General features: G+C 42.8%; 53 protein-coding genes and 3 tRNA genes (2 of these 56 cut by a window edge). 26 read left to right on the forward strand and 30 right to left on the reverse strand.

Annotation, left to right across the window (positions count from 1 at the left end; translation table 11 throughout):
• The 4 genes from H571_RS13705 to msrAB all read right to left on the reverse strand — a co-directional run.
• A protein-coding gene (locus H571_RS13705; protein ID WP_051168036.1) for a protein kinase domain-containing protein crosses the window boundary here: on the reverse strand, positions 1–567 show its 5' portion. It extends 1218 nt beyond the left edge of the window; only the first 567 of its 1785 coding nucleotides appear in the window; the start codon lies at positions 565–567; its stop codon lies off the left edge, out of view.
• 4 nt (positions 568–571) lie between these two features.
• The gene (locus H571_RS0100600; protein ID WP_027847607.1) at positions 572–2302 is read right to left on the reverse strand and encodes a thiamine pyrophosphate-binding protein; all 1731 of its coding nucleotides are present in this window, start codon (positions 2300–2302) and stop codon (positions 572–574) included.
• A gap of 18 nt (positions 2303–2320) precedes the next feature.
• The gene (locus tag H571_RS0100605; protein WP_027847608.1) at positions 2321–3928 is read right to left on the reverse strand and encodes an FAD-binding dehydrogenase; all 1608 of its coding nucleotides are present in this window, start codon (positions 3926–3928) and stop codon (positions 2321–2323) included.
• 74 nt (positions 3929–4002) lie between these two features.
• Positions 4003–5589: a bifunctional peptide-methionine (S)-S-oxide reductase MsrA/peptide-methionine (R)-S-oxide reductase MsrB gene (gene msrAB / locus H571_RS0100610; protein ID WP_027847609.1), complete on the reverse strand. Its 1587-nt coding sequence runs from the start codon at positions 5587–5589 to the stop codon at positions 4003–4005.
• Positions 5590–5740: 151 nt separating this feature from the next.
• Between msrAB and H571_RS0100615 the strand changes: the two genes are divergently transcribed.
• Positions 5741–7069, forward strand: a complete 1329-nt coding sequence (locus H571_RS0100615) for an MATE family efflux transporter (protein ID WP_027847610.1) — start codon at positions 5741–5743, stop codon at positions 7067–7069.
• On the opposite strand, the gene H571_RS0100620 is transcribed toward H571_RS0100615, so the two are convergent.
• From H571_RS0100620 to H571_RS0100645, 6 genes are all read right to left on the reverse strand, one after another.
• Positions 6993–7634, reverse strand: coding sequence for a hypothetical protein (locus tag H571_RS0100620; RefSeq protein ID WP_027847611.1), 642 nt, complete (start codon positions 7632–7634; stop codon positions 6993–6995). The genes H571_RS0100615 and H571_RS0100620 overlap by 77 nt on opposite strands.
• A gap of 151 nt (positions 7635–7785) precedes the next feature.
• Positions 7786–11655, reverse strand: a complete 3870-nt coding sequence (locus tag H571_RS0100625; RefSeq protein ID WP_027847612.1) for a YhdP family phospholipid transporter — start codon at positions 11653–11655, stop codon at positions 7786–7788.
• Between the two features lie 4 nt (positions 11656–11659).
• Positions 11660–13123, reverse strand: coding sequence for a ribonuclease G (gene rng / locus H571_RS0100630; protein WP_027847613.1), 1464 nt, complete (start codon positions 13121–13123; stop codon positions 11660–11662).
• A 30-nt stretch (positions 13124–13153) separates the two neighbouring features.
• Positions 13154–13642, reverse strand: a complete 489-nt coding sequence (gene mreD, locus H571_RS0100635) for a rod shape-determining protein MreD (protein WP_027847614.1) — start codon at positions 13640–13642, stop codon at positions 13154–13156.
• Positions 13635–14513 carry a rod shape-determining protein MreC gene (gene mreC / locus H571_RS13710; RefSeq protein ID WP_084482572.1) on the reverse strand — a complete coding sequence of 293 codons (879 nt, stop codon included), beginning with the start codon at positions 14511–14513 and terminating at the stop codon, positions 13635–13637. Before mreC ends, mreD begins: the two co-directional genes overlap by 8 nt.
• Before the next feature lie 98 nt (positions 14514–14611).
• Positions 14612–15649, reverse strand: a complete 1038-nt coding sequence (locus H571_RS0100645) for a rod shape-determining protein (protein ID WP_027847615.1) — start codon at positions 15647–15649, stop codon at positions 14612–14614.
• A gap of 202 nt (positions 15650–15851) precedes the next feature.
• Here H571_RS0100645 and gatC point away from each other — a divergent pair, with 202 nt between their 5' ends.
• The 3 genes from gatC to gatB all read left to right on the forward strand — a co-directional run bounded on the left by gatC (position 15852) and on the right by gatB (position 19164).
• The gene (gene gatC / locus H571_RS0100650) at positions 15852–16139 is read left to right on the forward strand and encodes an Asp-tRNA(Asn)/Glu-tRNA(Gln) amidotransferase subunit GatC (RefSeq protein ID WP_027847616.1); all 288 of its coding nucleotides are present in this window, start codon (positions 15852–15854) and stop codon (positions 16137–16139) included.
• 43 nt (positions 16140–16182) lie between these two features.
• Positions 16183–17634: an Asp-tRNA(Asn)/Glu-tRNA(Gln) amidotransferase subunit GatA gene (gatA, locus tag H571_RS0100655; RefSeq protein ID WP_027847617.1), complete on the forward strand. Its 1452-nt coding sequence runs from the start codon at positions 16183–16185 to the stop codon at positions 17632–17634.
• 81 nt (positions 17635–17715) lie between these two features.
• The gene (gene gatB, locus H571_RS0100660; RefSeq protein ID WP_027847618.1) at positions 17716–19164 is read left to right on the forward strand and encodes an Asp-tRNA(Asn)/Glu-tRNA(Gln) amidotransferase subunit GatB; all 1449 of its coding nucleotides are present in this window, start codon (positions 17716–17718) and stop codon (positions 19162–19164) included.
• Between the two features lie 84 nt (positions 19165–19248).
• Here gatB and H571_RS13715 read toward each other — a convergent pair whose 3' ends face one another.
• The 7 genes from H571_RS13715 to hemA all read right to left on the reverse strand — a co-directional run bounded on the left by H571_RS13715 (position 19249) and on the right by hemA (position 25918).
• Positions 19249–20208, reverse strand: coding sequence for an RpnC/YadD family protein (locus H571_RS13715; protein ID WP_036217017.1), 960 nt, complete (start codon positions 20206–20208; stop codon positions 19249–19251).
• Positions 20209–20353: 145 nt separating this feature from the next.
• Positions 20354–21265 (reverse strand): DMT family transporter, encoded by a 912-nt coding sequence (locus H571_RS0100670; RefSeq protein ID WP_027847619.1) that lies wholly within the window; start codon positions 21263–21265, stop codon positions 20354–20356.
• On the reverse strand, positions 21258–22010 hold the full coding sequence (locus tag H571_RS0100675; protein ID WP_211219739.1) for a HesA/MoeB/ThiF family protein: 753 nt from the start codon (positions 22008–22010) through the stop codon (positions 21258–21260). Before H571_RS0100675 ends, H571_RS0100670 begins: the two co-directional genes overlap by 8 nt.
• Positions 22011–22019: 9 nt before the next feature.
• The gene (locus tag H571_RS0100680; protein WP_036217019.1) at positions 22020–22526 is read right to left on the reverse strand and encodes a winged helix-turn-helix transcriptional regulator; all 507 of its coding nucleotides are present in this window, start codon (positions 22524–22526) and stop codon (positions 22020–22022) included.
• Between the two features lie 182 nt (positions 22527–22708).
• On the reverse strand, positions 22709–23557 hold the full coding sequence (gene prmC, locus H571_RS0100685) for a peptide chain release factor N(5)-glutamine methyltransferase (RefSeq protein WP_036217022.1): 849 nt from the start codon (positions 23555–23557) through the stop codon (positions 22709–22711).
• Positions 23547–24632 carry a peptide chain release factor 1 gene (gene prfA, locus H571_RS0100690; RefSeq protein ID WP_027847623.1) on the reverse strand — a complete coding sequence of 362 codons (1086 nt, stop codon included), beginning with the start codon at positions 24630–24632 and terminating at the stop codon, positions 23547–23549. The genes prmC and prfA overlap by 11 nt, the downstream gene beginning before the upstream one ends.
• 20 nt (positions 24633–24652) lie before the next feature.
• Positions 24653–25918 carry a glutamyl-tRNA reductase gene (gene hemA / locus H571_RS0100695; protein ID WP_027847624.1) on the reverse strand — a complete coding sequence of 422 codons (1266 nt, stop codon included), beginning with the start codon at positions 25916–25918 and terminating at the stop codon, positions 24653–24655.
• A 173-nt stretch (positions 25919–26091) separates the two neighbouring features.
• Here hemA and H571_RS0100700 point away from each other — a divergent pair, with 173 nt between their 5' ends.
• The 9 genes from H571_RS0100700 to H571_RS0100740 all read left to right on the forward strand — a co-directional run bounded on the left by H571_RS0100700 (position 26092) and on the right by H571_RS0100740 (position 33189).
• Entirely contained in the window at positions 26092–27846 is a 1755-nt protein-coding gene (locus H571_RS0100700) for a tetratricopeptide repeat protein (RefSeq protein ID WP_027847625.1), read from the forward strand.
• Positions 27847–27864: 18 nt separating this feature from the next.
• Positions 27865–28452, forward strand: a complete 588-nt coding sequence (lolB, locus tag H571_RS15365; RefSeq protein WP_051168038.1) for a lipoprotein insertase outer membrane protein LolB — start codon at positions 27865–27867, stop codon at positions 28450–28452.
• A gap of 5 nt (positions 28453–28457) precedes the next feature.
• Positions 28458–29351: a 4-(cytidine 5'-diphospho)-2-C-methyl-D-erythritol kinase gene (gene ispE / locus H571_RS0100710; protein ID WP_036217025.1), complete on the forward strand. Its 894-nt coding sequence runs from the start codon at positions 28458–28460 to the stop codon at positions 29349–29351.
• A 22-nt stretch (positions 29352–29373) separates the two neighbouring features.
• Positions 29374–29448 (forward strand) — tRNA-Gln (locus H571_RS0100715).
• A gap of 77 nt (positions 29449–29525) precedes the next feature.
• Positions 29526–30473: a ribose-phosphate pyrophosphokinase gene (locus H571_RS0100720; protein WP_027847627.1), complete on the forward strand. Its 948-nt coding sequence runs from the start codon at positions 29526–29528 to the stop codon at positions 30471–30473.
• A gap of 123 nt (positions 30474–30596) precedes the next feature.
• Positions 30597–31241, forward strand: a complete 645-nt coding sequence (locus H571_RS0100725; protein ID WP_027847628.1) for a 50S ribosomal protein L25/general stress protein Ctc — start codon at positions 30597–30599, stop codon at positions 31239–31241.
• Positions 31242–31349: 108 nt separating this feature from the next.
• Complete coding sequence (gene pth / locus H571_RS0100730) at positions 31350–31937, forward strand: aminoacyl-tRNA hydrolase (RefSeq protein ID WP_027847629.1); 588 nt, start codon at positions 31350–31352, stop codon at positions 31935–31937.
• 17 nt (positions 31938–31954) lie between these two features.
• Positions 31955–33049 carry a redox-regulated ATPase YchF gene (gene ychF, locus H571_RS0100735; RefSeq protein WP_027847630.1) on the forward strand — a complete coding sequence of 365 codons (1095 nt, stop codon included), beginning with the start codon at positions 31955–31957 and terminating at the stop codon, positions 33047–33049.
• A gap of 63 nt (positions 33050–33112) precedes the next feature.
• Positions 33113–33189: transfer RNA gene (locus H571_RS0100740), tRNA-Met, on the forward strand.
• Positions 33190–33222: 33 nt separating this feature from the next.
• Here H571_RS0100740 and H571_RS13725 read toward each other — a convergent pair.
• The 6 genes from H571_RS13725 to H571_RS15690 form a co-directional block, all read right to left on the reverse strand.
• Positions 33223–33435, reverse strand: coding sequence for a hypothetical protein (locus H571_RS13725; RefSeq protein ID WP_051168039.1), 213 nt, complete (start codon positions 33433–33435; stop codon positions 33223–33225).
• A 141-nt stretch (positions 33436–33576) separates the two neighbouring features.
• Entirely contained in the window at positions 33577–34821 is a 1245-nt protein-coding gene (locus H571_RS0100750; RefSeq protein ID WP_027847631.1) for an AAA family ATPase, read from the reverse strand.
• A 135-nt stretch (positions 34822–34956) separates the two neighbouring features.
• Complete coding sequence (locus H571_RS0100755) at positions 34957–35754, reverse strand: PhzF family phenazine biosynthesis protein (RefSeq protein ID WP_027847632.1); 798 nt, start codon at positions 35752–35754, stop codon at positions 34957–34959.
• 87 nt (positions 35755–35841) lie between these two features.
• The gene (locus tag H571_RS15370; protein ID WP_051168040.1) at positions 35842–36594 is read right to left on the reverse strand and encodes a hypothetical protein; all 753 of its coding nucleotides are present in this window, start codon (positions 36592–36594) and stop codon (positions 35842–35844) included.
• 68 nt (positions 36595–36662) lie between these two features.
• Positions 36663–37871, reverse strand: a complete 1209-nt coding sequence (locus H571_RS13735; RefSeq protein WP_051168041.1) for an IS91 family transposase — start codon at positions 37869–37871, stop codon at positions 36663–36665.
• A gap of 404 nt (positions 37872–38275) precedes the next feature.
• Positions 38276–38671: an IS1595 family transposase gene (locus H571_RS15690; protein ID WP_425411336.1), complete on the reverse strand. Its 396-nt coding sequence runs from the start codon at positions 38669–38671 to the stop codon at positions 38276–38278.
• A gap of 133 nt (positions 38672–38804) precedes the next feature.
• Here H571_RS15690 and dsbD point away from each other — a divergent pair, with 133 nt between their 5' ends.
• The 9 genes from dsbD (at position 38805) to purH (ending at position 48047) form a co-directional block, all read left to right on the forward strand.
• Positions 38805–40700: a protein-disulfide reductase DsbD gene (gene dsbD, locus H571_RS0100770; protein WP_027847633.1), complete on the forward strand. Its 1896-nt coding sequence runs from the start codon at positions 38805–38807 to the stop codon at positions 40698–40700.
• A gap of 238 nt (positions 40701–40938) precedes the next feature.
• Positions 40939–41397, forward strand: a complete 459-nt coding sequence (gene aroQ, locus H571_RS0100775) for a type II 3-dehydroquinate dehydratase (RefSeq protein ID WP_027847634.1) — start codon at positions 40939–40941, stop codon at positions 41395–41397.
• A 38-nt stretch (positions 41398–41435) separates the two neighbouring features.
• Entirely contained in the window at positions 41436–41885 is a 450-nt protein-coding gene (gene accB / locus H571_RS0100780; RefSeq protein ID WP_027847635.1) for an acetyl-CoA carboxylase biotin carboxyl carrier protein, read from the forward strand.
• A gap of 53 nt (positions 41886–41938) precedes the next feature.
• Positions 41939–43279 (forward strand): acetyl-CoA carboxylase biotin carboxylase subunit, encoded by a 1341-nt coding sequence (gene accC / locus H571_RS0100785; RefSeq protein ID WP_027847636.1) that lies wholly within the window; start codon positions 41939–41941, stop codon positions 43277–43279.
• Between the two features lie 64 nt (positions 43280–43343).
• Entirely contained in the window at positions 43344–44237 is an 894-nt protein-coding gene (gene prmA / locus H571_RS0100790; RefSeq protein WP_027847637.1) for a 50S ribosomal protein L11 methyltransferase, read from the forward strand.
• A gap of 37 nt (positions 44238–44274) precedes the next feature.
• Positions 44275–45108, forward strand: a complete 834-nt coding sequence (locus tag H571_RS0100795; protein WP_027847638.1) for an MJ0042-type zinc finger domain-containing protein — start codon at positions 44275–44277, stop codon at positions 45106–45108.
• A gap of 60 nt (positions 45109–45168) precedes the next feature.
• On the forward strand, positions 45169–46152 hold the full coding sequence (gene dusB, locus H571_RS0100800) for a tRNA dihydrouridine synthase DusB (protein WP_211219744.1): 984 nt from the start codon (positions 45169–45171) through the stop codon (positions 46150–46152).
• A 19-nt stretch (positions 46153–46171) separates the two neighbouring features.
• Positions 46172–46441 carry a DNA-binding transcriptional regulator Fis gene (gene fis, locus H571_RS0100805; RefSeq protein WP_027847640.1) on the forward strand — a complete coding sequence of 90 codons (270 nt, stop codon included), beginning with the start codon at positions 46172–46174 and terminating at the stop codon, positions 46439–46441.
• Positions 46442–46466: 25 nt separating this feature from the next.
• Positions 46467–48047: a bifunctional phosphoribosylaminoimidazolecarboxamide formyltransferase/IMP cyclohydrolase gene (purH, locus tag H571_RS0100810; protein WP_027847641.1), complete on the forward strand. Its 1581-nt coding sequence runs from the start codon at positions 46467–46469 to the stop codon at positions 48045–48047.
• Between the two features lie 90 nt (positions 48048–48137).
• Here purH and H571_RS0100815 read toward each other — a convergent pair whose 3' ends face one another.
• The 4 genes from H571_RS0100815 to folE all read right to left on the reverse strand — a co-directional run bounded on the left by H571_RS0100815 (position 48138) and on the right by folE (position 50272).
• Entirely contained in the window at positions 48138–48923 is a 786-nt protein-coding gene (locus H571_RS0100815; RefSeq protein ID WP_027847642.1) for a TIGR04219 family outer membrane beta-barrel protein, read from the reverse strand.
• 117 nt (positions 48924–49040) lie between these two features.
• Entirely contained in the window at positions 49041–49289 is a 249-nt protein-coding gene (locus H571_RS0100820; RefSeq protein WP_027847643.1) for a hypothetical protein, read from the reverse strand.
• A 3-nt stretch (positions 49290–49292) separates the two neighbouring features.
• Entirely contained in the window at positions 49293–49682 is a 390-nt protein-coding gene (folX, locus tag H571_RS0100825) for a dihydroneopterin triphosphate 2'-epimerase (protein WP_036217033.1), read from the reverse strand.
• Positions 49683–49696: 14 nt separating this feature from the next.
• Entirely contained in the window at positions 49697–50272 is a 576-nt protein-coding gene (gene folE, locus H571_RS0100830; protein ID WP_156887821.1) for a GTP cyclohydrolase I FolE, read from the reverse strand.
• Between the two features lie 278 nt (positions 50273–50550).
• Between folE and H571_RS0100835 the strand changes: the two genes are divergently transcribed.
• On the forward strand, positions 50551–51048 hold the full coding sequence (locus tag H571_RS0100835) for a hypothetical protein (RefSeq protein ID WP_027847646.1): 498 nt from the start codon (positions 50551–50553) through the stop codon (positions 51046–51048).
• Between the two features lie 6 nt (positions 51049–51054).
• On the opposite strand, the gene mltC is transcribed toward H571_RS0100835, so the two are convergent.
• Entirely contained in the window at positions 51055–52533 is a 1479-nt protein-coding gene (gene mltC / locus H571_RS0100840; RefSeq protein WP_051168043.1) for a membrane-bound lytic murein transglycosylase MltC, read from the reverse strand.
• A 187-nt stretch (positions 52534–52720) separates the two neighbouring features.
• Here mltC and H571_RS0100845 point away from each other — a divergent pair, with 187 nt between their 5' ends.
• From H571_RS0100845 to H571_RS0100855, 3 genes are all read left to right on the forward strand, one after another.
• Positions 52721–53254 carry a hypothetical protein gene (locus H571_RS0100845; RefSeq protein ID WP_027847648.1) on the forward strand — a complete coding sequence of 178 codons (534 nt, stop codon included), beginning with the start codon at positions 52721–52723 and terminating at the stop codon, positions 53252–53254.
• A gap of 130 nt (positions 53255–53384) precedes the next feature.
• Positions 53385–55190 (forward strand): acyl-CoA dehydrogenase C-terminal domain-containing protein, encoded by a 1806-nt coding sequence (locus H571_RS0100850; RefSeq protein ID WP_027847649.1) that lies wholly within the window; start codon positions 53385–53387, stop codon positions 55188–55190.
• A 220-nt stretch (positions 55191–55410) separates the two neighbouring features.
• Positions 55411–57207 carry an acyl-CoA dehydrogenase C-terminal domain-containing protein gene (locus H571_RS0100855; RefSeq protein WP_027847650.1) on the forward strand — a complete coding sequence of 599 codons (1797 nt, stop codon included), beginning with the start codon at positions 55411–55413 and terminating at the stop codon, positions 57205–57207.
• Positions 57208–57406: 199 nt separating this feature from the next.
• Here H571_RS0100855 and H571_RS0100860 read toward each other — a convergent pair.
• Both H571_RS0100860 and bioB read right to left on the reverse strand, forming a co-directional pair.
• Positions 57407–57491 (reverse strand) — tRNA-Leu (locus tag H571_RS0100860).
• A gap of 137 nt (positions 57492–57628) precedes the next feature.
• Positions 57629–57671: the end of a biotin synthase BioB gene (gene bioB, locus H571_RS0100865; protein ID WP_084482582.1), read on the reverse strand. The gene runs 1022 nt beyond the window's last position; 43 of the gene's 1065 nt are visible here — the last part of the coding sequence; its start codon lies off the right edge, out of view — the gene reads right to left on this strand; it ends in the stop codon at positions 57629–57631.

Here is a 57671-nt window from a genome sequence, read left to right on the forward strand (position 1 = left end):
AATGGTTTCTGTTGCTGGATCAAAAACAATATTAGAAGGCTTAATATCACCATGCACCAGGGGCGCGTCTTCTCCTCGTGCATTTTTGTAGTTACGCATCGCATTTAAAACTTCAACCAACTGCCAAGCTATGCGAACAAGCAGTTTGGCTGGTAAGCGTCCTACTTCTAGAGAATAAGCTTCTAAATCTATGCCTTTGGCTCTTTCCATTACTAAAACTGACTGGCGAGCTAACTTGGTGTACTCATAAAACTTGGGCACATAGCGATGCGCCAGCAAACTTTGCATCCAAGCTTCTTCTTCTAAACGGTCTTGCACTACTTGAGGCAGATTAATTCTTGAGAATTTAAAAACTAAATCTTCACCCTGAGGTGAGCGCCCTCCAAACACAAAGCCAAAAGCCCCTTTTCCTACCAACTCTATTGCCGTAAAACCCAACTGAGCTAGCTGCTGCTGACAAAGATTTAACCAGTCTCTTACCTTACGCGCATCTTCATGGCTCATAAGGTAAATAGACTGCTCTTCGTTAATATAAAACTGTTCTAGCAGTTGGGTTTTATCGGTCATTCTATTAGCCCGTTAGTTTGCGTATTAAAGCTCGGCTAACCACTCTAAATTTATCTCGCGGTGCAAAACGTTTTAGGGTGGCTTTTACTATGCCTTGAGTAAAACGTGTAGGTTTAGAGTAATCCACCCTAACATCAACATAAACGGGTTTATTTTGGGCGGCTAGCTGTAAGGCTTCTTGTATTGCCGTTTCAATAGCTGCAGCTTGGTGCAAAGCAACGTATTCAGCACCCACTGTAGCCGCTAAAGCTTGAATATTTATAGGTGCTAACTGAGTGCAAGTTTTACGCTTGTAAGGCAAAGCTTGCGCTTGGGCAATTTGTGAAAGCTCACCATCATTAAATACAAAAACCACCACCCCTAACTGATTACGTACGGCGGTAATCATTTCCATACCGGTCATTAGCAAAGCACCATCGCCTACTATACCCACCACTGGAAGTTGTGGATTAGCTAATTTGGCACCTATTACAGCGGGTACACAATAGCCCATAGCATTAAAATCGGTGGGTGAAATAAAGCGCCTAGCACCCAAAATTGGTAAAAGCTCCGCCATTAAATAAGTGTGATTACCATCATCAGCAACCATTAAAGTGTTATCTGGAATGGCGTTACGCAAAGCCTGTAAAAATGCTGCTGGGTTCACTCTGCCATCTTGAGTATGGGCTAACCATTCTTGTAAATAATCTTCTTTTGCTTTAGCAATAGTTTTAGCGATTGGCAGACTACTAGTTTTTGGATTTAATTCTTTAACCGCTTTTAATAAAGCAGGCACTATTAAGCGCGCATCACCTTCTAAAGCAATTTTAGCTGGGTAATTAGCATTAAACACTTCAGGGTTAATATCTAGGTGAATAAGGTTTTCAGGTAACTGCATACTAAAGCTACCGGTAGGAATTTCGGCAAAGCGTGTACCTATGGCTAAAACCGTATCCACTTCTTTAAAAGCTTGTTGCGCGGCGGGCACTGAATAATCTCCAACACCCATACCTGTGTGTAGCGCATGATTAGCTGGAAAAGCACTTAAACCTTGTAAAGTGGTTGCAACAGGCGCATTCAGCAGTTCTGCTAGTTCGATTAAGTCTGCTTGGCAGTCCACTGCTCCCCAACCTAAAAAGAAGCCCGCTTGTTTAGCTGTTACTAAAAGTTCTGCCGCCTGTTTTACTAAAGTTAAATCAAATTTGGGTTGAGGTTCTATGCCAGCAAACTTAGGCATGAAATCTACTTCGCCTAAGAAGTTACCAATATTGTAAGGCAGCTCAACAAAAACCGGGCCGGGTTCGCCACGCATAGCTAATTGATAAGCCGCATAAAGCGTAGGTATCACTTCACCATGCGACTTAATATGAAAACTGCCCTTAGTAATGGGTGCTAACAAACTATGTTGGTCCATTTCATGCAATTGATAACGGTATTCACTGGCGGCATGAATACCACCACAAATGACCAACATAGGAATTCCAGCTAAAAAAGCTTCGCCTATACCACTTGCTGCATGAGTTACACCTGAGGCGGGCACTATTAATAAAGTACCCATGCTATTGCTCGTTCGGCTAACAGCATCGGCCATAAAAGCTGCACCACATTCGTGGGTAACCAACACAGGCTGAATGCTGGCCGAAGAGTTTAGTTCATCATAAAGCTCGGTATTATGAACTCCTGGAATGCCAAAAGTATGGGTAACACCCAGCTGTTCTAAAGCATAACGAGCTAAAGCTGCTCCTGATTTTTTCATTGTTATTATCTCCCAGCGTTAACCTGCATTGATTGCTTGAGCGACACGTCGCCCATTAAAAATACAGTTAGATAAAAAAGTACCTTCTAAAGAACGAATGCCTGCTATGCCGCCGCCACCAAAACCAGCCGCTTCACCTGCAGCATACAAACCTATTAAAGGTTCTTCTTGATTATTTAAAACTCGGCCTTGTAAATCGGTAAGCAAGCCACCCATGCTTTTACGACTAATTAACCGCAAACGTAGTGCAATTAAAGGCAGGTGTTTAAGGTCTACTATTGGTTGTAATTTACAGGTGCGTAACCTATCGCCACGCCATTGACGTATTTCTTTTAAACGCCGAACTTGATCATCATTATGTAAACCTTTTGGTCCAGTAATCATGGCATCATAACTTGTTATATCGGCTGTCATACCGGCTAGGTCAATAGGCACATCTGGCTCTAGTTGCTGCATTTGTGTGGCCAACTCTGCAAGGTTTTGCCCTACTGCTACATCAACACTCTGATTAATTAACTCAAGGGTTAGTGCTGAGTTGCCTCTAAGCGCTTGCCAAATAACTTTAAGCAATTTTTTATCACGAAAATGAGGGTTGGTATCACTACCTGAGATAGCTAGCTCTTTATCGGCAATGCGTTTATTCATCACTTGCCAAGTGTATTGATTAGGTAGTTTTCCTACTTGTTTACACAGGTCATGGGTGTCATAACCTGTTATCAAAGGCTCTGGACCCAAACGTCGCCCATAGCAATCTAACCAAAGCGCTGAACGGGGTGGAATTAAACTTAAACCTTGGTTGGGGTATTTGGGTTGGGGGTGAGCAATGCCAGCAGCGTAATTCCACATGTAGTTTAAATTGCGAACCTCACCACCTAGCTGCTCTACTTGATCATGCAAAGCACCATCGGCACTAGGATGAGCGCCGCTAAGCAGGTTTTTAGGCGCAGAGCCATAGATAGGATCCCAGTGCTGGCGCACTTTATCTAAATTGCCATTTATACCACCACTGCAAATAACCGTGTGCTCGGCTTGAACAGTAAAATGACCTTTAGGGTGGCTTCCAAAACAGCCAGTAACTCGCCCTTGAGTGAAATGAAACTCTGTTACTCTATGAGCAAAAGCCGTGGTTAAAACTTGAGAATTCGGGTGTTCGGCAAGTCGTTGCAAAAGCCTTTTGATTAAACCTTCACCACAGCCCCAAGCCAAATGATAACGAGGTACTGAGTTGCCATCACCGTACTTACCTCTTTCAACCCACTGCACCACAGGAAAAAAGCTGATGCCTTGTTTCTTTAACCAGTCATAAACTTCACTGCGATTATGCTCAACATAAGCTTTAGCCCAGCGTTTAGCCCAGTGGTCTTGTGGTTTAAAAGCAGCTGCTGTTTGCCAGTCTTGCCAAAAAAGCTCGCTGGAATCGGCTATACCATTGCGCTTTTGTTCAGGGGTATTGTTTAACAGCATACCACCAAAAGCTTCTTTAGCTTGCCCACCCCAGTCTGCTTCTGCACCCGCATCTAGCAGTAAAACTTGGTGACCTTTATCGAGTAGCTCTAAGCTAGTAACTATGCCAGCCAAGCCAGCACCAATTACCAACACCTTAGTTTGGTAGGTTAAATCAGTCATTGTTTGCTCACCTTTTTATTTTTATCGGTTTGCTGAACTTAAAACAAACAAGTGTTTGATTAACCTAGTATTCACTAGTTTACTTGTGCTTGCCAGTCTCCATAACCTTGAGCTTCCATTTCTGCTAAAGGAATAAATTTAAGACTAGCGCCGTTAATGCAATAGCGTAGACCGCCCCTATATTTAGGACCATCAGGAAACACATGACCTAGGTGGGAATCGGCCAGTTTACTCCGCACTTCAATACGGCGCATGTTGTAGCTGGTATCCACCACTTCTACTAAGGCATTTTCTTCGATTGGTTTTACAAAGCTAGGCCAACCACAACCCCCTTGGTATTTATCTTTGGAACTAAATAAAGGCTCACCGCTAACAATGTCTACATACAAACCCGGCTCAAATAGGTCATCGTATTCATGGGTAAAGGCTCGTTCAGTACCGTTATTTTGGGTAACATGGAATTGTTCAGGCGTTAAACGCTGTTTCAAGCTTGCAGCATCTGGCTTTTGGAAGTTGGCAGGGTCGAATTTCTGGCTAGTATTTTTATCGGTAGATTGATTAGTCACTTTATTAGGTAAGGGAATATCCGCTTTATTTAAATCCACATGGCAATAACCCTTAGGGTTTTTAAGCAAATAATCTTGGTGGTATTCTTCAGCCTCATAAAAACCACTTAACGGCAGGTTTTCTACCACTATAGGCTGGGTGTACTGTGCCTCTAAACGTGCTAAAGCGGTAGCAACTAAGCGCTGCTCTGCTGGGTCGGTGGTGTAAATGCCTGTACGGTATTGAGTGCCACGGTCGTTACCCTGCTTATTTAAACTGGTGGGGTCAATAATGCGGAAAAAATAGAGTAAAACATCATCAAGACTTAACTTGTCTGGGTTATAAGTTACTTTTACTGTTTCAGCATGGCCGGTGTTTCTATAAATTACATCTTCATAGCTAGGGTTTTCTGTTCGCCCATTAGCATAGCCAGAAACCGCATCAACCACTCCATCAATGCGTTCAAAATAACCTTCCACACCCCAAAAACAACCACCCGCTAAATACACACTTTTAGTATGCATGGGTACTGCTTGGGCTTGTTGCTTAGGCTGATAGAAAGTGGTTTTTAGCTGCTTTAAGTCGGCTTCAGGGTTAGCTATTAAAGCCAAGGCTTGGGCTTTGTTGATACTGCCCTTAACCACTCGCAACAAATTACCCTTGGCATCGAACACTGCCCAACTCGGGTAAACCTGCACACCTAGCTTTTTAACTAGCTCACCGCTTGGGTCTAGCTGTAAGGGTAAATCAGGGTAATCTAAACCAGCGTACCATTGTTTAAATTCTTCTAAAGGAAGTTCACCTAGTGCGCCTGGAGAAGCTAAAGTCATTAAATTCACCTGAGCAAAGTCAGGGTCGTTTGCCCAGCTTTGGGTTAACTCCAGCTCAGATAAACACAAAGGACACCAGCTAGCCCAAAGCTTAACAAGGGTGGGCTGATTATTATTAAACTGCATAGTTGAACTCCCGCTAGTAACTGACTGCAACAGGGTAAGCTGCTGCAAAAAATTGGATTTATTGGCTTTAGCTAAGGGACTGCTAGTTACTAGCCAGCCAAGCAAAATAAGAACTAAAGCTATAAGAATTAAGCTGTTCCAGCTAAAAGATCGCAACATTTTGACCTACTTATTAAGTTTGTTGAACCGCCTAACAGAAGTATGACACAAATCAGGGACTGCTAGCCTATGCTATGCTTCGACAAATAACTCAGCAGATCATTCTTTTTTTTTGCAAAAAGTTTTTACAGAATTTATAAGGCAAGCCCCTTTGAAGCTACCCATTAAAACCCGCCCCTTGTTTCGCCAAGCTTGGCCAATTCTTTTATCTAACTGCAGTATTCCCCTGCTAGGTTTAGTGGATACAGCCGTTTTAGGTCATCTGCCGGATGGACGCTTTTTAGCGGCGGTGGCTTTAGGAGCGGTAGTTTTTAGCTTTTTGTATTGGGGCTTTGGTTTTTTGCGTATGGGCACCACTGGTTTAGTTGCCCAAGCTTTTGGACGTCAAGATTCAGCCGCCATGGGGCGCTTAATAATGCAGGCACTCTACTTAGCACTTGCCTTAGGTTTAGCCTTACAGCTACTTAGACCCGCCATACCTTTCATGCTGCGTTGGTTAGATGGCAGCCCAGAAGCCAGCGAGCTAGCCACAGGTTATGTAGCAATCCGTTTATGGAGTGCGCCAGCAGTTTTAATGCAGTATGTGGTTTTGGGTGTTGCTTTAGGCATAGCACGCAGCCAAGTTGTTTTGGTTCTTTTAGTGTTAGCCAATACGATAAATATACTACTCGACCTAAGTTTTGTTATGGGCTTAGGCATGACCAGTAATGGCGTTGCCTTGGCAAGCTTAATTGCTGAGTGGGTCGCAGCCTTGGTGGGGCTTTATTGGCTAGTTAAAACCTGCCGTGAACTAAACATTCCTTTGCAACGCCCACCACTTAACTTTAAAGCCACGCAAACCTTAATTAAGGTGAATGCTGACCTTTTTGTTCGCACTCTAGCCTTGTTATTTGCTTTAGCTTTTTTTACCCGCCAAGGTGCTACCCAAGGCGATACAACCCTTGCGGCTAATGCTGTATTAATGCAGCTAATTATGCTCACTAGCTATATGTTAGATGGTTTTGCCCAAGCGGTGGAAGGTCAGTTTGGTGCTGCCTTTGCGCGTAGCAAAAAAGAAGCTTTAGAGGTGTTTAATGCCGGTGTGGTGTTATCAGTTGCGACAGGTTTATTGCTTACCCTGCTACTTTGGCTGGGTGGTTATCAGTTAATTAAGTTTTTAACCGACCTAGCAGAGGTTAGAGCTTTAGCTGCTATTTATTTACCTTGGCTGTGGCTAGTGGTGCCTGTTTCTATTGCTTGCTATTTATTAGATGGGGTATTTGTAGGGGCAACTTGGACAGCGGCAATGTGTACTAGCCTGCTAGTGTCTTTAGCAGGCTATTTATTGGCTTGGTGGTTATTGCAGGGCTTTAATAATCATGGCCTATGGGCTGCTTTTTTAATTTTTAATGCCTTGCGTGGTCTTAGTCTTGGTTGGGTGCTTTATATAAGAATGAAACAAAATCCCTATATAGAAAAACTAAGGAGCCATAAAAAATAAAGGCATAGCCAAGCAGTTCTAACCCCTCTTGAACCACGGTTTTAACTAGAGAAGAATTACCCTCTGGCAACAGGTCGTGCCATAATAGACCACCACTACCAAAAGTACGGCTAAGTATTAATACAACTATCAACCCGATTAAAACTAAAAAGTAGGGTTTGGTGTTTATAAAGTTAACTAAAGGCTTAAGGCTAGTATTTTTAGCAATAAAGCGAGCATAGCCTATAGAAGCTAGTGCAATTAGCAAAGCTGGCCAAAACCAAAACCCATGCCAGACTTCATCTAAAAAACCATCCATTTCTCGAACAAACATGCTAGTTAAAAAACCAGCAACTAACACAAGAAAACCACGGCTAGCTGGCTTTTTCCAAGCACCGTACCAAAAAATTATCGCTGCCAAAAATAATAATGTTTCTTGAGCCAGCTCTGTTACTGATATTTCACCTATATCATTACCTAGAATAACAACATCCGTATAAACACTTATTACAGGCAAAATAGCCAAAATAAGAAGAATAAAAAACTCAACAGCTGCCAAAGTAATTTTATGAAGTGAAGTTTGCATAGCTTGCCTTAGATTTAATTTTCAACAAATCAACAATAGAATGGACAGTCCAGTCTATCACTTATTAGAAAAAACTAAAGCAAAATAATGCTAGGTAGCAAGGTGGATAGGGAAAGATGGCTCTAATAACTAGGTTTAAAAAGTAACCTGTTTAGAAAACACGTTGCAGCTCAACCTTGGGGTCTGCAAGTGGCCCACTTATTTTGTAGCGAGCTTCACTAAAGGTATCAAAAAGATTAGAAAAAACTTTTTGTACTACCCAAATTGCCGCTCCCACCTGAGGCGCACCAACAAGTACAGCAGCCAAGGGCAAGGATTGGGCAACGGGTAAAATTATAACGAGTTCTTGCTCTAGTGTTTCTTCTATTAAATCGACTTCGCCAGTCAAGGTCATACGTGTAGCAGAACTAATAACCCGTGTAGGTTTAGTCGTTGTTAGGTAACCCTTGTCTAGTTGATACTCACCTTTAATTGTATCGTAGCTCACGCCTTTTAAGGTTACATCAGAGAAATCTAAACGTAACCGACGCAGTAACGTATTCATATTTAACAAACCAAAAACCTGACTGATACCACTCAAGTTAGTATCAGTTTTTGGAAAGTAACCCTCTTTAACTTCTAGCTTAAAATCACCTTTAACTTTTTGTAAATCAAAAGCCAGTGGAGAGCCTTGCCAGCCAGCAGTAAAGGCTAGGTTATGGTACTCGCTAACAAGCGGTGCTTCTTTTTCAGCAGTTAAAGCCTGTAGAGCAGGCTCTAAGTTTTTGCCTGATAAAGTTCCTTCAAGGTAGCTGGTTGGTCCTGAGCTACCAACTAACCAATCTAAACGGCCAATTAAACTACTTTGTTCTAAATCTACCTGCAAAGGTTCAAGTTTAATGCCCTTATCAACAGGTGAGGCTTGCAGAGTTATATCACCAAAACGCTTAGTACCTAACCGCAAATCTTTTATTTTTAATAAGGTAGCGGGCAGGTGTTTTGGATTAAAATTAGCCAATAAATCTGTAGTTTGCTTGAGGTTAGCTCGCTTAGAAATAGCTGAATCTTCATCTGACTTGCCTTGCTTTTGTGGTAAATGCAGATAATTGATTAGTATATTTAAGGGCTGTTCTGTACTTGCAGGCCACCAAACTTCTCCCTCACCTAAGGCAGCAGTGAAATTCAGTTTTAAGCCAGTGTTTAAATTCTGTAAATTTAAATCTAGCCCACCGACTTCGTAATCTTTCCAGTTCAACTTACCTAAATTAATATTAACGTTATTTAAACCCTTAAGCTTAGCTATAGGTGCAGTTGTAACAGGTTTAGAAGGTTTTTTAAGGTTAAATTTAGAAAACCAAGCATAAACTGGCTCGGCATTTAACTGTTTAATACTAACCCTTGCTGACAAACCTTCGGCATCAGGTAAAACTGCTTCAGCAACTTGTTCATCTGCTAATTCTAGGCGAATACCTCTTGCAGGTTGATTTAGGTGCATTAAGAAATCTAACTGATCTGCCAGCTGCAACCTTAAAGGTAATTCATCTGCAGAAAAATCGAGCTGCATCCTAAAGTTACGTTTGTCTTTTGCGGTTTTATTCCAAAGTAAAGGGGAAGAAAAAGCCAAACCTTGAAAATCTGAAGTAACATCTAAAACACCAAAGGGTGCCAAAGGAAGCTCGCCCACAATTTGCGTTTTACCAGTAAGCTCGAGTGCTTCTGGCAACTTAAAACGTGCCTTTAAATCTTTAGCTGCCAGTCCAGCAGAAAATACTAGGTGACTTGCTGGTTCAGTATAAAATGCAGCTGCAACCGGTTGACTCATCACCTTGCCAACTAAGCCAGATGATTCTAACCCTCTAGCTAAAGTAAAATTTAAAGGACCATTAATTTCCGTTATAGCTAAGTCAACCTGACTAAGTGTTAGCTTGGCATCACTAATTTGGCTAAACAAACGTACACTTGGCTCTAAGCCTGTTTCACTTAATGGAATTGATAAGTCGATATCACCCTTTATTTGACCTGAATAGAGCCATTCTTGTAGTGGTTCTGGTACTTGTGTTTTAAGGGGGCTTCTTTTAACCAACCAAGGAAAAAACTCTAAAGGCGCTTGCACCTCTGTAGCCACCTGCAACTCAACATCACCCGTTTTATTTAAAAAAGTATTAAACCAAGCATTGCTTAATTGCCCTTCACCAAAATTGGTTGCTGACACCTCACCCTTCACCCAACCATCTAGAACCTGTACCTGTCCCTTTGCCTGACTAAGCTTGGGCCAATCGGGTTGAAACTTAAAATCTGTTGCAGAGAAGTCAGTGACCAGTTGAAAGGCTGCACTGGTTTGAATTGAACCAGCATAGATAAACCCTGCTTGATGGACTTCTCCTGCCAACAAAGCAGAATTCAACCATTCCAATAACTGTGGTTCTACTAACTTATCAGGCACTAGCTGAGAGTGCGCTAAGGCTTCTGTAGGCAATAAACCTAGATTCAAATAAAAGCGTTGATCACTTGGGCCATAAAAGTAAGCAAAGTCCCCACTTACATAAACATTTTTGGTCGCTAGCTCTTCAATGGGCAATACTACGGCTAGATTTTCACCTATCACCCAAAGGTCTTCACCTTCTAGTTCCCAGCGTACTGAACCCTTAGCCTGACTAAAATTCCAAACAGGGCTATAAAGCTGAGGAAAGCCTAGCTTTAGTGAGTGATCTGCAAAAATAACTTCACCACCCTGAGCATCGGCTTGCAACCAACCATGTAATCCACTACCAAGTGGAGCACCTTCCCAAGCATTCACCCGAACATCCGTTAAGTTGGCCTGAAGCTCTAGCTCACCATTTGCATCACGCGTTATAAGTAGATTAGTTAAACTGCCGCCTGGGGCTAAATCTTTAATTAGCTCTCGTACAACATCTGGTAAGTGTGTATCTTGAGTTAGCTGTTGGGTTAAAGGATCTAGCTTTAATTCTTCTACCTGGAAATAAGCCTGCTGTTGCTCATAACCTATGCGACCCGCTAGTTGATCAAACAAGTAGTCGCTCGCATTCAGTTGCGCTATTTGCCAATCAGCCGACCAGTGATTGAACTTCCCCTCTAAAGTAAAATCGGCAGCAGCAAACTCAAGCTGCCAAAGTTCATCCCTATACACTTCTATGTTTCTGGCTTGCAGGTCTGCCTTGACTTGACCTTTATTTAAACTCAACCAACCTTCAAGTGAAAACTGGCCCTGAATATTTTTGGTCTTTTCCTGCAGCTGAGAAGACCAAAGCCCTTGAAAATCATTTAGGCTAACTAGCGGTAAATTAAACCAAGCTGAAAGTACTGAGGTTTGTGCATCAAACCCCTCGCCTTCCAGTGTAATAACCAATTCAGCAGGTTGTGTGGTGGGGGTTGAAGCTTCTAGCTCAAAAAAAAGCTGCCTGCCTTCAGACCAACGACGATAATTCATGGATTCCGCTGAAAAGAAAAGAGGGGCATCATTTAAGGGAAGAAAATTAAACTTTAAGTCAGAAAAATTAAGCTCACCTTGAACCAAGAGTTGCTCTGCATAGTCAACCACCTGCTGAAAACTGCTGGTAACATCTTTCTTTTTAGCTTGCTTAGCTGCTAGGTGCTTTTCTTGCCAGCCATTTAACTGCCAACCTTGTTGGGTTTCTTCTACCCATAGCTCTAACCCTGAAAGACGTGCATCTTTCATCCGGGGTGCAAAAGCAATTAAACTTGCTAGGGTGTCTAGTTCAAAGTAGACATCTTCTATGACTAAAAAACTTTGCCCTTGATTACTCAGGGTTAACTTTTCAATACCAATTGCTGGGTCTATTTGAAATAAACTGCCACTTAAATGGGATATTTCCACATCAAAAGGCAGGTTAGTTGTTAACCAAGTTTCTATTTGGGGTCTTAGGTTATCAATTTGTGGTACTAAAAAACGTATCAGAACCACCAACAAGGTAGCCATAACCAGTAGGATTAAAGCTGACCATAGAGGTAGTTGAAGCAGGTAAAACTGCCATGTGGTATTTTTTTGGGGTGGATTTGTCATAAACCTACTGTAAGACGATATCAAACTGCTCTTGAGAATAGAGCGTTTCTACTTGGAAGCGAATAGTTTTATTAATAAACACTTCTAAGTCTGCAACAGCAGCGGACTCTTCATCTAAAAAGCGATCAACTACAGCCTGACCCGCCATAACTAAATAGGCATCACCACCGTAAGCCCTATCTACACGCAAAAGGTCACGTAAAATCTCATAGCATACCGATTCAGGCGTTTTTAAAGTGCCGCGCCCCAAACAAAGATGGCAGGGTTCACAAATAATCTGCTCTAAACTTTCACGTGTTCTTTTTCGGATCATTTGCACTAGACCCAATTCAGTTACGCCTGTTAGTTTTGTTTTAGCATGATCTCTTTCAAGATTGCGCTCTAGAAGACGTAAAACTTGCCGCTGGTGCTCAGCATCTACCATATCTATAAAATCTATGATGATGATGCCGCCTAGGTTTCTTAAACGTAACTGCCTCACTATAGCAGCGGCAGCTTCTAGGTTAGTTTTAAAAATGGTTTCTTCTAGGTTGCGATGCCCTACAAAACCACCCGTATTAACATCAATGGTATTCATCGCTTCGGTTTGATCTATGACTAGGTAGCCACCACTCTTTAGCTGTACTTTACGACCTAGTGCTTTTTGAATTTCATCTTCAACACTGTAAAGGTCAAAGATAGGTCTTTCACCTGGGTAATATTCTAATTTATTCTCTAAATTAGGAATAAACTCCCCAACAAACGCTTGTAGCTTATGAAAACTTTCGCGTGAATCAATACGCACCTTTTCTAGTTCAGGGCGAACAAAATCTCGCATAGAACGCATAAATAAAGGCAAGTCTTCGTAAATTCTACAAATACCTAGGTCGCGTTTAATGCGTCTTTCAACAGCCAACCAAACTCTATGTAAAAAATGTAGGTCAGCTAAAATTTCTTCGCTACTTACACCTTCAGCTGCGGTACGCAAAATAAAGCCGCCCTGTGCTTCAGCATTAATTTCATTTAAGCCTTGATTAACTAGATTCTTTAATCGCTCGCGCTCTTCTTCCAACTCAATACGTTGGGAAACACCTACATGCGGTGTTTGTGGCATATAAACAAGATAACGAGAAGGTATTGAAAGGTGGGTGGTTAAGCGGGCACCTTTAGTGCCTATAGGGTCTTTAGTGACTTGAACAACTAGGCTTTGCCCTTCATGCAACAAACTAGCAATCATAGGTTCGCTTGTGTGTTCTAACGAAGGTTTGGCAACTTCTGCAACATGAATAAAAGCGGCCCTGTCTAAGCCTATGTCTATAAAAGCTGCCTGCATTCCGGGCAAAACCCGAACAACCTTACCTTTATAAATATTACCAACAATACCTCGGCGACTGGCACGTTCAATATAAACTTCTTGCAGCACACCATTTTCAACTAGGGCAACACGAGTTTCAGTTGGGGTTATATTTATTAGTATTTCTTCACTCATACTCTTTCCATTTTATGTAGGTTATAACACTTAGTTAATTGCAAAGCGTCTTTTTAAACTCTGCAAAAGTACATAAACCCAATTCCATAAAATAGCTGAAATAAGTGCTGGGAGTAATAGGAAACCAATGCTTGAAATAGATCCAAAGACACTTTGTAACCACTGAAAAACGAGTTGGCTTATGCCTATCAATAAAAATACTAAGGCTGACTGCTTCATTAAAGAGTACATGCGAATTCGCTGATAAAAATTATTACACAAAAAACCTAATAAACTCATTGCGATAGCATTATGTCCTAACAAGGTACCTTCAATAAGGTCTAACAAAAGCCCCCAAACAAAGCCATGCGCCACACCAACCCTTTGAGGCATATTTAAAGACCAGTAAATTAAAACTAAGCCTATCCACTCTGGCCGCATGTATAAAAAAAAGGTGGGCATGGGCAGCGCCTGTAAATAAAGCGCAACTAAAAAGGTGAGCTGAATAACCCAAAACCCTTGCGTTTTTTTACTAGCCATTAGGCGTTTTCTCCATTTTTAAATCGACTAGTTTGTCTGGAGCCGGCCCCACTAATTGGTATAAAAGCAATAAAACATAACGACTTCTGTCTAGTTGCGCTAGCGGCCTAGCAACAACATCCATAAAAGGCTCGCCTGGGCGGTGAGAAATACTGGTAATTCTTGCTACTGGGTAACCAAAAGGAAAGCGACCACCCATACCCGAAGTAGTCAGTAGATCACCTTCTTTTAGATCGGCTGTTTCTGGAACATGGCTAAGGTAGAGTTCTTCGGCTCGCCCACTACCCTGAGCAATAAAGCGCAAACCATTGCGGTTAATTTGCACTGGTATGGCGTGATTAATATCTGAAATCAATAATAAACGGCTAGTATAAGGACTAACGGAGACTAGCTGCCCCATAACACCTGAAGCATCGATAACTGGCTGACCTATATAAGCGCCATCTTGTCGTCCACGGTTAATTATAACTTGCTGTGAATAGGGGTCGTAGTTAGAACCTATCAACTCACCTGCTATATAAGCTATGTCATCACGCTTAGCAGCATTCAACAATTCTCTTAAACGCACATTTTCAGCTATAACTGAAGACATTACCTGACTACGTTCAGCCAAAATAAGCGTTTGTGATTTTAATTCACGGTTTTCTTCTAACAAGGCATTGCGGTTAGCTAAACTGTCTGAAGCCCAGCCCCAAGCACGACCAGGAGCATCTGCAGCCCACTGTACAGGCGTGACTAAGAGCGTCATCCAAGAGCGAGCATTAGCAACTTCTGAATAGCGATGCTCAGCAAACATCATAGCTATCCCCAAGACTAGCGCCAGAAGAAAGTAATAACGCGAATAAACGTCGGTAGAAAAAAGCTGCTTAATAGTCGAATCCTCGGTGAATCAATTACTACTCTATTAAACGCAGAGAAACGCCTCACTCTTTTAACAGAGGGGCGTTTCCAAGTCTAACCTAATATTGGTTATTCAATAGATAGTAGGTCGAAGGTTTGCTGATCTATCAGCTCCAACGCCTTACCACCACCTATAGCCACACAAGTTAAGGGATCTTCAGCAATAATAACTGGCAAACCTGTTTCTTCTGCGATTAGCTTATCTATATCTCTCAGTAACGCACCACCACCTGTTAAAACCAAACCGCGCTCAGCTATATCTGAAGCTAGTTCTGGCGGTGATTGTTCTAGCGCATTTTTTACGGCTTGCACTATAGCGGTTAGTGGCTCTTGCAAGGCCTCTAACACCTCGTTGGAATTAAGAGTAAAACTACGTGGAATACCTTCGGCAAGGTTACGGCCACGTACATCAATTTCTCTTATTTCACTGCCTGGGTAGGCACAGCCTATTTCTTGCTTTATACGTTCAGAGGTAGCATCACCAATTAAGCTGCCATAGTGACGGCGCACATAAGCAATAATTGCTTCATCAAAACGGTCACCAGCAGTACGCACTGATTCTGAATAAACCACACCATTCAAGGAAATAATTGCAATTTCTGTGGTACCGCCACCAATGTCCACCACCATTGAACCTTGGGCTTCTTCAACTGGTAAGCCAGCACCTATGGCAGCTGCCATGGGTTCTTCAATTAGGAACACATCGCGTGCACCTGCACCTAAAGCAGATTCTTTAATAGCACGACGCTCAACTTGGGTTGACATGCAAGGCACACAAACCAATACACGAGGGCTAGGCGTTAAAAAGCTATTATCGTGAACCTTAGAAATAAAATGCTGTAGCATTTTTTCTGTTACGTGAAAGTCTGCAATCACACCATCTTTCATGGGGCGTATAGCAGTAATGTTGCCAGGTGTTCTACCCAGCATACGCTTAGCATCAAACCCTACGGCTGCAACACTACGGTTGTTGCCATGGTGCCTTATAGCAACCACTGAAGGTTCGTTTAGTACTATGCCTTTGCTGCGCACATAAATTAGTGTGTTTGCTGTTCCCAAATCAATTGAAAGATCGTTGGAGAACATACCTCTTAAACGTTTTAACATGCTTTTGGTGACCTATCCTAATGTATCCCTATTCAGCTGGGCAGAAACTCTAGCAACCTGAACTGTTCAGGGCAAGTAACTTATAGTTAAACTTACTAAATAAAGATAAGCGTTACAGAAAACTGCCATAAACACCGCGCCAGCCTTGTGTTATTCTTTACCCTATCCGCAGAAATACAACCTGCATTTTAAAGGTGCATTCATGAAACTAAATGTAGAAGAACTCCATAAAGTGGCTCATCTAGCCCGACTAAGTATCCACCCAAAAGACGAAGAAAGCTACTCGCAAGCACTTTCCAACATTCTTAATCTTGTGGATGAAATGCAAAGTATTGATACCGCTGGTGTAAAACCTATGGCGCACCCTATGGATGCTTCCCAACGCTTACGTAAGGATGAGGTAACAGAAACTGACCAGCGTGAACACTTACAAAAAATTGCGCCAGCGACAGAAAAGGGCCTTTATTTAGTACCCAGAGTCGTAGAATAAACTCAGTTTTTTACCTTTATAAGACTAACACCTAGGATAACCCATGCTAGATCTCAGCCTTACCCAAATGGCCCAAGGCCTTGCTGAACGCAAATTTTCCAGCGTTGAACTAACCCAAGCCTTTTTACAACGTATTCAAATTATTAACCCCCAGCTCAATGCTTTTATTACTGTTACCGAACAAGAAGCATTAGAAGCTGCTAAAGCCGCCGACGCACAAATAGCGGCTGGCAAGGCAACTCCACTAACCGGTATTCCTATTGCACACAAAGACCTTTTTTGTACCGAAGGTATAAAAACCTCCTGCGGCTCCAAAATGCTCGATAACTTTATAGCACCTTACGATGCAAGCGTAGTAGCTAAGCTTAAAAATGCGGGTGCAGTTTCTTTGGGTAAAACCAATTTAGATGAATTTGCCATGGGTTCTTCTAACGAAAGCTCTTTTTATGGCTCAGTAAAAAACCCTTGGGATACTCAAGCCGTTGCTGGCGGTTCATCCGGTGGTTCAGCAGCCGCAGTGGCCGCTCGTTTAGTGCCAGCAGCAACAGGAACAGATACCGGCGGTTCTATTCGCCAACCAGCGGCATTTTGTGGCATCACTGGTTTAAAACCTACCTATGGTCGTGTTTCTCGTTGGGGCATGGTCGCTTATGCCTCTAGCATGGATCAAGCTGGTCCTATGGCTCGCTCTGCCGAAGACTGTGCTTTGTTACTAGAACAGATGGCAGGTTTTGATGAACGTGATTCTACTAGCCTAGATCATCCAGTACCTGACTACCTAAGCCAACTAGGCACTTCATTGCAAGGCATGACGCTAGGTATGCCTAAAGAATACTTTGCTGATGACCTAAGCCCACAAACCGCAGAGCGCATTCAAGCGGCAATTAAAGAACTTGAAAAGCTAGGCGCTAGTGTAAAAGAAATTAGCCTGCCGCTAACACGCATGGCGATTCCTGCTTATTATGTTATTAGCCCTGCAGAAGCCAGCTCTAACCTGTCACGCTTTGATGGTGTTCGCTACGGCTACCGCTGCGAAAACCCTGTAGATTTAGAAGACCTTTACAAGCGTTCACGCTCAGAAGCCTTTGGTGAAGAGGTAAAGCGCCGCATTCTAATTGGTACTTATGCGTTGTCTGAAGGCTTTTATGATGCTTACTACAATAAAGCACAGCAAATTCGTCGCCTAATTGCAGAAGACTTCCAAACAGCTTTCCAATCAGTCGATTTAATTGTTGCACCCACCACGCCTAACCCAGCTTTTGATCTAGGCAGCAACAGCATTGATCCGGTACAAATGTATTTAGGTGATATTTACACCCTAGGCGTTAACCTTGCTGGCTTACCGGCTATTTCAGTACCTGTAGGTCAAATCAATCAGCGCCCCGTAGGTATGCAGCTCATTGGTAATCACTTTAGCGAAGCCAAACTTTTAAACGCAGCACACCAGTTTCAGCAGGCAACCGATCACCATTTACAAAAGCCGCAACTTACTTAGTGAATAATGAAGGCAGGAAAGCCGATTCACTGAAAACAGACAAGCTAGAGTTAAACAATTCATTTAAAAAAGGTTTGCACTATGCAATGGGAAGCCGTTATTGGGCTTGAGATACACACTCAGCTCGCCACCAAAACTAAAATATTTTCGGGTAGCAGCACAACTTTTGGTGCAGAACCCAACAGCCAAGCCAGCATTATAGACCTAGCCATGCCAGGTACTTTGCCTGTGCTGAATAAACAAGCACTTGAAATGGCCATTCAATTCGGGCTTGCGGTACATAGCGAAATTCCAGCCATCACCACCTTTGACCGCAAAAACTACTTCTACCCAGACTTGCCCAAAGGCTATCAAACCACTCAAATGGCCGCGCCGATTGTAGGTCGTGGTTATCTAGATATCGCCTTAGAAAACGGTGGTACTAAGCGCATAGCCATTCACCATGCCCACTTAGAAGAAGATGCCGGTAAAAGTCTGCATGAAGATTTCCAAGGCATGACAGGGGTTGATTTAAACCGTGCGGGTACGCCGCTAATCGAAATTGTTACCGAACCTGAAATGAGTTCAGCCAAAGAAGCGGTGGCTTTTTTAAAGTCTATCCATTCGATTATTACCTACTTAGGTATTTCCGATGGCAATATGGCTGAAGGCTCTATGCGCTGCGATGCCAACGTTTCTGTACGCCCTAAAGGCCAAGAAAAACTAGGCAACCGTTGTGAAATTAAAAACGTTAACTCCTTCCGCTTTGTTGAAAAAGCCATTAACTATGAAATTCAGCGCCAAATCGAAATTCTAGAAGACGGTGGTCGTATTGCCCAACAAACTCGCCTGTATGACCCAGACCTAGATGAAACACGGGCGATGCGTTCTAAAGAAGATGCCAACGACTACCGCTACTTCCCCTGCCCTGACTTATTACCCATTGCAGTTGACCCAGCTTATGTTCAACAGCTCAAAGATGCACTGCCAGAGCTGCCTGAACAAAAGCGCCAGCGTTTTACTGAACAGCTAGGGCTTTCTGAATACGATGCAGGCGTGTTGTCTAGCAGTCGTCCGTTAGCGGAATATTTCGACAAGGTGGCTGAATTAAGCGGCGATGCCAAACTGGCTGCTAACTGGGTAAGCGGCGAACTTTCAGCACAGCTTAACCGTGATGCTATCGAAATAGACCAAGCAGCGATTACACCTGAACAACTAGCGGGTTTATTGCAGCGTGTAAAAGATGACACCGTCAGCAGCGGCGCAGCCAAACAGGTTTTTGCTGCACTTTGGGCAAAAGAAGGCCAAACAGCCGATGAAATTATTGAAACCAAAGGACTTAAGCAGGTTACCGATACCGGTGCTATTGAAGCACTTGTTGATGAAGTCTTGGCTAAAAACACAGCACAGGTTGAACAATACCGCGCTGCTGAGCCAGACAAGCGTGGCAAGATGGTCGGCTTCTTTGTAGGACAAATAATGAAAGCTTCAAAAGGCACAGCCAACCCCAAAGCGGTTAACGAACTGCTCGCTAAAAAGCTTAATGGTTAACAACTAGCTGGCTAAAAAGTGTAAAAGCCACTTCAAAAAGTGGCTTTTATTTTTTTATTGGCAAAGCCAGTATCAAACGCTGTGCTATTTCTTTTTATTAGCTAGCTTTGAGCGTAGCTGAGCAACTTCTTGAATAGAAAGCTCTGTAATGGCTGCAATAGTCTGATCATTCAATTCTGTTTGCATCACCATGTTAAGTGCTGTTTTTTCACGCTGCTTTTCTATTCCTTGCTCTATTCCTTGCTCCACTCCCTGCTTTCTTCCATATTCTTCAACTAAATTTATGTAAGGCATTTTTAATTCCTCTTCCACAGCTTTAATGGCTTCAAATAGTCGATCTTCGAGTGACTCTGGTAGTTGAATCATCCAGCCAATAAAGTTAAATAGCTCAACCACCTGCTCACGAGTGTAACCCCGTTTATAAAGTGACCGTGTTAAACCTAATCTAAAATCAAATAGGCCTTCATTGTTACCTTTGAGTCGTTTGGCTTTGATTTGTGCCATAACCAATAAAGCAAATACGTTGTCACTGGCTTCTAGGTCAGCCCAGTTAGCTTCGCTTTCATAATCCGTTAGTTTAACCATTGGATAGGTGAAGGTGTTTTCAGTTCCCGAACGACTAAAGTAAAAAGTATTGGGTCGGTATTTCAGATTAGTATCAGCCAAGACTGCAAGGCTTACAACATCTACTTGGAAACGATCAATTAAGCGTGACCAGTAGGTAAACATGCGCCGTGCAAAAACACCTTTTGATTCAGGGGAACTTTGAATTTCAACGTGAATTAACAGCCATTCTTCAGTACCATCATGGTAGTAAACTTTAACTAGTTTATCGGTGTAACGACGACCAGTTTTGGCATCAACAGTTATCTTTTCTAGTTCACCATCAAGAAACTCATAACCCCTACTCCAATCCACTTCGTTATGAATGGCTGGAAATAATAGTGCAAGAAATTCATTAAAATACTTTTCCAAGGCTGCTTTCCAAGCACCGTCGTAGTCGGAACGTACTGCTTCTTCATAACTAGCATCTAGGTCATTCATACAAACTCCTTTTTGGTAGTAATTATTCTAGCCTAGTCTAGTTTGTAAAATATGCTAATTAGGTTAAAAGACAAGCTAGCAAAAAACTTAGCTGCAGCTCTTGTCTAGAGTTATAGCTGCTAGATTTTAAGCTACTGAACAGTATTTAACTATTTCCCTTACCCTTCACCGCTCGGTTAGCCCAGTAAACACCAAACACGGTTATAACCATCCCCATTAAAGCTAGGCCAGTCATTTGTTCATCAAACAACAACCAAGCTTCTAAGGCAGTTAAAGGTGGCACTAGGTAAAAATAACTAGCAGTGCGTGTGGACTCACCGGCATTAATCATCACCAGTAGCAATAAAATTGCGCCCACCGAAAGCACCAACACTGACCAACCCAAAGCTAAAATAAAATCTGGATGCCATTCAGCCGCACCTTCACCCTTAACAATCACCATTAGCAAAGTCAGTACCAAGGTAGCACAATACTGAATAAAAGAAGCCGATAAAGGTGACTGGGCTTCACAGGCATTTTTAGAATAAATAGTACCCCAAGTTATGCCTAGCAGTGCCAGCAGCACCCAAACCAAGCCTTGCCAAGTTAAATTCACTTGCTGCAACTGCATGGCAGAGGTTTGTTGCAAAACCAAAATAACGCCCACCAAACCCAACATTAAACCTAACCATTGGCGCAAACCTAACCTTTGCTGCCAAACAAAATAAACCACCACACCGGTTAACAAAGGCTGCAAACCCACCAATAAAGCCGTTAAGCCCGCTGGCACACCTGCATCTATGGCTGAAAAAACACCGGCTAAATAGGCACCGTGAATTAACGAACCGGCTATTAACTGTTGTCGCCATAAGCGCCAGCTACGCGGTAAGCGAACTGAAAAAACTTTTAATAATAGGGCAAAACACAGCAGGTTAAATGCCATACGCCAAGAAAGGAATACAAAGGGTTCACTGTAGGGAAGGCCGTATTTGGCACTAATAAAACCTGTACTCCACAGAAGTACAAAAAACCAAGGAGCAAAACGAACTAGCCAAGGTGAAGAAAAGAGATTAAGCATGGTTAGCACAACAAGAACAAGCTGGGTCTTTTTGCAGCTTTAAATTACGCATTTCTGAGCGCAACCCATCGTAAGTTAATAATTTACCTATCGCTGGTTCACCAAAACCACCCAATACTTTTAGTGCCTCCAAGGCTTGCAAACTACCTATCACCCCAACCAGAGGCGATAGCACACCGCTTTCTGAACAGCTTAGTTCTGCATCGTCTGAGTTTTCATCGTAAATACAGGCATAACAAGGACTCGTTGCTAAGCGTGGATCAAATACCGACATCTGCCCAGAAAAGCGTATTGCTGCACCAAACACCAAGGGCTTTTTAGCTTGCTGACTGGCACGGTTCACCGCAAAACGGGTAGAAAACCTGTCAGAACAATCACAGACTAGATCAACCGCTTTAACCGCTTCTAGCATAGCCTCACCCTGTAACAAGCTATTATGGGTAATAATTTTTATTGCGGGGTTCAGTTGCTTTAAGCGTTCGCTGGCCGAATCAACCTTTTGCTGATTAAGGCTGGCTTCTTGGTGAATAATTTGCCGCTGCAGATTAGATAAATCAACGTGATCTGGGTCGGCTAGGTGTAATTCACCCACCCCAGCGGCTGCCAAATATAGAGCAACTGGAGAACCTAGCCCACCCAAGCCAACAATTAAAACCTTGCTATTGATAAGCCGTTCTTGACCAGCGATATCAACTTCTGGCAAGAGTATTTGCCGACTAAAACGCAATAACTGCTGATCATTCATGGCTTGTATCTAGCACCCTTCTTCTAGTTCTTCTAAGGTAGGAATATGCAAAGAAGTATCCTCTTTTACATCTTCCATAACCACATAGCTTTTAGACTCTTTAACACCAGGTAAACTAAGGACCACATCGCAAAGTAACTGGCGGTAAGCCCCCATTTCTGGAATACGACACTTTAAAATGTAGTCAAACTGACCAGAAACCAAATGACACTCTTGTATTTGTGGCAGTTTATTAACTGCTTTACGAAACTCTTCAAACACTTCTGGTGTTTGTGTTTCTAAGCTAATTTCTACAAAAACTAAGAGTTTAGCACGTAGGTACTGGGGATTAAGAATGGCTTTATAGCTTTTAATAATGTCATTGCGCTCTAAGCGTTTAACTCTTTCTAAGCAGGGGGTTGTTGAAAGCCCTACCTTGTTAGCTAAATCAACATAGGAAATACGCGCATTTTCTTGTAAAGCTTGGAGGATTTTCAGGTCAATTTTATCAAGCGTGCGAGACTTAACGTTCTTCATGTTAGGACTGCCTTTTATTGTTTTAATAGCATTTTTATATTTATTTTAATCTAGCCGCTGGGCTTTAGAAACCTAGTAGCTTTGCACATCCCTCTGCACAGATGATTATCCCATAAGGTTATACGGCTTTAGTTATTTATCATGTTAACTTGCTTTTGACTAGCCGCATTACAAGTTGTAACTCAGGTTTTGCAGCCTAAAGTTACTCTTGGCTGCTCTAAATAATCGGTGTAAGTCTTAATATCCCTAAGGTTTGCGAGGGAAAACAATGCCGCAACAGCAGCAGCTTGATCATAGCCGTGTTCTACTAAAAGATAACCACCTGTTACTAAACGGTTTTGAATAGGCGTTAGGAGTTCACGGTAGGCTTGCAAACCATCTTCCCCCCCCACTAGGGCGGTTTTTGGTTCAAACCGTAAGTCCCCCTGAGATAAGTGAGGGTCTTTTGGGTGAATATAAGGTGGGTTACTTAGAATAAGGTCGTAGGTTTGAGCTGGTATTTGTTGCCACCAATCTGATTGCCAAACACGAATATCTAGCTGTAATTGGCGAGCATTTTTTCTAGCAAGGCTAACCGCATCTAGCTTGAAGTCGACGGCATCTACCTGCCAGTCTGGACGCTCTGACTTTATTGCTAAAGCAATCGCGCCCGTGCCTGTACCTAAATCTAAAACTCTAGCCTTAGGCTTAAGGGTTAAGTCTAAAGCCAGTTCCACTAAACGCTCAGTATCGGCACGGGGAATAAGGGTTGCGGGAGAAACTTGCAAAGTTAGCCCCCAAAATTCCCATTCACCTAGAATCCAAGCCAAGGGTTTACCTGTAATACGTTCTTTTAGCCAAACTTCAAGCTGCTCTAATTGCTTAGCTTGCAGTTCGACTTCAGGGTAGGCGTAAAAGTATGCAGAATTTTTTTGTAGTAAGTGCCCAAGCAAATAGTCAGCTTCTTGGCGAGCATTGTCTATCCCAGCTTTTTGCAACTGCAAGTAAGCGGCTGCTAACCACTCACTTAACGTTAAACCCTTAGCTAGCACTCAAACCTGCCAACAATTCAGTTTGCTGTTCTTGTGCCAACACAGACAGTACGCTGTCTAGTTCGCCGTTCATTACTTCATCTAGGTTATATAAAGTAAGGTTGACTCGGTGATCAGTCACCCGACCTTGAGGGAAGTTATAGGTGCGAATGCGCTCTGAACGGTCACCACTGCCCACTAGCGAACGGCGTGTGTCAGACTGATCTTTCTGTGCAGCATCTTCCATTTGCTGCTTTAGGCGTGTTGCTAGCCAAGCCATCGCCTTAGCACGGTTTTTGTGTTGCGAACGTTCTTCTTGGCATTCCACTACCAAACCTGTTGGTAGGTGAGTAATACGAATGGCGGAATCGGTGGTGTTAACGTGCTGACCACCCGCACCCGATGAACGGTAGGTATCAACTTTTAAATCGGCAGGGTTAATATCCACTTCACCCACTTCATCTGCTTCTGGCATAACGGCAACTGTACAAGCTGAAGTATGCACTCGGCCTTGCGATTCAGTGGCTGGAACGCGCTGTACACGGTGTGCACCCGATTCAAACTTAAGGTGAGAATACACGTCTTTACCGCTAATACGGGAAATAATTTCTTTATAACCGCCCATTTCGCCGTGGCTTACGCTTAGTGTTTCTACCTGCCAGCCTTTGTTATCTGCATAACGGCTGTACATTTTAAACAAATCACCAGCAAACAAAGCAGCTTCATCACCACCCGTTCCTGCACGAACTTCTAAGAAGATATTACGGCTATCATTAGGGTCACGAGGAATTAAAAGGCGCTGTAACTCTAATTCTAAAGGCTCAATTTCAGCTTGCAGGCTAAGCATTTCTTCTCTAGCCATTTCGCGCATTTCTAAGTCTTCATCACTGGCCATTTGCTGGGCAGCTTCTATGCCTTCTTGAGCTTGCTGATAGGCTTGGTAGGTTTGAATAATGGGTTCTAAGTCTGAATACTCTTTAGAGTAGTTACGGTACTTTTCCTGATCACCTAGTGTCTCTGGGTCTGATAGGAGGGCCGATAGCTCTTCAAAGCGATCAGCAAGGTGATCTAGCTTGGCTTGTATTGAAGGTTTCATTCATTATTCCAGCAAAGAAATTAAAGTTTGTCTGAGGCTTCTAGATTTAATAATTGTGCAGCAGCGGCTAAAAGATCACTACGGTTTTCTGCCGAGGCTTCACGAATTTTTAAGGTTGGGTCATGCAGCCATTTATTGGTAAGGCTACGACATAATTTTTGCATTACATCGCGTGCATCTTGGCCTTGGTCTAACTGGCTTAAAGCCAAAGCCAACTCATCTTCTGCTAACTGCTGCGCACGTTGACGAAAAACACGAATCATACGCCCTGCATCGCGCACTCGTAAACTGCGTAAAAACTCTTGTACACTGACTAGAATTAATGCTTCAGCTTCTTCAGCCGCTTCACGCCTAGCAGCAAGGTTTTCTTCAATTGTTTCTTTTAAATCATCAACCGTAAATAAGAAAATATCATCTAACTCGCCCACCTGTGATTCTATATCTCTAGGTACAGCAATATCTATCATAAGCATGGGGCGGTGGCGGCGCTGCTTAATGGCATCTTCAACCATGCCCTTACCTATAATTGGTAGAGGTGCGGCAGTGGAGCTTATCACTATGTCTGCTTTGGCTAAATAATGTGGAATTTCATTTAAAGCCACTGCCTTACCTTGCACCTCACCTGCCAAAGCTTGTGCTCTTTCAACGGTACGGTTAGCAATAATCATTTTTGCCACGCCTGCATTGTTTAAATGCCGTGCAACCAGTTCTATGGTTTCACCTGCACCTATAAGCAAGGCCGTATTTTTTGTTAAATCGGTAAAAATACGCTGAGATAAGTTCACCGCAGCATAAGCTATGGATATAGGGTTAGTACCTATGCCGGTTTCTGTTCTTACTTTTTTTGCGGTGGCAAAAACCTGTTGAAAAAGTAACTCCAAACCACTGCCCAAAAGACTTTCTTTCTTAGCTAAATCGTAAGAATCTTTTAACTGACCTAGAATTTGTGGCTCGCCCAGCACCATAGAATCTAAGCCACTAGCAACTCGCATAATATGAGCAATTGCGGCTTGGTCTTCATGAATGTAGCTGTAGCGTGCAACATCTTCAAAAGGGAGGGAGTGAAAGCTGCTTAACCAGTCAAGCACTGGCCTAACATTACCAGCTTCTATTAAGGTATAAATTTCTGTGCGATTACAGGTAGATAAAATAGCAGCTTCTTTGATACTCTGGTGACCGCGTAGCTGCAGGCTAGCCGCCTCCAGTTGTTCAGGAGTAAAAGCAACTCGCTCGCGTATAGCGACTGGAGCTGTCTTATGATTTATGCCTAGAGCTAAGAATCGCATTGGCTTTACTGCTGGCACTGTCAAACGTCACTCCACAAACAAGTCATTCCGCCCGTTTAAAAACAGGGACATAAAAATCACTCAAGCAAACAGCAACTTACATAAAAAAGCTGAGCGATGCATCAGAAGAAGGCTATGATAGCACATAGAAAATGTACAGGTATGTTCGAATAATGCTTAAAGTTTCCTTACTTAAGTCGCTCAAGGCGCTACTAGTGCTAGGTTTAGTTGGCCTTATTTACGGCTGCGCAACACCTAAGGCCAACAATGAATCCTTAACAGAAAAACCTGCTATAGGTGCAATTTTAACTTTTTACCAAGACGAGCAGCAATCACCAGACGAAGGCGATTTAAGCTATAAAAAAGCGCTCAACGGTTCTTTAGTTTTCTACCTACTTAGTGCCGAGCTAGCAGGTCAGCGTAATGATCTGGACTATGCTCTAGAGGTTTATTCTGCACTTGCACTACAAACACAGCACCCACTTATAGCCGAGCGCACTAGCTGGATAGCACAGTTTGCCCAACAGCCTAAAGCCGCTTTAGATGCTGCTATCTTATGGGCAACCCTAGCACCAAAAAACCCAGATGCACAGCGTACTGCTGCAGGGTTACTTTTACAAAATGAACAATACCTAGATGCCTTTGATCACCTGCTTAAATTCGAAAAACTTAGCGGCGAAAGCAACTACACCCTTTTAGCTAGCCACTTAACTGAAAAAAACAACCCGGTTATTAGTGACCTTTACCAAAAAATGCTAGAAGAAAAACAACAGCGCCAAGAAACCAGCAGCGATTTAGAAACTGCGCTAGCTTTATTAAGTGATGAGCTAGGGGATCAGCAAGCTAGCAGCCAACACCTTATAACAGCCTTAGCTATCAACCCCAACAATGTACGCGCACTGCAACTTAAAGCTGAATTGCTTCGTCAAAAGGGTGCGTTTTCTAAGGCCGAACAACTATTGCATCAAGCACTTAAGAATAACCCTGAAGAAGTCAGGCTTTGGTTAGAAATAGCGCGTACCCAACTTAAAGCAGGAGCGCTACCTAAAGCACAAAAAACCTTCGATCATATTATTAGCCTACAGCCAGACAACCTACCGATTCGCCTTGCTTTAGCGCGTATTCAAATAGAAACAGAGCAGTACACAGCAGCAAAGCAAACACTTGAACAACTAACTGGATACGAAGCTTTAGCTGATCAATCTTGGCTGCTTTTAGGGCAGTTGGCAGAAAGAGACAACAAGTGGCAACTAGCCTTGGAACACTACGATCAGGTTGCTAGTGGTGAACCGCTATTAGCAGCTATACGAGCAAGTGTAAGACTATTAATAGAACAGAAGATGGCAGCAGCAGCCTTAGGTTTACTGCAAGAGAAACGTAATCAAGCCCCAGAATTAAGCGTACCACTCACCCTTATAGGAGAGCAGCTACTACGCCAACAAAAAGATTACACTGCTGCACTTAATTGGGTTGATACTGGGCGACAACTGCTACCTGAAAACCAAGAGTCGCCCTTATTACTTTACACTCGGGCTTTGCTTAACTTTCATCTCAACGACCTAAATCAAATGGAAGAAGACTTAAACCTTCTGTTAACTATTGATCCTAATAATGCAACTGCACTAAATGCCCTAGGCTACACTCTGGTAGATAAAACTGAACGGGTGAATGAGGGTTTGCTTCTAATTCAAAAAGCCCATGCCCTAGACAGTGAGTCTGCTGAAATTTTAGACTCCCTAGGCTGGGCGCTTTATAAACTAGGTCGCTACGAAGAAGCACTTGAATACCTAGAAGAAGCCTACGCACGATTAGAAGAAAGCGAGATTGCCGAGCACTTAATTCAAGTGTTTTGGCAACTGAACCAAAACGAACAAGCTGAAGCCTTGTTAAAACGCTACCCAGAACTAAATTTACAACCCACTCCATAAAAGCGTGTTATCAACCCTATGCAATTTTATTTAAAGTTTCTATTACTTGGTGGTTTATTACTTATCCTTAGCGCCTGTTCTAACCAGCCCAACCTACCTAGTGCTACCGCCGACCTAAAACCTAACGCTCAACTTTGGCACTGGCAAGCACAGGGGCGTATTGCCTTTGCTAATGAAAAAGACAACCACTCAGCTAATTTAGACTGGCAACAAAATGGCTATAACTACCAATTACAACTTTTTGGTCCTTTAGGGCAAGGCAGTGCACGCCTTGAGGGCAGGCCATTTAAGGTTATTCTTACTACCTCTGATGGTAAACAAGTAGAGGCTTCAAGCCCTGAACAACTTTTAGCAGAAAACTCCGGCTGGGAGCTGCCTTTATCAAATATGGTTTATTGGATACGTGGCATTACTGCACCAGGAAATTACCAAACAATAGACGAACAAACTTTTATTCAAAATGGCTGGAGGGTTGAATGGCGACGTTTTTCCCAGCTAGGCAAACACCAATTACCTAGCTTGCTGGTAGCAGAGAAAGGCCAATTAAGTTTTCGTTTAGCCATAAACAAGTGGCAAATTTTTGCTGCGCCCAACCAAGGTTTATAAGCACTATGCCCGCTACCCAACTTAGCCTGCCCGCACCGGCTAAAATTAACCGACTACTACACATTACAGGTAAAAGGCCTGATGGTTACCATCAACTGCAAACCTTATTTCAGTTTTTAGACCTGCAAGACGAGCTGCACTTTCAGCTAAATAACAAGGGTGAAATTAGCCTTCACCCACCCTTAAACGGCGTGGCTTTAGAAGATAACTTGGTTATGCGTGCGGTGCGTCTATTGCAGCCCTTGCGTGCCAACCCCCGCCTGGGTGTTAAAATCCACTTACAAAAAAACCTTCCTATGGGTGGTGGTTTAGGTGCTGGCAGTTCAGATGCTGCCACTACTTTATTGGCACTTAATCAGCTATGGCAACTGGGGTTAAACCTAACGCAGTTAGCAGAAATCGGTTTACAGTTAGGTGCCGACCTCCCTATTTTTATATTTGGACAAACTGCTTGGGCCGAGGGGGTAGGTGAAATTCTTACACCTATCAAAGCAGAAGAGGCACTTTACCTGTTAGTTTTTCCTGGCTGCCACTGTGATACAGGCAAACTGTTTAGTCACCCAGACTTACCTCGCGCTACGCCTTTAATCAACCCTAACAATGCAAACCAGCATTTAGGAGAAAATGATTTTGAAGCCCTAGTTAGGCAGCTTTACCCAGCAGTGGAAGCTACTTTTGCTTGGTTATTGGCAGAAAATCAGCAGCCTTTTCTTACAGGAAGTGGTGCCAGTGTTTATTGCAAAATGAATACTCTAGAGCAAGCCAACGCCCTGCTAAACAAGCTGCCGAGTAACTTTGCTGGCTTTAAACCCCAAGCTTGGGTTACTAAAAGCTGTAACCAATCTTTAGCGCATGTAAAATTGATAGCAGACAAAGGTTCACTTTTTAATTTTGCTTAGCTATAATTCGCCACCGTAATGTTGGGGTATAGCCAAGTGGTAAGGCAGCTGGTTTTGGTCCAGCCATCCGGGAGTTCGAATCTTCCTACCCCAGCCACTTTTACATAAGTATTCTTCGGGCTGGTTCCGGCAACCACCCATCCTCCGTAATACCTCAGTCAGCAAGGTGAGTACGTGTCCAACTTGATGGTGTTTTCCGGTAATGCTAATCCTGAACTAGGTCGTAAAGTAGTTGCCTGCCTAGACATTCGCATGGGTGATGCAACTATCGGTCAGTTTAGCGATGGTGAAATTGCCATTGAAATCAACGAAAATGTACGTGGTAAAGACGTTTTTGTTATTCAGTCCACCTGTGCGCCAACTAACGACAACCTAATGGAGCTTATCCTAATGGTTGACGCTTTACGTCGCGCTTCAGCACATCGTATTACTGCTGTTATTCCCTATTTTGGTTATGCACGCCAAGATCGCCGAGTGCGTTCAGCGCGTGTACCTATTTCTGCCAAGGTTATTGCTGACATGATGTGCGCCGCTGGCGTAAACCGTGTAATGACAATGGACTTACACGCCGACCAAATTCAAGGATTCTTTGATGTGCCAGTAGATAACATCTACGGTTCACCTATCCTACTTGACAACATAGAACGTCAAAACTACGAAAATATGGTCGTTGTTTCACCAGACGTAGGTGGTGTTGTTCGTGCTCGCGCCATTGCCAAAGAGCTAAATGATACTGACCTAGCCATTATCGATAAACGTCGCCCTCAAGCTAACCAAGCCCAAGTGATGCACATTATTGGTGATGTTAAAGACCGTACCTGCGTACTTGTAGATGATATGGTTGATACCGCTGGCACACTTTGCAAAGCAGCTGAAGCACTTAAAGCCCGTGGTGCAAAACGTGTTGTAGCCTATTCAACTCACGCAATTCTTTCAGGTGCAGCCATAAGCAATATTTCTAACTCTTTGCTAGACGAACTCATTGTTACCGACACCATTCCTATCCGTGATGAAGTAATGAAGTGTGGTAAGATTCGCCAGCTAACTATTTCGGGTCTTCTAGCAGAAGCGGTACGCCGTGTAAGCAATGAAGAGTCCATTAGCGCTATGTTCCGTTCTTAGTCCAATAGATTAAAGCGAACCAAGCCATTAAAAGTATCCCCTTTAGGGGTAATGTGAAAAACAGGTGATCTGGTCGCGGATGCCTGTTCTTTCTTTTATTAAGCAGTCCACGAGGACAACACTATGTCACAATTTAATTTTGAAGCTAAAGTACGTACAGATTTAGGTAAGAGTGCGAGCCGCCGCCTACGTCGTGAAAACAAATTTATTCCTGCAATCATCTATGGTGGTACTGCAGAGCCTCAGTCAATTGCTCTAGAACAGCGCGAATTCTACCGCATCCTAGAACTTGACGATGCAGTTTACACCTCTGTTCTTAACCTAAAAATTGATGGTAAAGCTGATAAAGTTATTATTAAGGATATGCAACGCCATCCTTTCAAAACTAATACAATAATGCACATTGATTTCCAGCGCGTAGATAACAAAACTAAAGTTAACATTCTTGTTCCTTTCCAACTAGAGAATGAAGAAAACTGTGTTGGTGTTAAAAATCAAGGTGGTATGTTACTGCGTCAAATGAACGATGTTGAAATTACAGCCCTACCGCAAGATTTACCCGATAACCTAGTGGTTGATGTTGCCAATTTAGAAGTAGGACAAACCATTCATTTGTCTGATATCAAACTACCTAAAGGCGTAGAAATTATTACTGTTGCACATGGCCACGATAGTGGTGTAGTAACAGTTAACGCTAAGCGTGGTGGTTCTGATGAAGAAGATGAAGCAGATGCAGCAGCTGAAGACGAAAAACCAGCAGCTGAATAACTTCAGTTAGCAACCTGCTTTACAACCCAGGCGACTCTACTTTTTTCTACCTAGAGTCACCTGGGTTTTTCACATCTACCTAATAGAGCTTTCCGGATAAGCTGCACCATGAATAGCAAAATTAAACTAGTGGTCGGACTCGGTAACCCCGGACAAGAATATGCCCACACCAGACATAATGCTGGTAGCTGGTTAGTAGAAAAACTTGCAGAAGCAAGTGGTAATAGCTTAAATGCCAGTAAATTTTTTGGCTTACACAGCCAAATTATTTTAGCGGGACAAACCCTACACCTACTTATTCCAACCACCTTTATGAATCGCAGCGGCCAAGCCATAGCTGCTTTAGCTAACTTCTACAAATTAATGCCAGAAGAAATTTTAGTGGTTCATGATGAGTTAGATTTACCACCAGGAACCATCCGCTTAAAAAAGGGGGGTGGACACGGTGGACACAATGGTCTGCGTGACACCATTAGCGCACTAGGTAACAATAAAGACTTTTATCGTTTAAGAGTTGGTATAGGCCACCCTGGTCAGGCCAATAAAGTGACTGGCTATGTTTTAGGTAAAGCACCCGAGGGCGAGCAGCTTTGCATTAATGCAGCGCTGGATGAAGCAGAACGCCATCTAGACAAAATTATTCGTGGCGATTTCAACGCCGCTATGAATCAACTGCATGCTTTTAAAGCAGACTAATATGAAGGATATACCTTATGGGTTTTAACTGTGGCATCGTCGGTCTGCCCAACGTTGGTAAATCGACCTTATTCAACGCTCTTACCAAATCAGGTATTGCAGCTGAAAACTTTCCTTTTTGTACTATCGAACCCAATAGTGGCTTGGTTGCAGTACCCGACCCACGTTTAGATGAGCTAGCTAAAATTGTAAAACCAGAAAGAACCCTGCCTACCACCATGGAGTTTGTAGACATAGCAGGCCTAGTTGAAGGCGCTTCCAAAGGTGAAGGTTTAGGTAACAAGTTTCTAGCCAATATTCGTGAAACTCATGCTATTGCTCACGTGGTTCGCTGTTTTGAAGATGATAACGTTATTCATGTGGCGAACAAAGTAGACCCACGCAGCGATATTGAAATTATTAATATGGAACTTGCCTTGGCTGACTTAGATTCAGTCGAAAAAGGCATTCAAAAATTAGCGCGTTTTGCCAAGGGTGGCGACAAAGAAGCCATAGCACAAAAAGAAATTTTAGAGCGTATTTTACCGCATGTTGCCGAAGGCTTACCCCTACGCAGCTTTGGTTTAACTGCCGATGAAAAGCACCTAGTCAGAGCTTATGGCTTCTTAACACTTAAGCCTACCATGTACATAGCTAACGTTAGCGAAGAAGGCTTTGAAGACAATCCTTTCCTAGATATTGTTAGAGAAATTGCCGCAGAAGAAAATGCTGCGGTTGTACCTGTGTGCAATAAAATTGAAGCAGAAATAGCCGAGCTAGACGACCCAGAAGAAAAAGAAATGTTTCTTGAAACCATGGGGTTAGATGAACCTGGCTTAAACCGCGTGATTCGTGCTGGTTATGAATTACTTGGCTTGCACACTTATTTTACCGCTGGTGTGAAAGAAGTACGTGCTTGGACAGTTAAAGAAGGCGCAACCGCACCGGAAGGTGCTGGCGTTATTCACACCGACTTCCAAAAAGGTTTTATTCGTGCCGAAGTTATCGCCTATGAAGACTTTATACAATTCCAAGGCGAACAAGGCGCTAAAGAAGCCGGTAAATGGCGTTTAGAAGGCAAGGAATACATCATCAAAGATGGCGATGTAATGCACTACCGCTTTAATGTCTAGTTAAGCAATTCTAAATAGGCTTGACAGTTTCGGCTGCCAAGCCTAAAATCTTGACCTGTTTTTGGCTATGTAGCTCAGTTGGTTAGAGCACATCACTCATAATGATGGGGTCCCCTGTTCAAATCAGGGCATAGCCACCAACTTCTTCTAATTAAAGAAGTTAAATAGCTTATTTAGGTGTGAGTCAAGAACGCCCTAGAATGAACGCTTACGTCTGGGCGACCTTCGGTATCATTTTTATAAGGCTGGTGAAAAGCAGACAGATCGAGTTTTTCAGAGATTAGATAATGCAGAGCAAATTCGAAGGTGCCAAGCTGAAGCTGTTCAAGATAATTAATTACCACCATCGTCTGCTGGTTATAGTCGTAATGCTTGAATCGAGCCATCCTCATGCCCTCGTTATCTGAAAATCCAATCAAACCACAATTAAAGAGGTTTTTCTACAGCCTGAACGCCGCCATAAACGGCGCGAGCTTGCGAGCGTCCGGCGACCGCCGGGAACGAATTTAATGGCCTTGTTAGTTGCTTTATCGCAGGAAATCACGTTTTATTACTTTTTGGTGAGTAGAGTCTTTATAAAGTACTAGTTTAATGCACATAAGATATCTAGGATCTCTTATCGAGTAACTGTTTGCAGCCTCATTCTTGTTTAATAATGGACTAGTGCCTTTTGAAAGCTCACCTAAAATTGATCCAATACCCATATTTGTTTCTGGAATTGTCTGTGGGAATTCCTTGCGTATAAGCCCATCTATAACGGATGAATCAAACTGATGGCTTCTTACTTTTGCAATGCAAAATATAATTTGGTTTCTTCGAGCTACAGCGGTTTCTCGACTATTTAAATGACCTTCAACTACCTGATAGCTTTGACGAAGGCCTTGGATAAGCCAGTCTCTATCGGCTTCTTCTACCAAGCTGGATTCATACTTCCATTCATTTTCTTCAATTGCGTATGCGAGAACTTCACAATACTCATGAACGCGCTGGGCGATCCCAAGAGTAACTTCCCACACATGGTCTGATATTTCTATTAAGGATGCGCCTGTGGTTAGAATACCGAGCTGTTTAAAACCCTTTTGGATTATTTCCATAACCTGGCCTGAATCGAGGCCTGCAACCTTGTCGATCTCACTTATTCGGTTTGATACCGATTCGGAATTCTTTGTTTCCCTAAAATATTGTAGAACCCCATTTGGAATACCTACAATTAAGATATTTATATTGCATGCTGCATAGCGACTATCATCCAGAAGGATAATAATATCCGCCAACTCCCTCATTAGTTCTTCAGAATCAAAAATTGATTCTAAGTTATCTAAAACTAATATCTTTTTTTTTGATGTAGCTTCAGCGAAAAGCTTGAAAGCCTCTAAAAGCGGCTCATCTTGAGCTACATCAAAATCACCAGTGTGTTTCAATCCACCTTTTGCAAAATAAGCATTAACTTCAGCTGCTTTCTCTTCACTGAAACCAAGTTTTTTTATAGTCCCTGGCTCAATAATCGAATTACATATTTCTTGCGTTAAAGATTTAAGACGTGAGGCATTCGCACAGTTTGCTACAACAAAAGGAATATTGTTTTCGCCCAAGACTTTTTTGTACAACCAAGATTTACCATTCTCACTATCGCCGAAAAGCAGTGTATGTGAATTTCTACTCATTGCTCGGACAAGTAACTTTTCATGAAACGGCCGATCCACATACATTAATGAGTTAACCTCACTCATTCTTGGCGTGAAAACTTCTGTAATTTTTTTACGTTCACTCATTTGATCTTGAATTCCTATTTTTATCGGTATTACACACGAGCAACTAACGCTTGCAGCATGCGCGCCTACGAAATGGAGCCGAAGGCGCAATGTAGTAGGCGTCGCCGTGCCTGCTTTTGTTAGAAATTTGTGTCGTTAAACTGTGATAGTTCCGCTTAAGTATTGAACAGCATTGCCAGAAATAATCACTCTCTCGCCCGACACCGAACAGTTAAGCACACCACCTCGTTTAGAAGCTTGATAGGCAACAAGATCATTTTTCCCAAGCCGCTCAGCCCAGAGCGGAGCCAAACCTGTATGAATTGATCCTGTTACCGGATCTTCGTCGCCCCCATTAGCAGGCCAAAAGTATCTGGAAATGAAATCATAATTCTTGGCTTCAGCCGTGCTGGTAACGACAACATCACGGGGCCTTAGTTTCTTTAAGGTCTCGTTATTGCGTTGTACAGACAACACTTCGGTTTCAGATTCGTAAACCACAAAATAGGCTTGCGAGTTACAATAGACATCTACCGGCGGTATAGAGAGGCCAGATGACAGGTCATCCGGGATAATTTCAACCTTTTCAGGCTTGGTATTCGGGAAGTTCATCTGAACCAGACCTGCCTCGGTTTTCTCGACCAATAATTCTCCAACTGCTTTGGCTGAAAATTTAATGCTGGCCAATTTAGTCTGTTTTTTAAACAATACAAAAGCAGAAGCCAATGTTGCATGTCCGCAAAAAGTGATTTCGGTAAGAGGTGAAAACCACCGAATCTGGTAGGTTGATGCATCTTCTGAAACTAGAAAGGCCGTTTCAGAAAGGTTATTTTCTGCCGCTATGGACTGCATTAAATCGTCGGATAGCCACTCATCGGTAATAATTACTGCTGCTGGGTTCCCGCCAAAAACAGAATCTGTAAAAGCATCTACCACAGTTATTTCGATTTCCATTCAACTCTCCGAATTCCAATGATTTCTAACGCTTGGCTTTGCGGCGTGACGGAGCGCAGCGTAGTTACGTCCGACAACAGCCACTTGTTAGGCCAACTGGGCATCCAGTCTCTCGGCGTAATGATGTAAAACCAGAAGCACTAAATGTAACCTGAATGATGAATCTGCCGATTCAGAAAGCCCAGGATGTGAACCTTGCGGATGCAAACGCTTCCAAAAGCCTTCTACGAAGCCAGTGCCATTATTCAGAAATTCATTGTACTGCGATGCAAAAAAACCAGTTCGTGCTAGGTCTTCTTTTCGTTGCTGTGTGGTTGTTCCGGAACCTGCACTCAATAACGCATGGCACTGATTAAAAAAATCTTCAACAAATGATCGCATCTGCGCATTTGCAGCAGCCCAATCACCACGGCCATGAGCCGCTATGGCCTGCTCATAATGACCTATTGCAACGTTAAGTCCTCTTCTATTCAATATCTCTACAAGTTTGTTTTCAGACTCAAGTAGCGGTATAGCTGATGGTAGCGATTTACGGACAGATGATTCCGTTAGCTCGTACCCATCTTTTGCCAGTGCATTCTCAAGTGCTTTAGTATTAGCGCAGTTTGACCGATCCCGTAATAGATACTCCACGACATCAACTACGAACGGAGCTCCTGATTGCGTTTTGGCATTTCCGTTCTCGACCAAATATTTCGTAATCGAAGTTTCTTTTTCCTTTATCCACTGACCGGATATAACGCTTTCCAACTCGAATTCTATTGAAAACCTTTCCACTTCATCATGAGTACGGAAGTTAAGTGCGTTTACCAACGCTAATATGCTTCTTCTTGAAAACATTAAGAACTCTCTATATGGGCCTAACGCTGAGATAACCGCCCTTGTCGCTCCAAAAAAAACTCTGGGTTTTAAGAAGTATTATAAAAAATAGCGGCAAGGTGCGGTTCATCAACTTGTTGCACAGAGCGGCTGGCTCGAACTTTCAGCGCTTCTCTATTAATATTAATGGAATTTCCTTTTGACCTGCGTGACCACCAACGACGTTTTAACTGCGCCGGTACACCACAGGTTTGGCAATAAATTACCATAGTTAACCGGTCAACTCCACTTGCACTGGGCATCTGCTCTACCGTGCCGCATTGTTGACGACTTCGCTGATACCGTAACTTACTCGCTGGAGCATATAACCCATAATAACGAAGGGTATGTAAGCCTGTCGGGGGAACATGCTGGAGTAGTCGGGTTATAAAATCCATTGGCTTAAGTTGTTGTTTAATGCGTTTATCACGGTGATCTAGGTAGCTCATCGTCACAGTATCGGCGTTCATCTCTTTTAATTGTCGCGGGTCAACAGGGCCGCCTTTGCAGTAACGTGCTAGGTAAAGCACCACGCCTTTACCATGTGCATAGCGTTCTTCAATACGTACACACCAATGCTTTTTATACAAACGCCGATATATCGCCCAAAACTGCGCTACTGAAAGTGTTGGCGGCAAGATCAATTCGCCATCATCAAACGCTACCTTAATTAAGGATTGCAGCTTGCCACGATACAGGGAACGAATCACCGCACTAGGTAGGAGGTAATTTCCCAACGCCTTCCAGTTATTGTTTAAGTCAAGACCACCGGCTGTGACTAAGCAATGAGTATGAGGGTGAAGGGTAAGTTGTCGCCCCCAAGTATGCAGTGCCATTAAAATTCCGGGGGTTACACCGCCATGGCTCTGCTGTGCTAGCAGTTGCTGTAAGGTTTCTTGGCTGGCTTTAAATAGAATACGAGCAAATAGTGCTTCGTTATAACGCCATACGGGTAAATATTCATGGGGCAAGGTAAAAACCACATGAAAATGTGGCACATTGAGTAATCGTGCTTTTTGTTTTTCAATCCATTCAAGGCGTTGTTTATGAGCACAGACATAACAGCTACGATGACGGCACGAGTGAAGCTGCTCTACTTCGGCATGGTTAGATTGACAGCGGTAATAACTGGCACCCATCGCCGGTGTTCGGCAATGGGTTAATGCATCAATCGCTTTAAGATTTTTAAGCGGTTGTTGGGTTTTCTTAAGTTGGTCAGAGAAACAAAAAAACAGTTTTTGTATGGCCCGATTGGACATATCCTTTGCCCTCCATTATTGTTTAAGCACTCCAATCTTACGCATTCTGACGCGTAGCGGCTATGTGCAACAGCGTATTAGTAAGCATGCTCGTTTTGCTACTTGGGCTTGCCTTTTCAAAATAATTTTAAGTCGTTCAATACTAAAGCTAAATCCAATAATAACAAGCTAACCTTTGGTGGCAATTCAAGCATGCCGCCTATCCTGCTAATAGCATGCACACTAACTTGCTCTATTATTTTATAAGCACTTGCTTCTTAAAGCTTTAAATAAATATCTAGCAGAAGATTGAGCAAGACCAAGGTTTAAAACAAGCATATTTTAAGACCTCAACTAAAATGGACTGTATAAATAAACGGGGTATTCCCTTAGCTCTACAGCTATTAATTTACAGGTTTTACTCGCTACTTTGTCACAACGGCTTGCTGAAGTAAGCGATAAAATAGTAAGCTCCTTGATTTTGACTTACGGCGATTAAATCGAAACACATATTCGTTAAGGTAATTATCCAATTGTCTTGGCTGGACTGCACCATGGTGCGTACCCATCATCCAACGTTGCAAAAGTGATGCGACTCGGTGAACGCCTGGCATAGACTCATGAGCTGGTGTGGTTGAGCGAAGGTGAACTGTTTGTCTGTGCTCGTATCCATTTTCTTTGATTTGGCGGTAAGCAGGAGAGCCATCGGTATGAATGAGAAACTCTGGAGTAATGGAGACTTTAATGAATGGCATTAGATTATCGTGGTTGCCACGACTACTCCGCTGCACTTGTGATATCACTTCACACTTAGGATAAATAAGCCCATCCGGCCAGCGGGGCTTTTCCAAAAAATTTCAAACAACTAGCTAATCTACTAGCTTTCTAGGGGAACCTAGTTAAGATCTTTTGGTCACATCTTAGCAACCAACACCTTGACTGGAATCTTTTTTAATGACTTTAGGCAAACTTTCCCCTTCACGCATAGTTTTACTTTTTATTCTTTGCTGGCTAACAATTACTACAAGTAATTTAACAGCTAATCCACTTAGCAAAGAAAACGGTAATCGCTTTACTTCTTGGTTAAGTAATTCTTCTAGTCAACCTGAATTCTTGCGCCCTGAAGAGGCCTTTAAAGCCCAAGCCTGGGTTGAAGGCAGTCAAGTGTTTGTGCTTTGGGATATTGCCCCTAACTATTACCTCTACCAAGATAAACTAAAAATAGAACTAGCTGACAACGCAGGTTTAACCCTAGAAAAAACTGAGTTTCCTCCCGCGCTTAGCCACGAAGATGAATATTTTGGCATTACTCAAGTTTATTACAATCAAGTTGAGCTAGCTGGTTTGCTGAGTGGTAAAACCCAAAATAACCAGCTTAATTTAACCATTCATTATCAAGGCTGTGCCGATGCAGGGCTTTGCTACCCACCACAAAAGCAAAACCTCCAAGTTAACCTAGCTAAACTAGACACTAGTGCCAAACCCCGGCTACTAGCAACTACTAGCCAAACTAACTCAACAACTAGTGCACCTATAGCACCACCAACCAGTACCAGCAGTCAATTAACTGACCTTTTAGGCTCGGGTGAAATTTGGTTAACACTCGGTTTATTTTTTATTGCTGGTTTAGGGCTTACTTTTACGCCTTGTGTTTTACCCATGCTGCCCATTTTAAGCACTATTATTATTGGCAAAGGACAAAGCACTGAAAAAGAGCCTAAAACCCGTGGGTTATTGTTATCCAGCGCTTATGTGCTAGGTATGGCGCTTACTTATGCTGCTATTGGCGCACTGATGGGGTTATTTGGTGCCAGCGTTAACCTACAAGCAGCCATGCAATCGCCTTGGCTACTTATTCCCACTGCAATTTTATTTGCTCTTTTAGCCCTCGCCCTTTTTGGTGCTTGGGAATTACGCCTACCCACTTGGTTAGACCAACGCCTACAATCCTTACAACAACCTAAAGGTGGCACCCTAGTTAATGTTGCCTTAATGGGCGCTTTATCTACCCTTATAGTTTCACCTTGCTTAACTGCACCGCTAGCAGGTGCTTTAGCTTTTATAGCCACTACAGGCGATGCAAGCTTGGGTTCTTTAGCTTTATTTATGCTGGGTTTAGGTATGGGTGTGCCGCTTATTTTGACTGGTACTTTTGGTGCTCACTGGTTACCCAAAGCTGGCGGGTGGATGAATCAAGTTAAAGCCGTATTCGGCTTGCTCATGTTATTAATGGCCGCTTGGTTAATTGATCGCCTTTTACCAGCAAGCATTTCTATGTTGATGTGGGCAGGCCTAGCTTTAGGTACAGGTGTATTTATGGGTGGCCTAAATTTTGCTGCCAAAGCAGGCCTGCAAAAGCTACGTCTAAGTCTTGGTCTAGTGCTTATTATTTACGGTGCTAGCTTATTGGTGGGTGCTTTAGCAGGCAACAGCAACCCCTTACAGCCTTTAAAGGGTTTAGCTAAAGCTGAAGCAACAGCGCAAGAACCCGTTGCAGTGCCTCTTATTAATCAGCTTAGTGAAATAGAAACATTAATAGCAACCAGTAGTGAACCTATCATTATTGACCTTTATGCTGACTGGTGTATTTCCTGCAAGGTAATGGAAGCACAAGTTTTTCCACGTGAAGATATTCAACAAGCTTTAACTGGTATCAACCGCTATAAATTTGATCTAACTGAAATTGCTCCAGACACCAAAGCTTGGCTAAATAACCACCAACTTTTTGGCCCACCCACCTTGATGTTTTTTAATGAAGGGAAAGAATGGCGTGATTGGCGAATTCAGGGCGAGGTTAATGCAAAAGAGCTACTCAAGCATTTGACAGCTTTTAACCAAGCAAAAAACTAATTGTTTCTTTTTGTTCCTAACTTCTTCAAACATCTGTTTAACTTGCAGTAAACAAAGTTAAACAGTCTAGAACTGGACAAAAAGTTTGACTTTAGGCAAACTTCACCACCGCTATAGATCTTAGCTGAAAGTTCAATGGTCGTTAAAGTATGAAAATACTTTAACTTGGTTTCATTTCAGTTACGCTGTAAGTAAATTGATGCTAATTAAAACTCACTAGTTGATTAAAAAGTTTACGATGATAAAAATTCTTCTGCTTCAAGGACCTAACTTGAACCTTTTAGGGCAGCGTGAGCCTGATATCTATGGTTACGAAACCTTAGATGAGATTCATGCAGGGCTTATACAGGAAGCTTTTTCGTTAAACTTTCAGTTAGAGTGTTTTCAAAGCAATGCTGAACATCAGCTAATCAATCGCATACATCAAGCCTTAGTAGAAAAGGTTGATTATATTTTAATTAACCCAGCAGCTTTTACTCATACCAGTGTAGCCTTGCGTGATGCTTTAGCAGGTGTTGCTATTCCGTTTATCGAAATCCACCTTTCTAACGTTTATGCACGTGAACCCTTTAGGCAGCACTCGTATTTTTCTGATCTTGCTCAGGGCGTTATTTGCGGCCTAGGCACTCAGGGTTATCACCTAGCCTTGCAAGCAGCAGCTAAGCAACTAAGTAAAACCCAAAAAACCAAACTATAAAACATCAAATCTTTTAACCCCCCTATCTAGAGAAAACTATGGACATTCGTAAAGTAAAGAAACTAATTGAATTGCTTGAAGAGTCAAACATCAGCGAAATCGAAATTGTTGAAGGCGAAGAAGCAGTGCGCATTAGCCGTCATTCAACAAGCGCCCCTGCTGCTGTTTATCAGCAACCACCTGTTTACCAGCAAGCGCCTGCTGCTGCACCTGCCGCCGCTGCTCCGGTTACAGCTGAAGCACCTGTTGCAACCGGTCATCAAGTTAAATCACCTATGGTGGGTACTTTTTATCGTTCACCAGCGCCAGGTGAAAGTGCATTTGTTGAAGTAGGCAAAACAGTTAAGAAAGGCGATACCATCTGCATTATTGAAGCCATGAAGATGATGAATCAAATTGAAGCAGATAAAGATGGTGTTGTTGAAGCTATTTTAGTTGAAGATGGTGAGCCTGTAGAGTTTGACCAGCCATTAGTTTTGCTTGCCTAAGTCAACCGCCCACTTCAATGCAGCGGTAATATAAACCGCCATGAGGGATAAGAATGCTTGATAAAGTTGTTATTGCTAACCGTGGTGAAATAGCACTGCGTATCTTACGTGCCTGCCGCGAGCTAGGCATCAAAACTGTTGCAGTTCACTCCAAGGCTGACAAAGATTTAATGCACGTTCGTCTAGCAGATGAAGCTGTTTGCATTGGCCCAGCTGCTTCAACTCAGTCCTACCTAAACATTCCAGCCATTATTGCGGCCTGTGAAGTGACGGACGCTACGGCTATTCACCCTGGCTACGGCTTCTTGGCTGAAAATGCTGATTTTGCTGAACAAGTAGAGCAGTCTGGCTTTGTATTTATTGGCCCTAAAGCTGAAACCATCCGCATTATGGGTGACAAAGTAGCTGCCATAGCTGCCATGAAAAAAGCGGGTGTACCTACCGTACCCGGTTCTGATGGTCCGCTAACGGATAATAGCGATGAAATTCTAGCCATGGCTCGAAAAATTGGCCTGCCTGTTATTATCAAAGCTGCTGCTGGTGGTGGTGGTCGTGGTATGCGCGTGGTTCATTCTGAAGCGGCACTTTTAAATGCTGTGCATGTTACTAAAGCAGAAGCGGGCGCAGCTTTTGGCGATAGCACTGTGTACATGGAAAAGTTTTTAGAAAATCCACGCCACGTAGAAATTCAAATTTTGGCAGATGGTCAGGGCAACGCTGTTCACCTTTATGACCGTGACTGCTCTTTACAGCGCCGCCACCAAAAAGTTATAGAAGAAGCACCAGCACCAGGCCTAGATGAAGAAGCTCGCCGTAAAGTTTTAATTGCCTGTGTAGATGCCAGCAAAGCTATTAACTACCGTGGTGCAGGTACTTTTGAATTCCTTTATGAAAATGGCGAATTCTACTTTATTGAAATGAACACACGAGTACAGGTTGAGCACCCCATTACGGAAATGGTAACGGGTGTTGATATTGTAAAAGAGCAATTAATGATTGCTTCTGGTAAAAAGCTAAGCTTGCGTCAAGAAAACATTCAAGTAGTCGGCCATGCATTTGAATGCCGCATTAATGCTGAAGACCCAGAAACTTTTATGCCATCACCTGGCAAAATCACCATGTACCATGCACCTGGTGGTTTAGGTGTGCGTATGGATTCACACATTTACAGTGGTTATAGCGTGCCACCTTTCTACGATTCACTTATTGGTAAACTAATTACTTGGGGTGTAGATCGTGAAGCAGCTTTAACTAGAATGCGTGGCGCACTCGATGAGCTGCTCGTTGAAGGCATTAAAACCAATACTGAACTTCACAAACGACTAGTACGTGATAGCCATTTTGAAAAAGGCGGCGTTAATATTCACTACCTAGAAAAAATGCTAAGTATTTAAAACCTAGCATTGCTAAGCCAAGGATGGCTTTTAAACCTTCTGTTATTCAAGCCCTAGGTAAACTATGTCCTGGTTGCAAATTAAAACCCTTATCAACCCAGAACAGGCAGAAGCGTTTGAAAACTGGCTAGTTGATGCAGGTGCATGCGCTATAACGCTGACAGACGCTGAAGATCAGCCTGTTTTTGAGCCTATCCATGGTACTACTCCGCTTTGGCAATCCACACTCTTAACAGGCTTGTATGATGGTAAACAAAATGCCGATCAAATGTTGCATACAATGCAAGCACTTTGGCAAACCAACTACCCAAACAAACCTATGCCAGAACTCCAGTTAGAAATACTGGAAGATAAAGACTGGATACGTGAATGGATGGATAGCTTTAAACCCATGCATATGGGCGAACGTTTATGGATAGTGCCCAGCTGGTTAGAAGCACCAGATGCGGATGCGGTAAACCTTATATTAGACCCTGGTTTAGCTTTTGGAACGGGTACCCACCCTACTACCAAGCTGTGCTTGCAGTGGTTAGCCAGCCTTAACCTTGAAAACAAAACCCTACTTGATTTTGGTTGCGGTTCTGGCATTCTTGGAATTGCTGGTTTATTACTAGGTGCTAAACAAGCTTGGGGTACAGATATAGACCCTCAAGCCTTGCAAGCTAGTCAGCAAAACGCTGAGCGTAATCATCTAGATCCACAACGCTTTCCAGTTTATTACCCAGAAAATTGTCCAGCGATTAGTTGCGATGTATTAGTTGCCAATATTCTTGCTGGCCCCTTAATTTCATTAGCCCAAGAACTTGCTAGTCGTATTAAGCCGGGTGGAAGCATGGCGCTTTCGGGTATTTTAAGTCACCAAGCTGAAGAAGTTAGTCGTGCTTATAGCCCTTGGTTTGAGCTAGATAAACCAACCCAAGAAGATGGCTGGGTTAGAATAACTGGTAAACGTAAGTAAAGGGTCTGAACTGCAACACTGAATGGACTTTTGCTGCATGAATACAACTACCCCAACCAAACTAACACGCTGCCCCCACTGTCAAAGTGTATTTGATGTTAGCGAAGAAGAAATGCAGCTAGCCTTAGGTGCCGTAAGGTGTGGCGAGTGCATGAAAATTTTTAATGCAAGCTACCACCTAGTCGATCTTCCTGAGGCTAATACTAACCCTCAACAAAACTTTACCCCAAGCAACGAAGAAAAAGCTGATGACCCAGCAGCTTTGTCTATACAAAACACTAAAATTCCAACGCTACAAGAACATCCACCTGCTACCCTGCCTAACCAGCCAGTCAGTCTAGATGAAGTGATTGCTCTAGAAGATGAAGAAGATGACTTTAGCTATATCGACAGTCTTCTAAAAACTGACAAGGCTAACACTGATGAAAACGAAGCAGAAAATGAAACAGACCAAGTTACCAACAATAAATCACAAAAAAAACTCAGCAAACCTTTTATTGCCAGTTTGTTTGTTTTAATTGCAGCCATTTTAGTGGGTAGCTGGGTATTCTCTAATTCAGCCACACCTAATTATTACCAGTTTACTGAAGTACGCTTATCCCCTGCAAACGATCCAAAAAAAATGGATGTACATTTTAAGTTAACTAACACCTCCCAGCAAAAACTAGCACTGCCCAGTTTAAACATTCAGCTGCTTAATCTAAGTTCCCAGCCAATTAGCTCTGAGATAATTACTAGTAACAAGCTAGCAACTAACTTTAGAGAACTTGAAGCAGGCACTAGCCAAGCCATTACAGTCAGTGTTAACAGACCAAGCACCTTTGTACAAAGTGCACTCATTCAAGCACATTTAGAAGACGCTAAGCTTTAATACTCACGCCTTGCAGGGTAAGATACCGTCCCTTGAATAACTGGTCGAGTTTACTGCGTGTTGCAAATAGGTCGTTACAAAATCACTACACCTCTGGTGCTAGCGCCTATGGCCGGAGTAACAGACCGCCCTTTCAGAGCCTTATGTCGCTCCTTTGGTGCAGGATTAACTGTTGCAGAAATGGTCACTAGCGACCAGTCTTTATGGAATACACAGAAATCACGTCTGCGCTTGCCTCATGCAGATGAACCAGAACCTAGAATGATACAAATTGCGGGTGGTGACCCACAAATGTTAGCTGCGGCTGCCCAAGCTAATGTTAAACTAGGTGCACAAATTATTGATATTAATATGGGTTGCCCAGCCAAAAAGGTTTGTAAAAAAGCTGCTGGCTCTGCACTTTTACGTGATGAAAAATTGGTTGCAGAAATATTAGCAGCCGTTGTAGCGGCCGTTGATGTACCTGTAACTTTAAAAATTCGTACTGGTTGGTCAGCAAACCATAAAAATGCTGTTACAATTGCGCAACTTGCTGAGCAAGAAGGGATACAAGCGCTAACAGTTCACGGAAGAACAAGAGAAGACCGTTTCAAGGGTGAAGCAGAATACGACACCCTAGCAGAAGTCTGCCAAGCAGTTAGCTTTCCTGTAATAGCTAATGGTGATATCAATTCACCACAAAAAGCTAAAGAAGTATTAGATAAAACAGGTGCAACTGCCGTTATGATAGGACGAGCAGCACAGGGTAAACCTTGGATTTTCAGCCAAATTAAAAGCTGGCTAGAAAACCAACAGCTTATCCCAGACCCTGAACCCATAGAAATTCATAGTATTATTAGCCAACACTTAAAAGGACTTTACCTAACCTACGGTGATTTCATGGGTACAAGAGTCGCTCGTAAGCATTTTGGCTGGTATCTGCAACAAGCTGGCATGAATGAATGGCGTAAAACCTTCAATCAGCTAGAAACAACCCATGAGCAACAAGCATTACTTGATAGTATTTTTTTAAAAGAAGCACCCACCGCCTTCGGGCCTAACTGAATAATAGAATTAATCCAAAGTGACTGAATCAAGAAAAACCACACTAGCCAAACCGGAACAAGATCGCCCACTACGCGAAAGTGTTCTTCGTGCTCTGGACAATTATTTTGCTCAACTCGACGGTCAGCCAGTGAATAACCTCTATGAACTGGTATTAACTGAAGTAGAAGCACCTCTGCTTGAGGCAGTAATGCGCTACACAGAAAATAACCAGACCCAAGCTTCTAGCCTACTCGGTTTAAATCGGGGTACTTTGCGCAAGAAACTTAAACAATACGACCTTATCTAAGCTTTTAAGGAGCTCAACTAGGCTTATGTCTACACTACAACCTCTTCCTATCCGTCGCGCCCTACTTAGCGTATCTGACAAAAATGGCATCGTCGAACTAGCTAAAGGCTTATTAGAGCGAGGCGTAGAACTCCTTTCTACTGGCGGCACTTTTAAGTTAATTAAAGATGCCGGCCTTGCAGTCACTGAAGTATCTGAACATACCGGCTTCCCTGAAATGATGGATGGCCGCGTTAAAACCCTTCACCCTAAAATTCATGGTGGAATTTTAGGTCGTCGTGGGCAAGATGATGCGATTATGGCAGAACACCAAATCACCCCTATTGATTTAGTCGTGGTTAACCTTTATCCCTTTCAAGCCACTATTGCCCGTGATGATTGCACACTCGATATGGCAATTGAGAACATAGATATTGGTGGCCCAGCTATGGTGCGCAGCTGTGCCAAAAACCATGCTTATACTACTATTCTGGTGAACACGGGCGACTACCAGCAAGTGCTAGCAGAAATGGACGCTAACCAAGGTGCAGTTACCCAACCTACCCGCTTCGATTTAGCAGTAAAGGCCTTTGAACACACAGCAGCTTATGACTCTGCCATAGCTAACTATTTGGGTCGTAAAGTTAAAGAAGGTAGTGAAGACTTCCCTCGCACCTTCAATACCCAATTTATTAAGCGTCAAGAAATGCGCTACGGTGAAAACCCTCATCAAAAAGCAGCTTTCTATGCAGAAGCCAATATTAATGAGGCTTGTGTAGCCACTGCCAAGGTATTGCAGGGTAAAGAACTGTCTTTCAATAATGTTGCTGATACCGATGCTGCTTTTGAATGCGTTAAAGCCTTTAGCGAGCCAGCTTGCGTTATTGTTAAACATGCTAACCCTTGCGGCGTTGCAGTAGGTAAAGACTTACATCAAGCCTATGACCTAGCCTTCAAAACAGACCCAACCAGTGCTTTTGGTGGCATTATTGCATTCAACCGAAAACTCGATGCTTTAACTGCCCGTACCCTAGTTGACCGCCAGTTTGCAGAAGTGATTATTGCCCCTGGTATAGATGCCTCAGCACAAGAAATTATTGCTAGTAAGAAAAACTTACGTCTACTCGATGCAAGTGAGTTTTGGCCAGGTGAACGCAACCAAGCACTTAACTTTAAGCGTGTTACTGGTGGCTTGTTAGTACAAGACCGTGACTTAGGCGCAGTTAGCTTAGATGAACTAAAAGTAGTGACTGACCGTGCACCTACTGAACAAGAGCTTGTTGATTTAGCTTTTGCTTGGAAAGTAGCCAAGTACGTTAAATCTAATGCTATTGTTTATGCAAAAGATGGCCGTACCATTGGTGTAGGCGCTGGCCAAATGAGCCGTGTTTATTCAGCCAAAATTGCAGGCATTAAAGCAGCGGATGAAAACTTAGAAGTCAAAGGTTCGGTTATGTCATCTGATGCCTTCTTCCCCTTCCGTGATGGTATCGATGCAGCAGCAGCCGCTGGTATTACAGCCGTTATTCAGCCAGGTGGTTCTATGCGTGATGACGAAGTTATTCAAGCCGCTAATGAAGCGGGCATTGCTATGGTGTTTACGGGGATGCGCCACTTCCTGCATTGATTAAAAGCGGTTAATTAAGCAATAAAAAAAGCCGCAGTCTTAAAAGATTGCGGCTTTTTTGTAACCAAAATTTAATGCTTTAAATCGTATTTAAAAACCAGCACGAAGGTAAGCACCAAAGAAAGCACCACTAAACTCAAGATCAGCATAAGTATCATCTAGGTCATCAAGCTTGGCATTAAAGCTACGGTAACCAGCAGTTATTCCCGGCTTAATTAATGGCAAGCCATCATACTGGTAACGCGCATCTACAGTTACATCTGACAAGCTGTTGCCGCTATAACCTATGGCATCTACTTTAGCGCCAACAGAAATACCCCTAGGTAAACCAACACGTAAGCCCGCATAACCCATAGGTAGAGGTGCGCTTAAATCAATAGACTTAGTTGTGCCTGTAGCACTTTCTGTAACTGAAAACTCACCATTAAACTGGCGAACCGTTAAACCCAGTTCAGCACGTAAATCGACTAGTGGAATAAAAGAAGTTATACCGTCTAACAAACGGTAATAGGCTGTAAAATCGGTATGGCTAAGATCAACTTTACTCTGCAAATTACCATTAAAACTCTGATCCAAAAACTTAAAGTTAGCAGCTTTATTACCAGAAAAATCTAAAGCGGTACTGCTAACTCTTATATTTGGGATAACGGGTACTGGGTGATCAAACTGCACAAAAAAGTGGGTTTGATTTTCACTCGACAAGCCTAGGGTATTTTCTACATCTAGATTGGCTTCATTTTTTTTACCCTGAATACTACCTGAAGGGCTAGCATTCCAAACATTGCCGCCAGCCAAAACATTAAACTCAACTGCTTGAGCTTGCATGGCAGTTGCAGGCAGTAATACCGCACCAGCAAGAGCTAAAATTTTACGCATACTTATCTCCATTAAAATTAGGTTCTACAACGACTTATAAGAGCTGAAGTGCTTATCGGCAAGCTAAGGCGTTTAATGAATAGCAAGCACTGGAATATCAACAAATCAACACAGGAATTAACTGAAATATAAAAAGCCAAAAAGCACTAAAAGTAGCAGGTTAAGTACCACTGCTGCATAAACAAAAAGCTTACCCGTATAGCGTTGAGGGTTTTTATTAATTCCTTGCCAACCAAACCAAGCTGCTATTAAAGATGGCAGAATAAACCAAGGCCCAAAGCCAGCAAACATAATTCCAGCAACAGCTAAAACCACAGCCAAAATAGCCAAGTTATTATTCATTTGAGCAGGCGATTCATCAGTCATTAGTTACCCTCTAGGTTGCTCTTTTCTTGCGCTAAGGGTAACAGAAACAGAGTCAGAAAACCGTAAGGCATGTGGCTTATCGACCTCTACCTCCGCAACTTCAACTTGTTCGTAATTCATCACAATTTCTAATAGTTCTTTGGTTAAGCGCTCAAGCAAAGCAAAGCGCCCCCCTTCAACATGAGCAATAATTTCTTTAGTGATGGTACGATAATTCAGTGCTTCTTCTATACGGTTAAACTGTACAGCTCTATCAGCCGCATAGCCTATAACCACATTAACCAAAATATCCTGCTGGTTTTGTATTTCATCTTCATTAATCCCTACGTAGGTTCTTAGGCGTAAATTTTTTATCCGAATCGTTGCCAAGGTAGGAGGATTTTTATTTAGCATTACTTCATCCCTGCTTAGTCAATTAACTTAAGGAATTCGTGGCGAGTCGTTGCAGACTCACGCAACTGACCTAACATAACAGACGTACGCATCATTGAATTTTGTTTTTCTACCCCACGCATCATCATACACAGGTGACGCGCCTCCACGACTACCGCTACACCTGCTGCCCCTGTTACTTCTTGTACTGCTTCAGCAATTTGCTTAGTTAGTAACTCTTGAATTTGTAGACGACGAGCAAACATATCGGTAATACGGGCAAACTTAGATAAACCCAGTACCTTTCCCTTAGGCAAATAGCCTATGTGACACTTTCCAATAAAGGGCAAAAGGTGGTGTTCGCACATAGAGTAAAGCTCTATATCTTTAACTATAACCAACTCATCGGTATCAGAAGTAAAAACCGCACCATTAACTAGGGTGTCTAAATCCTGCCGATACCCCTGGGTTAAGAACTCCATTGCCTTAGCTGCTCGTACAGGTGTGTCAACCAACCCTTCACGTTGTGGATCTTCACCAAGGTTTTTTATAATTGCTTGGTAATGAGGTACTAAAGAATCATAAATTGTTTCGCTTGTATCATTTTTCATTTCAGGTTTTACTTATGTTAGAGCATTAATATAAGGAGTTAATTAATTAGCCAAGAGTTGACCTAAGCTCCTTTTCGTAGAAGAAATGTATATCTTTTCTTAAAAAAACACTAGCGCTATTCCCAGTGTTTTAGTAGGAATTAGCAGCAGTGAAATTGATTCTAGTCAAAAACCACCTTAGGTCAAACAACGATGCGGCAAACTGACATGAATAACCTTCGAAAGTACTCTGTTATACTTCGCTAAAGAAAATCAAACTGAACTTGGATCAAAACACTATGAAGAAGTTAATAACAACCTTCGCACTAATGAGCGCTTCCTTTGGAGTTGTGGCGGCTCAGCCAACTCTACCCTTAGAACCTGGTCAAATGCTTAACGCTACTGTTGTTAATCAGGTTGTTTTAAAAGAAGGCGAAACACGCCGCAACCTATGGTTTTCTATAGAAACGAACCGTGTTGAAGGCACTTCTACTTACCATTTAAGCAACTGCACCCTTTCTGCCGATGTTAAGTTACAAGGCGGTCAATTTAGTCTGCAAAGTAAACAGCTACGTTGCATTAGTGATAAAGGCGATATTTTTACAGACAAAAAAGTACAAGCACAAATTCTTGCTAACACTAACGAGCTTTGCACTAGTAAAAAAGGCAAGTGTTCAGAAGTTACCCTTTATAGCGGAAGCAGCTATACCTTTGAAGTTAAAAATGCATCGCAACTGGTTGCTGAAGTGAATGCTATGCGCGAAGTAAACAAAAGCCGTTTAGAACAAAGTAACTAATTTTTTCTAACGCTCGACAGAGGCCAAGGTGCGGTAGCGCTGTTGTGCCTCTGTTACTTTACGTATATACCCTCTAGCTTCAGCTCTTGGGTGCTTTAAATGCAAGCGATCATAAACCTGCTGAGGTGATAGCTGATTAATAACGTTTACTGCTTGACGACGATCCTTATGAAAAGTACGTAACACGTTACCTGCTCCACCGTTATAACCTGAAATCATCGCGTACTCCTTAGACAAAGGATGACGAATACCATTTAAGTAGTTATCGCGCAAAATACTTAAATAGGCCGTTCCAGTATCTATATTGTTAGCCGGATTGAATAAATAATTGCGAGAAGGCTGGTCATTACGCTTTTTTATTCGTGTAAAAACATCCTTTCCAGCAGTGGAAGGTACCACTTGCATTAAACCATAAGCTGGAATGTGGCTAGTGGCATAGGGATTAAAGTGGCTTTCGGTTTCCATAATAGAATAAATCAGTGTTTCATCTATTCCATAACGTTGTGCTGCTGCTCTTACTAGGTGCTCATATTGATGCCCACGTACCTGAGTGTGGTTAGCTACTAGGGGAATTTCTACTCGATAAACAGTCTGCCCATTACGATCAACCTGTTGCACACTGTTATTAACTAAATATTCAGCATAACGCTCTGCACGCCACTCCCATTTTACTGGTTGACCTTCATGATCTAAAACCTGACCAGCCAATAAAGCAGGACCATCATAATTAATTTTTTTATCAGAATAGATTTCAGGATTTTCAGCATCATAAGGTGTTAGCAAAGTAGTAATGATGGCTTCTTTTAAATGCTGCTTGGGGTTAGCTTGATCAACCGTTTCAACAACAATCTTACCAGTATCAAAGTCCATTTCACCACGACTCTGATAACCGTCAGTGTATTTAACAAACTGGTGAGCAGAAGTAGTAATCAATGGCGCTCCTCGCCATTGTTTTTTCACTTCCTCCTGCAGTTCGGTCACACGTTCACGGTAAGCCTTGGCTTCCTGCTCAAGCTGAACAACAATTTTCTGGTAGTCTTTTAAATCTTCTGACAAGTTAGGGTAGCGATCAAGCCAGCTAGTTTCAGCTGAATCTACAGGCTCTTTTTCTTCTACTAAAGGCGCTACAATTAAAGCAGGTTTAGACGTTTGCTTGGGTTGGGTTACAGGCTTTATTGAATCGACTTCTATACTAGTATCATCACCTAAAGGAATCCCCTGCTGTGGGTCAGCCGTTAAAACTTTCACACTTGTTTCAGCTGGTGCAATTGGTTTTGGTTTAGGTGGTGCCTTGGTTGCTTCACGCTTAACAGGTACAGATTTAACTGTATTAGGCTGGGGCTGGATTAACACTTGGCTTTTAGCGCCTGTCGAAACGTGACTGGACGTGCCATTATTAACCCCTCCCTGACAAGCGACCAAAAAGACTGAAACAATAATAATTAAGGCGAATTTAGCGCGTGAAAAGCAGTTTAAAAAATACATCTGTATCCCTGTCATCAAGCAATAAAAAATATTAAGGCATTATAAAGCAAAGCTACTAAAGTTGCAGACTCTACTTAATTAGCAAAGACTAAGTTGTCGCACCTCTAGCTTTTGCCTATACTGTTTAATAATTAATCACAGATTAGTTAATAACCAAATTTTGCCAGCAAAACTACTGGAATTCATTATGCTGCTACCTTCGGTCGAAAACACTAGCGCATCAACACTTAACCGGCAGAAAAAAAATGCCGCTAGCGACCTAATGCCTGCCTCGTCAACGCAAGCAGCAATCAATGAAAATCAGGCAAAACAAACAAGTCAGCAGCTTGCAATAGAAAAAATTGACGATAAAGCAGCAAAACAAACCAAGCAGCCAGAACCGCTACAAGAGCTAGCAGAAACAACCTTTTCTACTGACTCTAACACTAGCTACCCAGATTTCACTGTCGATTTAAACTCCAGTTTAACCAGCACATCGATTCCTTCAGCTATTGAACTCAAGCCTGATGAAATTCGCTATGGCCGCAAACGCCCACCCTTACCCATCTCTTTTAGTTTTGGCTTACGTCGCCCCCAAGCAGTTGCAGTTGCTATGCGCTACCAATTGCTTGAAGGCAAGCAACCAGCTACTGCTGCCCAAGCAATACTTGACACCTTCGATTTAGCAGCAACCAATCGACTTCCCTACAATAAAGGTACTGAAATTAGCCTCGTTGCCTAGCTTTATAAAAAAAGACGCTAGCAACTGCTTGACAGCCGCCAACGCATAGCTTAAGTTTCAAACATACGTTTGAACAACAAACCCAGTAAGTAGCAACTAACAACAATTAGCCAAAGAGCAAGAGGTCACTATGCCAACTTATAAAGCCCCCCTACGCGATATGCGTTTTGTAATGAACGAACTACTCGACTTTCCAAGTCACTACAACAGCCTACCTAAGGGTGAAGACGCTGTTGAGGTTGCCGACGCCATTCTTGAAGAGGGCGCAAAATTTGCAGAGAACGTGCTTACTCCACTTAACCAAATAGGTGACCAACAAGGCTGCACGCTTAAGGATGGCGTAGTTACTATTCCAGAAGGCTTTAAAGAAGCCTATCAACAGTATGTTGAAGGTGGCTGGCCTTCCATTAGCCAAAATACCGAATACGGTGGCCAAGGTTTGCCACAATCTTTAGGTATGGTTTTAAACGAAATGATTTGTTCTGCCAACCTTTCTTGGGGTATGTACCCAGGTTTGTCACATGGCGCGATGAGTGCGTTAGAACACCACGGTACAGAAGAACTCAAGCAAACCTACCTAACCAAGCTAATTGAAGGTCGTTGGACAGGTACCATGTGCCTAACCGAACCGCACTGTGGTACTGACTTAGGTTTAATTAAAACACGGGCTGTTCCAGACGATAACAATGGCTATAAAGTTACCGGTACCAAAATCTTCATTTCAGCAGGCGATCATGAAATTAGTGAAAACATTGTTCACTTAGTTTTAGCCAAGCTACCCGATGCACCTGAAGGCAGCAAAGGCATCTCACTTTTTGTAGTACCTAAGTTTTTACCCGATGCCACAGGTGAAGCTGGCGAGCGTAACGGTGTTGTTTGTGGCTCACTAGAAAACAAAATGGGTATTCATGGTAACTCTACTTGCGTCATGAATTTTGATGATGCCACAGGCTACCTAGTGGGCCAGCCCAACAAAGGTTTGGCGGCTATGTTCACCATGATGAACGCTGCCCGTATTGGTGTTGGTATTCAAGGTCAGGGCTTAATCGAAGTTTCTTACCAAAATGCGTTAGCTTATGCGCGTGATCGCCTACAAATGCGTGCACTTTCTGGTACTAAAGCACCTGAAAAAGCAGCTGACCCAATTATTGTGCACCCAGATGTACGCCGTATGCTACTTACTCAAAAAGCCTTCAGCGAAGGTGGACGTGCACTTATTTTCTATACCGCCCAACTGGTCGATAAAGTAGAAAAAGGTCAGGATGAAAGCAAGCAAGAAGCAGACGATCTTCTTGGCTTATTAACCCCCATAGTTAAAGCCTTCCTAACTGAAGTGGGTTTTGAATCAACTAATGAAGGCGTACAGGTATTTGGCGGCCATGGTTTTATTCAAGAGTGGGGCATGGAGCAGTTTGTACGTGATGCACGCATTACGCGTTTATACGAAGGTACAACCGGTATTCAAGCACTCGATTTATTAGGTCGTAAAATCTTAATGAACCAAGGCGAACACCTACGTAAATTCACCAAACAAATTCACCAATACTGCCAATCGGCTAGCCAGCAAGAAGCCATGCACGAATTTATTAAGCCACTAACAGAGCTAAATAAAGAGTGGGGCGACTTAACCATGAAAATTGGTATGGCAGCTATGAAAAACCGCGAGGAAGTGGGTGCTGCTTCTGTAGACTACCTAATGTACTCAGGCTATGTAACCCTAGCTTACTTCTGGGCACAAATGGCTGAGATTGCACAGAAAAAACTAGCTGAAGGTACTAGTGAACAAGCTTTCTACCAAGCTAAGTTAGACACGGCACGTTTTTACTTCCAACGCTTACTACCGCGTACCAAAACACACGCAGCAACCATGCTAGCAGGTGCAGATACACTCCTAGCAATGGATGAAAGCGCTTTTGGTTTAGCGTTTGAAGTTTAACAAAGCTCTTTAAGGGAAGGGTCTTTGGGGTGACTTAGGTCACCCCTTTTTTTAACTTTTAATGCTTGATAAAACCTTAACCTGATATCTATAAACTGCTAATCTAATCAAGTAGCTAACTAGAACTAACTAGTCGTTTTATCGCCTTGTGCAATGCAGCAAACAAGGTAAGCTAGCGATACCACAAGATTTTGTACACTAGGATAGAGGTAGTAAAAATATGGCAATGTATAAGGCTCCCCTTCGTGACATGCAGTTTGTATTAAACGAAGTTTTTGAAGCAGAAAAAGTTTGGTCATCTATGCCTGCAACTGAAGGAATAGACCTAGACACAGTCAACGCCATTTTAGAAGGCGGTGCAAAAATTGCAGAAAACGAACTTTTCCCTATCAACCTAAGCGGTGATGCGGAAGGTGTTAAGTTCGAAAATGGTAAGGTAACCACGCCTACAGGCTTTAAAGAGGCTTGGAATACATTGGCTGAAGGCGGCTGGTTAGGGCTAGGCGGCAACCCAGAATACGACGGTATGGGTATGCCAAAAATGCTAACCGTGTTATTTGAAGAAATGCTTTATGCTTCTAACGCTGGCTTTACGCTTTACCCTTCACTCAATACCGGTGCAACTATTTTGTTAGATGCCCACGCTAGCGACGAAATCAAACAGCAGTTTTTACCTCCTTTATATGCGGGTCAGTGGATAGGTACCATGTGCTTAACCGAAACCCAAGCCGGTACAGACTTAGGCCTAATTAGCACTAAAGCTGAACCCAAAGGCGATGGCACTTACACCATTACTGGTAGCAAGCTTTGGATAACTGGCGGCGACCACGACCTAGCTGAAAACATTATTCACCTAGTGCTAGCCAAGCTTCCCGATGCACCAGCAGGTTCACGCGGCATTTCACTTTTCCTAGTACCTAAATTTAAAGTTAATTCAGACAACAGCCTAGGCGACTTTAATAACGTTAACTGCGGCTCTATCGAACACAAAATGGGTATCAAAGGTTCTGCTACTTGCGTTCTAAACTTTGATGGTGCAGAAGGCATCATGATTGGCGAGCCCAACCGTGGCCTAATGGCAATGTTCACCATGATGAACTACGAGCGCCTATCCATAGGTATTCAAGGTTTAGGCTTAGGTGAAGTGGCTTACCAAAGTGCCATGGACTTTGCCAAAGAACGCCTACAGTCGCGTGCTCCCGGCGGTGCAAAAAACCCAGAAAAACCTGCTGACCCTATTCTAGTTCACCCTGATGTTCGTCGTATGGCGCTTAACGTACGTGCATTCAATGAAGCCAGTCGTGCTTTTGCTTCTTACGTGGGTATGCAGCTAGACCTAAGCAAGTTCCACGAAGACGAAACCATCCGTAAGCATGGCGATAATATGATGGCGCTTATGACCCCTATAGCTAAGGCATTTATTACTGACCGTGGCTTTGATGCAACGGTTGAAGCCCAGCAAATTTATGGTGGTAATGGCTATTGTACTGAATGGGGGGCTGAGCAGTATGTTCGTGACGCACGTATTGCCCAAATTTACGAAGGTACTAACGGTATTCAAGCTTTAGACTTAATGGGTCGTAAAGTTTTTTCTAACCGTGGTGAGTTTGTAAAAATCTTTACACAAGAAGTGCGCGAGTTTTTAGCAAGCTGTGCAGACCTACCTAATATGCAAGCTTGGACAACAACGCTAGAAACTGAACTTAAGCGCTTAGAATCACTAACTGAAACAGTGATTGCTGCTGCGGATAAAAACCCAGCAGAAATTGGTGCAGCTTCGGTTGATTACCTAAACCTTTTTGGTCTAGTAACTTACGGTTATATGTGGGCACGTATGGTCAGCGTTGCTGAACGCAAAGTTGCTAGCGATACCTCTGGCTTCTATGCAACCAAAATTAAGGTGGGTAATCACTTCCTTAAGCGTATTCTACCTCGCACTCTAGCACTAGAGCAGCAAGTACTAGCGGGTGCTGATGTATTGATGGACTTAGAAGAAGAAGCCTTCTACGTCAACTAATGAAACCCTAAGCTTTTATAGTAAACACCAACCCCTGCTTTGGCAGGGGTTTTTTATTGTTTGAAGAAAAACAAACTAGGAAGGAATAAAAACAAATGCCCTAAACGCAAAAAACCCAGACTCTAAAAAAGGCTGGGTTTTAAATAATTGTGTCTTACTTGTGGTTTACCAAGAAAGCTTAAATTTAACCTGCTTTACTTGGTGCGGATGGAGAGACTCGAACTCTCACACCTTGCGGCACCAGAACCTAAATCTGGCGTGTCTACCAATTCCACCACATCCGCTTAAAACTTCATTCTTTTCAAAAGGTTAGAGACTTTATTTGTCCCCGTCCTTGATTGGAATGAAGCGTATTCTACAGCAAAGTTTTGTTCCGTCAACTCTTTTTTTAAAAAAAAGATAAAACTTAACTTTGGCTAGCTTAAACCACTAACCCACAAGGCTTTACACTAGTTGCTGCATTT

Source organism: Marinospirillum minutulum DSM 6287 (assembly GCF_000422325.1).
GTDB lineage: Bacteria > Pseudomonadota > Gammaproteobacteria > Pseudomonadales > Halomonadaceae > Marinospirillum > Marinospirillum minutulum.

Coding starts and splice junctions, on each gene's coding strand:
- H571_RS0100845 (WP_027847648.1), top strand. CDS start 52,721: ATGCTGCTACCTTCGGTCGAAAACACTAGCGCATCAACACTTAACCGG.
- gatA (WP_027847617.1), top strand. CDS start 16,183: ATGCTAGATCTCAGCCTTACCCAAATGGCCCAAGGCCTTGCTGAACGC.
- H571_RS0100645 (WP_027847615.1), bottom strand. CDS start 15,649: ATGTTAAAACGTTTAAGAGGTATGTTCTCCAACGATCTTTCAATTGAT.
- mreD (WP_027847614.1), bottom strand. CDS start 13,642: ATGGCTAGTAAAAAAACGCAAGGGTTTTGGGTTATTCAGCTCACCTTT.
- lolB (WP_051168038.1), top strand. CDS start 27,865: ATGCAATTTTATTTAAAGTTTCTATTACTTGGTGGTTTATTACTTATC.
- H571_RS0100855 (WP_027847650.1), top strand. CDS start 55,411: ATGGCAATGTATAAGGCTCCCCTTCGTGACATGCAGTTTGTATTAAAC.
- H571_RS0100605 (WP_027847608.1), bottom strand. CDS start 3,928: ATGACTGATTTAACCTACCAAACTAAGGTGTTGGTAATTGGTGCTGGC.
- H571_RS13725 (WP_051168039.1), bottom strand. CDS start 33,435: ATGGCTCGATTCAAGCATTACGACTATAACCAGCAGACGATGGTGGTA.
- H571_RS0100850 (WP_027847649.1), top strand. CDS start 53,385: ATGCCAACTTATAAAGCCCCCCTACGCGATATGCGTTTTGTAATGAAC.
- H571_RS0100670 (WP_027847619.1), bottom strand. CDS start 21,265: ATGCTTAATCTCTTTTCTTCACCTTGGCTAGTTCGTTTTGCTCCTTGG.
- folE (WP_156887821.1), bottom strand. CDS start 50,272: ATGAAAAATGATACAAGCGAAACAATTTATGATTCTTTAGTACCTCAT.
- hemA (WP_027847624.1), bottom strand. CDS start 25,918: ATGCGATTCTTAGCTCTAGGCATAAATCATAAGACAGCTCCAGTCGCT.
- accB (WP_027847635.1), top strand. CDS start 41,436: ATGGACATTCGTAAAGTAAAGAAACTAATTGAATTGCTTGAAGAGTCA.
- pth (WP_027847629.1), top strand. CDS start 31,350: ATGAATAGCAAAATTAAACTAGTGGTCGGACTCGGTAACCCCGGACAA.
- dsbD (WP_027847633.1), top strand. CDS start 38,805: ATGACTTTAGGCAAACTTTCCCCTTCACGCATAGTTTTACTTTTTATT.
- H571_RS0100680 (WP_036217019.1), bottom strand. CDS start 22,526: ATGAAGAACGTTAAGTCTCGCACGCTTGATAAAATTGACCTGAAAATC.
- purH (WP_027847641.1), top strand. CDS start 46,467: ATGTCTACACTACAACCTCTTCCTATCCGTCGCGCCCTACTTAGCGTA.
- H571_RS0100675 (WP_211219739.1), bottom strand. CDS start 22,010: ATGAATGATCAGCAGTTATTGCGTTTTAGTCGGCAAATACTCTTGCCA.
- folX (WP_036217033.1), bottom strand. CDS start 49,682: ATGCTAAATAAAAATCCTCCTACCTTGGCAACGATTCGGATAAAAAAT.
- H571_RS0100795 (WP_027847638.1), top strand. CDS start 44,275: ATGAATACAACTACCCCAACCAAACTAACACGCTGCCCCCACTGTCAA.
- H571_RS0100755 (WP_027847632.1), bottom strand. CDS start 35,754: ATGGAAATCGAAATAACTGTGGTAGATGCTTTTACAGATTCTGTTTTT.
- gatB (WP_027847618.1), top strand. CDS start 17,716: ATGCAATGGGAAGCCGTTATTGGGCTTGAGATACACACTCAGCTCGCC.
- gatC (WP_027847616.1), top strand. CDS start 15,852: ATGAAACTAAATGTAGAAGAACTCCATAAAGTGGCTCATCTAGCCCGA.
- H571_RS0100600 (WP_027847607.1), bottom strand. CDS start 2,302: ATGAAAAAATCAGGAGCAGCTTTAGCTCGTTATGCTTTAGAACAGCTG.
- mltC (WP_051168043.1), bottom strand. CDS start 52,533: ATGTATTTTTTAAACTGCTTTTCACGCGCTAAATTCGCCTTAATTATT.
- H571_RS0100725 (WP_027847628.1), top strand. CDS start 30,597: ATGTCACAATTTAATTTTGAAGCTAAAGTACGTACAGATTTAGGTAAG.
- ychF (WP_027847630.1), top strand. CDS start 31,955: ATGGGTTTTAACTGTGGCATCGTCGGTCTGCCCAACGTTGGTAAATCG.
- H571_RS13715 (WP_036217017.1), bottom strand. CDS start 20,208: ATGAATGACCTAGATGCTAGTTATGAAGAAGCAGTACGTTCCGACTAC.
- ispE (WP_036217025.1), top strand. CDS start 28,458: ATGCCCGCTACCCAACTTAGCCTGCCCGCACCGGCTAAAATTAACCGA.
- H571_RS0100750 (WP_027847631.1), bottom strand. CDS start 34,821: ATGAGTGAACGTAAAAAAATTACAGAAGTTTTCACGCCAAGAATGAGT.
- H571_RS0100815 (WP_027847642.1), bottom strand. CDS start 48,923: ATGCGTAAAATTTTAGCTCTTGCTGGTGCGGTATTACTGCCTGCAACT.
- prfA (WP_027847623.1), bottom strand. CDS start 24,632: ATGAAACCTTCAATACAAGCCAAGCTAGATCACCTTGCTGATCGCTTT.
- rng (WP_027847613.1), bottom strand. CDS start 13,123: ATGAGTGAAGAAATACTAATAAATATAACCCCAACTGAAACTCGTGTT.
- msrAB (WP_027847609.1), bottom strand. CDS start 5,589: ATGTTGCGATCTTTTAGCTGGAACAGCTTAATTCTTATAGCTTTAGTT.
- aroQ (WP_027847634.1), top strand. CDS start 40,939: ATGATAAAAATTCTTCTGCTTCAAGGACCTAACTTGAACCTTTTAGGG.
- H571_RS0100700 (WP_027847625.1), top strand. CDS start 26,092: ATGCTTAAAGTTTCCTTACTTAAGTCGCTCAAGGCGCTACTAGTGCTA.
- prmA (WP_027847637.1), top strand. CDS start 43,344: ATGTCCTGGTTGCAAATTAAAACCCTTATCAACCCAGAACAGGCAGAA.
- H571_RS15370 (WP_051168040.1), bottom strand. CDS start 36,594: ATGTTTTCAAGAAGAAGCATATTAGCGTTGGTAAACGCACTTAACTTC.
- accC (WP_027847636.1), top strand. CDS start 41,939: ATGCTTGATAAAGTTGTTATTGCTAACCGTGGTGAAATAGCACTGCGT.
- H571_RS0100625 (WP_027847612.1), bottom strand. CDS start 11,655: ATGACAAATCCACCCCAAAAAAATACCACATGGCAGTTTTACCTGCTT.
- H571_RS0100820 (WP_027847643.1), bottom strand. CDS start 49,289: ATGACTGATGAATCGCCTGCTCAAATGAATAATAACTTGGCTATTTTG.
- H571_RS0100620 (WP_027847611.1), bottom strand. CDS start 7,634: ATGCAAACTTCACTTCATAAAATTACTTTGGCAGCTGTTGAGTTTTTT.
- H571_RS0100835 (WP_027847646.1), top strand. CDS start 50,551: ATGAAGAAGTTAATAACAACCTTCGCACTAATGAGCGCTTCCTTTGGA.
- H571_RS13735 (WP_051168041.1), bottom strand. CDS start 37,871: ATGTCCAATCGGGCCATACAAAAACTGTTTTTTTGTTTCTCTGACCAA.